Annotated in this window: 62 protein-coding genes and 1 other RNA gene (1 of these 63 running past the window's edge); 19 read left to right on the forward strand and 44 right to left on the reverse strand. The window is 59.0% G+C overall.

Translation table 11 applies throughout. The features are described from left to right. The 4 genes from AB9K35_RS17760 to AB9K35_RS17775 form a co-directional block, all read left to right on the forward strand. On the forward strand, nucleotides 1-150 hold the final stretch of the coding sequence (locus AB9K35_RS17760) for a hypothetical protein (protein WP_369928123.1). It extends 1,113 nt beyond the left edge of the window; 150 of the gene's 1,263 nt are visible here — the last part of the coding sequence; the start codon falls outside the window, past its left edge; the stop codon is at nucleotides 148-150. Further along, nucleotides 134-673 carry a hypothetical protein gene (locus AB9K35_RS17765; protein ID WP_369928125.1) on the forward strand — a complete coding sequence of 180 codons (540 nt, stop codon included), beginning with the start codon at nucleotides 134-136 and terminating at the stop codon, nucleotides 671-673. Before AB9K35_RS17760 ends, AB9K35_RS17765 begins: the two co-directional genes overlap by 17 nt. Before the next feature lie 76 nt (nucleotides 674-749). Then, on the forward strand, nucleotides 750-932 hold the full coding sequence (locus AB9K35_RS17770; RefSeq protein ID WP_369928126.1) for a hypothetical protein: 183 nt from the start codon (nucleotides 750-752) through the stop codon (nucleotides 930-932). 117 nt (nucleotides 933-1,049) lie between these two features. Beyond that, nucleotides 1,050-1,634 (forward strand): hypothetical protein, encoded by a 585-nt coding sequence (locus AB9K35_RS17775; RefSeq protein WP_369928128.1) that lies wholly within the window; start codon nucleotides 1,050-1,052, stop codon nucleotides 1,632-1,634. Nucleotides 1,635-1,678: 44 nt separating this feature from the next. Here AB9K35_RS17775 and AB9K35_RS17780 read toward each other — a convergent pair whose 3' ends face one another. From AB9K35_RS17780 to AB9K35_RS17800, 5 genes are all read right to left on the reverse strand, one after another. Next, entirely contained in the window at nucleotides 1,679-2,083 is a 405-nt protein-coding gene (locus tag AB9K35_RS17780) for a hypothetical protein (protein WP_369928129.1), read from the reverse strand. 63 nt (nucleotides 2,084-2,146) lie between these two features. Further along, a complete protein-coding gene (locus AB9K35_RS17785; protein WP_369928131.1) occupies nucleotides 2,147-2,380 on the reverse strand; it encodes a hypothetical protein in 234 nt (77 codons plus the stop codon). Nucleotides 2,381-2,385: 5 nt separating this feature from the next. Next, nucleotides 2,386-3,474, reverse strand: coding sequence for a DNA polymerase IV (gene dinB / locus AB9K35_RS17790; protein WP_369928133.1), 1,089 nt, complete (start codon nucleotides 3,472-3,474; stop codon nucleotides 2,386-2,388). Nucleotides 3,475-3,489: 15 nt separating this feature from the next. Next, nucleotides 3,490-3,906, reverse strand: coding sequence for a hypothetical protein (locus tag AB9K35_RS17795; protein ID WP_369928135.1), 417 nt, complete (start codon nucleotides 3,904-3,906; stop codon nucleotides 3,490-3,492). After that, nucleotides 3,903-4,556, reverse strand: coding sequence for a hypothetical protein (locus AB9K35_RS17800; RefSeq protein ID WP_369928136.1), 654 nt, complete (start codon nucleotides 4,554-4,556; stop codon nucleotides 3,903-3,905). The genes AB9K35_RS17795 and AB9K35_RS17800 overlap by 4 nt, the downstream gene beginning before the upstream one ends. Before the next feature lie 252 nt (nucleotides 4,557-4,808). Between AB9K35_RS17800 and AB9K35_RS17805 the strand changes: the two genes are divergently transcribed. Then, a complete protein-coding gene (locus tag AB9K35_RS17805) occupies nucleotides 4,809-5,693 on the forward strand; it encodes a hypothetical protein (protein WP_369928137.1) in 885 nt (294 codons plus the stop codon). 57 nt (nucleotides 5,694-5,750) lie between these two features. Here AB9K35_RS17805 and AB9K35_RS17810 read toward each other — a convergent pair whose 3' ends face one another. The 12 genes from AB9K35_RS17810 to AB9K35_RS17865 all read right to left on the reverse strand — a co-directional run bounded on the left by AB9K35_RS17810 (nucleotide 5,751) and on the right by AB9K35_RS17865 (nucleotide 17,126). Continuing rightward, on the reverse strand, nucleotides 5,751-7,235 hold the full coding sequence (locus tag AB9K35_RS17810; protein WP_369928139.1) for a hypothetical protein: 1,485 nt from the start codon (nucleotides 7,233-7,235) through the stop codon (nucleotides 5,751-5,753). A 60-nt stretch (nucleotides 7,236-7,295) separates the two neighbouring features. After that, complete coding sequence (locus AB9K35_RS17815) at nucleotides 7,296-8,024, reverse strand: hypothetical protein (protein ID WP_369928141.1); 729 nt, start codon at nucleotides 8,022-8,024, stop codon at nucleotides 7,296-7,298. Nucleotides 8,025-8,168: 144 nt separating this feature from the next. Then, entirely contained in the window at nucleotides 8,169-8,393 is a 225-nt protein-coding gene (locus tag AB9K35_RS17820) for a hypothetical protein (RefSeq protein ID WP_369928143.1), read from the reverse strand. A 57-nt stretch (nucleotides 8,394-8,450) separates the two neighbouring features. Then, nucleotides 8,451-8,873 carry a hypothetical protein gene (locus AB9K35_RS17825; RefSeq protein ID WP_369928145.1) on the reverse strand — a complete coding sequence of 141 codons (423 nt, stop codon included), beginning with the start codon at nucleotides 8,871-8,873 and terminating at the stop codon, nucleotides 8,451-8,453. Between the two features lie 17 nt (nucleotides 8,874-8,890). Beyond that, nucleotides 8,891-11,488, reverse strand: coding sequence for an RNA ligase (locus tag AB9K35_RS17830; RefSeq protein WP_369928146.1), 2,598 nt, complete (start codon nucleotides 11,486-11,488; stop codon nucleotides 8,891-8,893). A 68-nt stretch (nucleotides 11,489-11,556) separates the two neighbouring features. Beyond that, nucleotides 11,557-11,877 (reverse strand): hypothetical protein, encoded by a 321-nt coding sequence (locus AB9K35_RS17835; protein ID WP_369928148.1) that lies wholly within the window; start codon nucleotides 11,875-11,877, stop codon nucleotides 11,557-11,559. After that, nucleotides 11,874-13,412 (reverse strand): hypothetical protein, encoded by a 1,539-nt coding sequence (locus AB9K35_RS17840; protein ID WP_369928150.1) that lies wholly within the window; start codon nucleotides 13,410-13,412, stop codon nucleotides 11,874-11,876. The genes AB9K35_RS17835 and AB9K35_RS17840 overlap by 4 nt, the downstream gene beginning before the upstream one ends. A gap of 3 nt (nucleotides 13,413-13,415) precedes the next feature. Continuing rightward, nucleotides 13,416-13,943 (reverse strand): zinc-finger-containing protein, encoded by a 528-nt coding sequence (locus AB9K35_RS17845; protein ID WP_369928152.1) that lies wholly within the window; start codon nucleotides 13,941-13,943, stop codon nucleotides 13,416-13,418. Next, entirely contained in the window at nucleotides 13,897-14,172 is a 276-nt protein-coding gene (locus tag AB9K35_RS17850) for a hypothetical protein (RefSeq protein WP_369928153.1), read from the reverse strand. Before AB9K35_RS17850 ends, AB9K35_RS17845 begins: the two co-directional genes overlap by 47 nt. Next, nucleotides 14,169-14,885: a hypothetical protein gene (locus AB9K35_RS17855; RefSeq protein ID WP_369928155.1), complete on the reverse strand. Its 717-nt coding sequence runs from the start codon at nucleotides 14,883-14,885 to the stop codon at nucleotides 14,169-14,171. Before AB9K35_RS17855 ends, AB9K35_RS17850 begins: the two co-directional genes overlap by 4 nt. Before the next feature lie 11 nt (nucleotides 14,886-14,896). Continuing rightward, nucleotides 14,897-16,069 carry a hypothetical protein gene (locus tag AB9K35_RS17860; RefSeq protein ID WP_369928157.1) on the reverse strand — a complete coding sequence of 391 codons (1,173 nt, stop codon included), beginning with the start codon at nucleotides 16,067-16,069 and terminating at the stop codon, nucleotides 14,897-14,899. 1 nt (nucleotide 16,070) lies between these two features. Beyond that, nucleotides 16,071-17,126: a hypothetical protein gene (locus tag AB9K35_RS17865; protein WP_369928158.1), complete on the reverse strand. Its 1,056-nt coding sequence runs from the start codon at nucleotides 17,124-17,126 to the stop codon at nucleotides 16,071-16,073. Between the two features lie 367 nt (nucleotides 17,127-17,493). Between AB9K35_RS17865 and AB9K35_RS17870 the strand changes: the two genes are divergently transcribed. The 6 genes from AB9K35_RS17870 (at nucleotide 17,494) to AB9K35_RS17895 (ending at nucleotide 21,970) form a co-directional block, all read left to right on the forward strand. Beyond that, nucleotides 17,494-18,135, forward strand: coding sequence for a hypothetical protein (locus tag AB9K35_RS17870; protein WP_369928160.1), 642 nt, complete (start codon nucleotides 17,494-17,496; stop codon nucleotides 18,133-18,135). A 20-nt stretch (nucleotides 18,136-18,155) separates the two neighbouring features. Beyond that, complete coding sequence (locus tag AB9K35_RS17875; protein WP_369928162.1) at nucleotides 18,156-18,872, forward strand: hypothetical protein; 717 nt, start codon at nucleotides 18,156-18,158, stop codon at nucleotides 18,870-18,872. A 26-nt stretch (nucleotides 18,873-18,898) separates the two neighbouring features. Beyond that, nucleotides 18,899-20,143 (forward strand): AAA family ATPase, encoded by a 1,245-nt coding sequence (locus tag AB9K35_RS17880; RefSeq protein WP_369928164.1) that lies wholly within the window; start codon nucleotides 18,899-18,901, stop codon nucleotides 20,141-20,143. Next, entirely contained in the window at nucleotides 20,140-20,451 is a 312-nt protein-coding gene (locus AB9K35_RS17885; RefSeq protein ID WP_027234404.1) for a hypothetical protein, read from the forward strand. The genes AB9K35_RS17880 and AB9K35_RS17885 overlap by 4 nt, the downstream gene beginning before the upstream one ends. Before the next feature lie 3 nt (nucleotides 20,452-20,454). Further along, on the forward strand, nucleotides 20,455-21,201 hold the full coding sequence (locus AB9K35_RS17890) for a hypothetical protein (RefSeq protein WP_369928165.1): 747 nt from the start codon (nucleotides 20,455-20,457) through the stop codon (nucleotides 21,199-21,201). Nucleotides 21,202-21,307: 106 nt separating this feature from the next. After that, on the forward strand, nucleotides 21,308-21,970 hold the full coding sequence (locus AB9K35_RS17895; RefSeq protein ID WP_369928167.1) for an SOS response-associated peptidase: 663 nt from the start codon (nucleotides 21,308-21,310) through the stop codon (nucleotides 21,968-21,970). 10 nt (nucleotides 21,971-21,980) lie between these two features. On the opposite strand, the gene AB9K35_RS17900 is transcribed toward AB9K35_RS17895, so the two are convergent. The 6 genes from AB9K35_RS17900 to AB9K35_RS17925 form a co-directional block, all read right to left on the reverse strand. Continuing rightward, nucleotides 21,981-22,697 (reverse strand): hypothetical protein, encoded by a 717-nt coding sequence (locus AB9K35_RS17900; protein ID WP_369928168.1) that lies wholly within the window; start codon nucleotides 22,695-22,697, stop codon nucleotides 21,981-21,983. A gap of 20 nt (nucleotides 22,698-22,717) precedes the next feature. After that, the gene (locus AB9K35_RS17905; protein WP_369928170.1) at nucleotides 22,718-23,428 is read right to left on the reverse strand and encodes a hypothetical protein; all 711 of its coding nucleotides are present in this window, start codon (nucleotides 23,426-23,428) and stop codon (nucleotides 22,718-22,720) included. Between the two features lie 68 nt (nucleotides 23,429-23,496). Next, entirely contained in the window at nucleotides 23,497-24,450 is a 954-nt protein-coding gene (locus AB9K35_RS17910; RefSeq protein ID WP_369928172.1) for a DNA cytosine methyltransferase, read from the reverse strand. Between the two features lie 148 nt (nucleotides 24,451-24,598). Then, nucleotides 24,599-25,429 (reverse strand): ParB N-terminal domain-containing protein, encoded by an 831-nt coding sequence (locus tag AB9K35_RS17915; protein WP_369928174.1) that lies wholly within the window; start codon nucleotides 25,427-25,429, stop codon nucleotides 24,599-24,601. Nucleotides 25,430-25,511: 82 nt separating this feature from the next. Next, entirely contained in the window at nucleotides 25,512-26,387 is an 876-nt protein-coding gene (locus tag AB9K35_RS17920; RefSeq protein WP_369928176.1) for a hypothetical protein, read from the reverse strand. Nucleotides 26,388-26,404: 17 nt separating this feature from the next. After that, nucleotides 26,405-27,223, reverse strand: coding sequence for a hypothetical protein (locus AB9K35_RS17925; protein WP_369928178.1), 819 nt, complete (start codon nucleotides 27,221-27,223; stop codon nucleotides 26,405-26,407). A gap of 198 nt (nucleotides 27,224-27,421) precedes the next feature. Between AB9K35_RS17925 and AB9K35_RS17930 the strand changes: the two genes are divergently transcribed. Continuing rightward, complete coding sequence (locus AB9K35_RS17930) at nucleotides 27,422-28,108, forward strand: N-6 DNA methylase (protein ID WP_369928180.1); 687 nt, start codon at nucleotides 27,422-27,424, stop codon at nucleotides 28,106-28,108. Between the two features lie 9 nt (nucleotides 28,109-28,117). On the opposite strand, the gene AB9K35_RS17935 is transcribed toward AB9K35_RS17930, so the two are convergent. The 3 genes from AB9K35_RS17935 to recJ all read right to left on the reverse strand — a co-directional run bounded on the left by AB9K35_RS17935 (nucleotide 28,118) and on the right by recJ (nucleotide 32,088). Then, nucleotides 28,118-28,639 (reverse strand): murein L,D-transpeptidase family protein, encoded by a 522-nt coding sequence (locus AB9K35_RS17935; RefSeq protein WP_369928182.1) that lies wholly within the window; start codon nucleotides 28,637-28,639, stop codon nucleotides 28,118-28,120. 123 nt (nucleotides 28,640-28,762) lie between these two features. Then, on the reverse strand, nucleotides 28,763-29,872 hold the full coding sequence (locus AB9K35_RS17940; RefSeq protein WP_369928184.1) for a hypothetical protein: 1,110 nt from the start codon (nucleotides 29,870-29,872) through the stop codon (nucleotides 28,763-28,765). Continuing rightward, on the reverse strand, nucleotides 29,872-32,088 hold the full coding sequence (recJ, locus tag AB9K35_RS17945; protein WP_369928186.1) for a single-stranded-DNA-specific exonuclease RecJ: 2,217 nt from the start codon (nucleotides 32,086-32,088) through the stop codon (nucleotides 29,872-29,874). Before recJ ends, AB9K35_RS17940 begins: the two co-directional genes overlap by 1 nt. A 140-nt stretch (nucleotides 32,089-32,228) precedes the next feature. Here recJ and AB9K35_RS17950 point away from each other — a divergent pair, with 140 nt between their 5' ends. After that, complete coding sequence (locus AB9K35_RS17950) at nucleotides 32,229-32,927, forward strand: hypothetical protein (protein WP_369928188.1); 699 nt, start codon at nucleotides 32,229-32,231, stop codon at nucleotides 32,925-32,927. Between the two features lie 55 nt (nucleotides 32,928-32,982). Here AB9K35_RS17950 and AB9K35_RS17955 read toward each other — a convergent pair whose 3' ends face one another. The 5 genes from AB9K35_RS17955 to AB9K35_RS17975 all read right to left on the reverse strand — a co-directional run bounded on the left by AB9K35_RS17955 (nucleotide 32,983) and on the right by AB9K35_RS17975 (nucleotide 36,142). Beyond that, nucleotides 32,983-33,225, reverse strand: a complete 243-nt coding sequence (locus AB9K35_RS17955; protein WP_027234418.1) for a GapR family DNA-binding domain-containing protein — start codon at nucleotides 33,223-33,225, stop codon at nucleotides 32,983-32,985. Nucleotides 33,226-33,362: 137 nt separating this feature from the next. Then, nucleotides 33,363-33,698 (reverse strand): DUF4031 domain-containing protein, encoded by a 336-nt coding sequence (locus AB9K35_RS17960; protein WP_369928190.1) that lies wholly within the window; start codon nucleotides 33,696-33,698, stop codon nucleotides 33,363-33,365. Further along, complete coding sequence (locus AB9K35_RS17965; RefSeq protein WP_369928192.1) at nucleotides 33,682-34,248, reverse strand: hypothetical protein; 567 nt, start codon at nucleotides 34,246-34,248, stop codon at nucleotides 33,682-33,684. Before AB9K35_RS17965 ends, AB9K35_RS17960 begins: the two co-directional genes overlap by 17 nt. Then, the gene (locus AB9K35_RS17970) at nucleotides 34,245-34,916 is read right to left on the reverse strand and encodes a hypothetical protein (protein WP_369928194.1); all 672 of its coding nucleotides are present in this window, start codon (nucleotides 34,914-34,916) and stop codon (nucleotides 34,245-34,247) included. The genes AB9K35_RS17965 and AB9K35_RS17970 overlap by 4 nt, the downstream gene beginning before the upstream one ends. 116 nt (nucleotides 34,917-35,032) lie before the next feature. Further along, nucleotides 35,033-36,142, reverse strand: a complete 1,110-nt coding sequence (locus AB9K35_RS17975) for a hypothetical protein (RefSeq protein WP_369928196.1) — start codon at nucleotides 36,140-36,142, stop codon at nucleotides 35,033-35,035. A gap of 159 nt (nucleotides 36,143-36,301) precedes the next feature. Between AB9K35_RS17975 and ssrA the strand changes: the two genes are divergently transcribed. Next, nucleotides 36,302-36,726: a transfer-messenger RNA gene (gene ssrA / locus AB9K35_RS17980) on the forward strand. A gap of 77 nt (nucleotides 36,727-36,803) precedes the next feature. Here the strand turns inward: ssrA and AB9K35_RS17985 are convergent. After that, on the reverse strand, nucleotides 36,804-38,240 hold the full coding sequence (locus AB9K35_RS17985; RefSeq protein WP_369928197.1) for a hypothetical protein: 1,437 nt from the start codon (nucleotides 38,238-38,240) through the stop codon (nucleotides 36,804-36,806). A gap of 1,041 nt (nucleotides 38,241-39,281) precedes the next feature. Here AB9K35_RS17985 and AB9K35_RS17990 point away from each other — a divergent pair. Next, nucleotides 39,282-39,698: a hypothetical protein gene (locus AB9K35_RS17990; RefSeq protein ID WP_369928200.1), complete on the forward strand. Its 417-nt coding sequence runs from the start codon at nucleotides 39,282-39,284 to the stop codon at nucleotides 39,696-39,698. Further along, a complete protein-coding gene (locus tag AB9K35_RS17995; RefSeq protein ID WP_369928202.1) occupies nucleotides 39,695-40,771 on the forward strand; it encodes an endonuclease/exonuclease/phosphatase family protein in 1,077 nt (358 codons plus the stop codon). The genes AB9K35_RS17990 and AB9K35_RS17995 overlap by 4 nt, the downstream gene beginning before the upstream one ends. A 746-nt stretch (nucleotides 40,772-41,517) precedes the next feature. On the opposite strand, the gene AB9K35_RS18000 is transcribed toward AB9K35_RS17995, so the two are convergent. From AB9K35_RS18000 to AB9K35_RS18015, 4 genes are all read right to left on the reverse strand, one after another. Further along, on the reverse strand, nucleotides 41,518-42,711 hold the full coding sequence (locus tag AB9K35_RS18000) for a helix-turn-helix domain-containing protein (protein WP_369928204.1): 1,194 nt from the start codon (nucleotides 42,709-42,711) through the stop codon (nucleotides 41,518-41,520). 237 nt (nucleotides 42,712-42,948) lie between these two features. Continuing rightward, complete coding sequence (locus AB9K35_RS18005) at nucleotides 42,949-43,920, reverse strand: ParB/RepB/Spo0J family partition protein (RefSeq protein ID WP_369928206.1); 972 nt, start codon at nucleotides 43,918-43,920, stop codon at nucleotides 42,949-42,951. Next, nucleotides 43,920-45,137 carry an AAA family ATPase gene (locus AB9K35_RS18010; protein WP_369928208.1) on the reverse strand — a complete coding sequence of 406 codons (1,218 nt, stop codon included), beginning with the start codon at nucleotides 45,135-45,137 and terminating at the stop codon, nucleotides 43,920-43,922. Before AB9K35_RS18010 ends, AB9K35_RS18005 begins: the two co-directional genes overlap by 1 nt. Before the next feature lie 457 nt (nucleotides 45,138-45,594). Continuing rightward, on the reverse strand, nucleotides 45,595-46,188 hold the full coding sequence (locus tag AB9K35_RS18015; protein WP_369928209.1) for a hypothetical protein: 594 nt from the start codon (nucleotides 46,186-46,188) through the stop codon (nucleotides 45,595-45,597). A gap of 369 nt (nucleotides 46,189-46,557) precedes the next feature. Here AB9K35_RS18015 and AB9K35_RS18020 point away from each other — a divergent pair, with 369 nt between their 5' ends. Next, nucleotides 46,558-47,112 carry an autoinducer binding domain-containing protein gene (locus AB9K35_RS18020; protein ID WP_369928211.1) on the forward strand — a complete coding sequence of 185 codons (555 nt, stop codon included), beginning with the start codon at nucleotides 46,558-46,560 and terminating at the stop codon, nucleotides 47,110-47,112. A gap of 278 nt (nucleotides 47,113-47,390) precedes the next feature. Next, nucleotides 47,391-47,942: a hypothetical protein gene (locus AB9K35_RS18025; protein ID WP_369928212.1), complete on the forward strand. Its 552-nt coding sequence runs from the start codon at nucleotides 47,391-47,393 to the stop codon at nucleotides 47,940-47,942. Nucleotides 47,943-47,980: 38 nt separating this feature from the next. On the opposite strand, the gene AB9K35_RS18030 is transcribed toward AB9K35_RS18025, so the two are convergent. The 6 genes from AB9K35_RS18030 to AB9K35_RS18055 all read right to left on the reverse strand — a co-directional run bounded on the left by AB9K35_RS18030 (nucleotide 47,981) and on the right by AB9K35_RS18055 (nucleotide 51,284). Then, the gene (locus AB9K35_RS18030) at nucleotides 47,981-48,373 is read right to left on the reverse strand and encodes a hypothetical protein (protein WP_369928214.1); all 393 of its coding nucleotides are present in this window, start codon (nucleotides 48,371-48,373) and stop codon (nucleotides 47,981-47,983) included. Nucleotides 48,374-48,400: 27 nt separating this feature from the next. Beyond that, the gene (yidD, locus tag AB9K35_RS18035; RefSeq protein ID WP_369928216.1) at nucleotides 48,401-48,811 is read right to left on the reverse strand and encodes a membrane protein insertion efficiency factor YidD; all 411 of its coding nucleotides are present in this window, start codon (nucleotides 48,809-48,811) and stop codon (nucleotides 48,401-48,403) included. Further along, nucleotides 48,808-49,512 carry a hypothetical protein gene (locus AB9K35_RS18040; protein ID WP_369928218.1) on the reverse strand — a complete coding sequence of 235 codons (705 nt, stop codon included), beginning with the start codon at nucleotides 49,510-49,512 and terminating at the stop codon, nucleotides 48,808-48,810. The genes yidD and AB9K35_RS18040 overlap by 4 nt, the downstream gene beginning before the upstream one ends. Nucleotides 49,513-49,583: 71 nt before the next feature. After that, a complete protein-coding gene (locus AB9K35_RS18045; protein WP_369928219.1) occupies nucleotides 49,584-50,471 on the reverse strand; it encodes a recombinase family protein in 888 nt (295 codons plus the stop codon). Then, nucleotides 50,462-50,977 (reverse strand): hypothetical protein, encoded by a 516-nt coding sequence (locus tag AB9K35_RS18050; protein WP_369928221.1) that lies wholly within the window; start codon nucleotides 50,975-50,977, stop codon nucleotides 50,462-50,464. The genes AB9K35_RS18045 and AB9K35_RS18050 overlap by 10 nt, the downstream gene beginning before the upstream one ends. Before the next feature lies 1 nt (nucleotide 50,978). Next, nucleotides 50,979-51,284, reverse strand: coding sequence for a hypothetical protein (locus tag AB9K35_RS18055; protein WP_369928223.1), 306 nt, complete (start codon nucleotides 51,282-51,284; stop codon nucleotides 50,979-50,981). Nucleotides 51,285-51,656: 372 nt separating this feature from the next. On the opposite strand from AB9K35_RS18055, the gene AB9K35_RS18060 reads away from it, so the two are divergent. After that, nucleotides 51,657-52,844, forward strand: coding sequence for a hypothetical protein (locus AB9K35_RS18060; RefSeq protein WP_369928224.1), 1,188 nt, complete (start codon nucleotides 51,657-51,659; stop codon nucleotides 52,842-52,844). Between the two features lie 20 nt (nucleotides 52,845-52,864). On the opposite strand, the gene AB9K35_RS18065 is transcribed toward AB9K35_RS18060, so the two are convergent. Continuing rightward, entirely contained in the window at nucleotides 52,865-54,109 is a 1,245-nt protein-coding gene (locus AB9K35_RS18065; RefSeq protein ID WP_369928226.1) for a PD-(D/E)XK nuclease family protein, read from the reverse strand. Between the two features lie 70 nt (nucleotides 54,110-54,179). Further along, on the reverse strand, nucleotides 54,180-54,575 hold the full coding sequence (locus AB9K35_RS18070; protein ID WP_369928228.1) for a hypothetical protein: 396 nt from the start codon (nucleotides 54,573-54,575) through the stop codon (nucleotides 54,180-54,182). Between the last annotated feature and the right edge of the window lie 44 nt (nucleotides 54,576-54,619).

Genomic DNA, 54,619 nt, shown 5'->3' on the forward strand with positions numbered 1-54,619 from the left:
CAGGGCTGGAGCAATGAAACATTGGAGATGCTGGGCCGCCGCTTTATTGAGGAAATCGGAATGTCCAGCGCCTTTGCCGCCTACCTCGAACAGCAAGCCGCGGCCGAGAACGAAGCCGCTCTGGAGAGCGGCGATGAACCGGGATTTTAAACCAGGCCCGAAAGGGCAACGGCGTCCCGGTGCTGTCCATGCTGAAGCGCGAAATTGCAACGCAATTGCGGCCGACGTCTTGCTATTGGCGGGGCACGACCTCTTGGCGCCGCGGCTGGATGGCCGCAGGCCGATCTTTGGCAAGATCACTGCCCGTATGTTCGAGCAGAACGATGCTGATATAGTGCGCCGCCTCACAATTTCCGCCGGTCAGGTTGAGTTGATCCGGATACTCGATTTCAAGAACAAACAGGGCTTTCATCATTTCGGCGTCACCGCTCACAGCTCACTCGCCGAAGTCCAGATCGTGGCCTTCTTGAAGAAGGTGCGCACCGCATTTTCAGCCGCGGTTCGAATAATGCAAGAGCGAGAAAAGGCAGAAGTGAATTCGGCAGTCACAACCTTCCTGGACGCCAAGATGGCTGGCTCTTCTCTTATATCCGCTCCGGATCAAACTCAGATGCAGATCGGAAATCAGTGTATCTCCCTGGCAGATCTGAAGGTGAACGAGATCATATCCTAGCGTCACGGGAGCGCTGAAATGTCTTTCGCTATTCATTTTTTCGCATTATCATTTCCCACAGCATAGGAGGATTGCCATGAACATTCGCTGCGTCACTGTCGGGAAACACATCACCGCTCAGGGAGAGCTTGTGCAGGAGCTTGCCAATGGCGAAGCGATTGTCTTCTCTGGTCAGCGGCAGGTGACCGGTAAGCTTGTCCCGGCGCTCAGCTGCAACATTCCGGACGTCACCCGCATTGCGGAAGCACCCACCCCCTGATCGGCGTATGTCTGATTTGCGATCCTGTATTGATCTAACAAAAATCCTGTCCTAGGCACAGATCAGAGAAGGTGCAGAAAACAATTGCACCTGGCCTCTTTCGCAAAGGAATTTTTGATGATCAATTTCCGATCCGCAGGCTTAACCCTTGCCGCAATCCTTGCCACCGCTTCGCCAGCGCTCGCCACCGGCTGTGATGCCTGGCCCCAGTTCGCCTCGAGTGCCCCCTATCTGGAGCCGCTTTCCGTTCCGGCAAAGGACATCGGCGGCCATCTAAATGGCTGGGAGTGGTCGGATGGCATGCAGTTCGCTTCGCGCCTGCATGGCAGCGAGCTTTGGCTTGATATCACCCAGTTCCCTGGGAACGCCACCGCCGCAGCCGCCAGCCGGTCCGTCATGCAGCTCGGCCGCATCGCTGATGAAGACTTCGCCACCCTGGTTCTGGCGGAAGGAGATGCGGGCCTCTTTTCGATCTCCGAACCGGAACTTCGGGCCATCGGCTGCCAGTTCATTTGGGGCAAGGAAGGCGGGCAGAACCCGATTGCATTGATGCGGGATCTGTACAAGGCTCTGCGCCACTACGAGTCCGGAGCACCTTTGAGCACCGGCTTCAATGGCAGCCTCCTCGGTGACACAAATCTGGCGTTGCAGCTGAACAACAAGATTGTGCTCCCGCAGTGGGCGATGAGCGCCGTTAACTGAACGGTGCTGCAGCTGCCGGACCGGCGCCTATTGCGCCGGCCACCTCACGCGCTGGCATAGTGATCCAAAAGATCGCTTAAGTATCCCACCGCTTCCCAAGACAGAATGATCCCTGCCGCGATCTTCGAAGTGGCGACCACTGCCGGCGACAAGGTAATTTTGGCCGCCTCCCCTAAGAAGCCGTCGGAATTCGCAATGATCCCTATGGTATTTGCCGCAGATGAGCCCGGCAGGGTGCTGCCGATCATTGGACCGGCTGTGGAATGTTCGAAGCTGTAGAACCCGAGCCATTTCAGAGCCGCAGGGACCATCGCAGTCCCTGACAAGAGGCGCCCCAATGTCCGGGAAGGCCTATGGTCAGCGATCCAGCGCAGGCAATCGTAGACCGCGTCCAGGCTGAACCATTCCCAAGGGTTGAGCCAGGACCAAGTTTCCTCGACGCTTTCCATGCACCCCTCCGCAAAAATGACATTTGGTTACCGTAGGGGGCAGCTATACAGGAGGCAAGAATCTCATTCTTGTGGTCCGCAAGCCGGGCGCAGCCTTTTGCGGGCCTCTTCCGACCCATGCAGCAAGCGGGACAGGTGTCTCAGCATTTCCGCAGCCCGCTCCACGCGGTGCAGCTGTACGCCAATGGCCCGGGACGCCGTGGTCATTTCATCCAGGCTCGCAGCAAGGCGCTCCACATCTGAATGCGGCGCCGGGTCCGTTTCATCAGCCGCTTTGGCCTCCGGGGATGCAGTCATTCGGCTCACCTTTCAAATAGATCAAGTTGGGGTTCCGCCTCAGGCCGCCATTCTTCCAGACCGGAAACGGTCACACCAAGGAGCCTGACCGGCTTCTTGAATGGATGCTCTTCCTGAAGGATGCTTCTGGCCAGCATGGCAATTCTCTCCTGGCTTTGAATCGCCTCCGTCACAGTCCGCTGGCGGGTGTGCTGTTCAAAATCCCCATACTTCAGTTTGACTGTCACCGTGCGGCCGGACATCCCTTTCTGAACACAGCGCTCAGAAACCTTCCCTGAGAGGTGATCGAGAGCCTCAGAGGCAATACGCAGATCCGTCACATCCGCCTCGAAGGTGGTTTCAGCCCCAATGGACTTGCGCTCGCGGTTAGGCCGCACTGGCCGGTCGTCGATCCCGCGTGAAATCGCATGATAGCGCTCCGCTGAGGATCCGAAATGCTGACGCAGGAAGTCCATATCCTTCGCCCTCAGATCTGCGCCGGTTCTGATGCCCAGGCTTTCCATCCGGGCCTGTGTTACAGGCCCCACGCCGTAGAACCTGCCGACCGGAAGATCCGCGACAAATCCCTCCCCTTTCCCGGTGGGGATAACGGTCAGCCCGTCGGGCTTGTTCTGGTCGGAGGCCAGTTTGGCCAAAAACTTGTTGTAGCTGACGCCCGCAGAAGCCGTGAGCCCTGTCGCTGCAAGGATCCCCGCCCGGATCTCCTTGGCGATGTCTGTAGCCGTCCGGCCCGCCCGGCAGGCTTCGGTGACATCCAGGTAGGCCTCATCAAGGCTCAGCGGCTCGATCAGATCCGTGTATCTTGCAAAGACCTCATGAATTTGCGCGGAGACCGACCGGTAGACCTCGAAACGAGGCTCCACAAAAATCAGATCCGGACACTTATGCATGGCTGTGACGGAGGGCATGGCCGAGCGCACGCCGAAACGGCGCGCCTCATAGCTTGCCGCCGCAACAACGCCCCGCCGACGGGCGCGCCCGACTGCGACCGGCTTGCCGCGCAGCGCAGGCGTATCGCGCTGCTCGACAGATGCAAAGAATGCATCCATGTCGACATGGATGATGCGGCGTGTTTCCGGGTCCCCTTTGGTCAAGCAGGGTATCTCCGCCTAGATTGGCTTGCAGGTACAGGTATCAGGATAGTCTGCCGCAACCCCAAGCGCCACCTTATGGAAGATCGCAAAGAAGTCTCGCGCGTTCTGCTCCAGATCGCCGCCGCCGTTCGGATCAAATGCGATCTTCTGGACGAGATGGTCCGTTAATCTCGCCTGCGTCCGCCGGTGGATCGCATCATAGACGTCCTGGTGCTGCCAGGCCGCCGTTTCAGGGTCCTTCCCGGTGAACACGCCGGTGTAAAAGCTGCACAGCTCGCGGTGCCGCTGCGCCTTTTCAGGGCCATCGAGACGATCCGCCTGATGGCACAGCAGATAGCGGAAAATGGTGAATTGCATCGCCACGAAACAGGCGTTCCGGAATGCTCTTCCCGCCATCCCATCCATCATCTGTTTAACCTGATCCTGTTTCATACTGACCTCACTACTTCACAGACCGCCCGGCACAGGCCGGTGTCAAATTCATCGCATCCGTTGCGGACGCGACTTTCCATATCGATCCAGCCGCCCTCATGCTCCGGCAGCATGGCCAGAACCTCAGCCACATTGTCCGGTCCAAGGCCGCCCGCGTAGCCAAATCTCACCGTCTCACCGGGAATATCCGGCCAGCTGGCCGGACTGATCCCGCGCCCTCCCGACGGGTCGTAGAGCCAGCTCACCCGCGGATCATCCGGGAAAGGCCCGCGGCATTGCAGGATTGGCTCGATCTGCTGGCCGCTTTGGCGCCCAGCGGATTTGGCCCAGCTGTGAATGCGGCCGGGGTCAACCGCTTTCGCAGTGTTGATCTGCACCCGGGCAAACCCTTTCAAGCGGCCGTCGATCTCAGACCGCCCCTCCTCAACGATCTGCCGCGCCCAACCGCCGCAGATATGAGCTGCGAGCCGAAGGCCGCTTCTCTGGACAGCTTCAATCCACTCCTGCCTTGGGAAACGGGCGCTCCCTTCGCGGGACGGCGAGAACAGAATGGCAAACTCCACCGCGTGGCTCTCAGCCAGCGCCAAGAGATCCCCGATATCGGTATTGTCGTCAGCCCCGGTGAAGGTGATGAATTCCGGTTTGAACATAAGGGCATCCTCGAAAATACTTTTTCGCATAATCGCACGGCGCCGACCCGGCCACAAATCATTTTTCGCATATTTCGCAAAATCGGGCTTGCCTTCCCTTCTGAGGATCTCTATCAATAAGGCAAGCGCCGGGACGACGGCGTGCCGTTAACGCGGAAAGCGACAGCAAACGTCACACCCTCACTTATGAAGACACATAGCCAGCATGCGCCCGTCTTGTGGTGCGCCATGCGGCACATCAGGAGAATGATGATGGCGAACGTATACCTTGCGAACGGCACCCCTGTGGCCACCCTTCAAGCTGAAGCGAAGGCGCTGAAGAAATCCTCGGGCGCGAAGCTCACCGAAGCGCAGGACAAGGTCGCGCAACAGCACGGCTACACCAGCTGGCAGAACATGGTCGAAAACACGATCTCCATTGACGAGGAGTTCGAGGAGCACTTCACGATCCAAAAACGCGCCGGCCAGGACAGCTATGTGCTGCATCTCGACTTCCTGGAAGATGGCGAATACCTCGACCGCTCCCGCACCGCCTTCCGCAAGATCTTCGCCAAGCGAGACCTGCTGGTTGGGCATCATCCCGGCAGCGTGGAGCACCACGTCGAATTTGTCTTTGGTGAAGAAGTCGACGGAATGCATGCGCTGTATCCGCTGAAGGAGGCCCCCTCAGCCCGCGGAGTCAACAAAGCGCTCAACGAGATCTTCATCTCCGGCGACGCCAGCGGCTTCATCTCCATCCTGAACGATCAAGGGTTCTTCGACGGCCTCATGAACACCCCGCTGGATGAGGTAGAATTCGAAGCGGAACTGATGCTGATCCTGCGGAAGATGGGGCGCACCGTTGGAGACCGCGTCCTGCTGAACAATGGATCCTCGGCCGCGCGCGAAATCGAAGTCGACTGGGATCGCCGCTGCTTTGCCAACGCATTGGACAACGGCGATGTGGTGATCTCCAACGGCGCAACCGGAGAGGATCTTGCCTACAAGATCGTAACCGGTGAAGGGTTTAAAGAGTTGGAGCGGGAGATGCTTAAAGCCTGCGGCCCGACTGCAGCCACCTCCGGTCATGGCGAGATCTGGATGCACGACCAGGTGCTTGCCAAGTCGCCTGAAACGGACAATCAGCCCGGGATGTAAACCGGTGCTACCGGGGCGCCAAACCTCAGCGCCCCGGCCTAGAGCCTATTCCCGGCGTCAGACCTCAGGTGCGGCGCTGAACGCGCATTCCGGCGCAATTCCGACCCGCGCAAGAAAGCCCTGCATTTCAAGATCGATCTCCTTGAATTCTGCAGCCAACCTTGCCGCCGCGGCCCAGTCATCAATGCAGCCGTCAGCTTCCCCGTCCACCCAGGTCGCCGGATCTCCCAGATTTACATGCGGCATGCATTGATAGGCCACGCCTTCACAGCGCGCCACCGACCGCATCGGGTGCCCGGTGGTCCCTTGTCCGGCAAAAGCGCAGGGGTGCCCGCCGCCGCCGGGCATATGCGCCGGGCCGCCTTCCAGGAATTGGATGCCTTCTTTGGTCTCCAGGAAATCGAGGGTGCAATTCATACGGTCTTCGGGCCATTCCGCGTCCAGCATTTCAATCGCCTCGGTGTCCTTGCCGGTTTTGCGGATGAACACCTGATCCATGAAGTGCGCGCTCAGCCCAAGCTGCTCCGCATGATCCACGATCCTCTGAGCCAATGCCGCCGACCGAATGGCGTTCCAGGCGTTGGCTGCCGTAGCCCCCTCCCCCGTCCAGCCGTAGTAGTTCGCGACACCGGACACCAAGCCGCCACGGACAAAAACCCTCCATTCAGCGGGCCATTTGCCTGGACCGGCCAGCGGTGTGTTCGCTCGGTGCAGATCCTCACCCTCATGGTACCGCGCAGGCTGCGCCCAAGGGCGCGCCAGGTAGGAGATGCCCGGCTTGTGTCCGCCAATAGCGGTTTGGAGGAAGCGGGGATCAGAGAAGTCGATGATCCGCCGGTTTCCCGTCCGCACCCAGCCGCCGCCGATTTCGAAACCGGGCCGCACCTGCGCCGTGTCATCCGCCTTCAGCATCAGGCCGGTGCCGACCAGAGCTTTGAGATTGCCTGAGCCTGCATATTGGGTGCGCACCATCCAGCTGGAAGGCACTTCGTCCAGAGCGCTTTCCATTTTCCCGAATGCAGCCCGGGCTGTTTCCGCCTTGCTGCCTGCAGAGGCATGGTCTTCGTTCTTGAGGTCCATGACCTGCTCAAAGAAGGCGCTCAGGTCTTTACGCCCGGCACTCCCCTCTGCGGTGTCCAGACCCGCGGCAAGACCCTCAGCGAGAGATTTCCGGATCCCCTTGGGCAACTGCACCGACCCCAGCAGGAGTTCCAGCTCTTCTTCCTCCAGGCGCGCGACCTCCTGTGCAGGGATGGCAGCAACCCCGGCCGCTTCGGCCAAACGCAGCCAAATTCGGAGATCGCAGACGTCGAAACGGGACCGGCCATCACCGGAGCAGACCTCATCAGGGTCCGCCCAGCTCTCCAGTTCCTGGTCATGGATCTCTGACAGCCGGGCAATCCCTTTGATGTTCCCCAGCAGTTCAGCCGGATTGCTCCTGGCAAGCCGTGCCGCACCGGTGAGCACCCTGCGAAATCCATTGCGCTGCCCCTTCTCGGCTGCAGCCCGCGAAATCGCCCCGATATAATCTCTCAGCTTCATGAACAGCTCCTTTTGATTTTCGCAGAGCCGCCGCAGGCTCTGCGAAAACCAGCAAGTTTTTTAGGGGGTCATGCCCAAGTCGGCCGCGCCGGGCATTCGATGGGCGGCGATTGCCGCCTCATCTTCCTCGCCGGACACGTAGTCCCCCCAGCGCACGACCGCAAAGTCATCACTCTTGTCGCGCCCGTATTCTTCCAGCTCATCCCGGTAGCACCAGGAGCCATCGGCCCAGGTGATCAGATCCTGCGGGTCACTTTGCTGCTTTACCGGTTCCCAGTCGTGAGGCAGGTCACGCATCGATGCCCCATCCGGGACCCCGATCACCCGAGGCGCATCACACCGGCTGTCGTTGAGCATGTACCGCGTCACGCCGCCTTCCCGCTCGATCCGCAGGCTCGAAGCCTGACGCCCGTAGGGATCCTCCTTGGCCCCGCCGATAAAGACATCGATGTGCTCTGCAGCCGCCTCGATGGCGACAGTGATCGGCTCCCGGATCGGCACATCTCCGCGGCACACATCCTGCGGCGCACGCCAGTCCTGCAACATCAGTGCATGCGGCTCCTGCGCGCCCGGCCCGTCGTTATTGAGGGTTGCCATCAGCGCGGCCTGGTTTTTGAAGCCAAGCGCAGAAGCGATCAGGTCCATTTTCTGAAGGTAGCTGAGGCCAGGGACATCAAAGGTCTTGGCGAGAGTCGTGATTTGCTTACGGTTGACGGAAATTCCCATCGTTTTCACCCATTGCAGTTCGACCTTGGCTCGAGTTGCTCCGCTACCCACCGTGTCGAACATGGATTGAACGATTGGTGTATTCTTTCGTCAGGACCGGTTTGGCTTAGCTGGAGCGCCAGGCCCGGTCTGGCCATGGACGGAGATTGGCATTCCTTGCCGGGAGCGTCAATCACTTTTTCGCATTTGCTACCGCGAAGCTCTGCCTCACGGCTCCAGGCCGTCCCGGTCCGGCTCTTCCGGCACAAAAGACGGATAATCCATCTTCTCCAAGATCCGCTGCCACCGTTTCAGCTCGTGCTCATCCATCTCAGCGGCATTCGCTTTGAGATGACCATGAATGAGAGCGCCGACTTCCTCAACTTCGGGCTTGTTCAGCGTCTGGGCCATAAAGCAATGGCCAGCAGAGAATGTGGGATGAGATGCGGACATTTTCGGGTTCCTGTTTCAATTTCCGATTGGCGGTCTGAAGCCTTCAGCCGTTCTGGTTCAGGGCGAGGGACTGTCAGCTCCTTGCGCCGGCGCATGGGCTTCAAAGGCTGCTTTCAGCGCCTCCAGCTGTTCTTCGCTAAGGTTCTCCCTGGCCACCCTGTCCCGGCCAAACCTGTCCCCTTCGACGAAAATCTTGCTGTGCTCGCTCATTTGGTTCGCATCGTCCAGATGGGCGATGAAGTAGTCGAGGGCGCCTTGTTTTCCGCCGGTGCCGCAGGCAGCAGCGTAGCCCTCCCGGTGGTCTCCGTTCAGCACAAAGAACACCGAGTCCCCGAAGACCAGAGCCGTGGTCTGGCAGCCGTAGCCGCTGGTGCTGGAGTCGTAGCTGACATGATATTTCCCCTGGTCCAGCACGGTATTCGGCGCCAGCTGGTTGATGACGGGAATGCGCTGCGACTTGAAGTCGTTCTTTCCGCTCATGATTTTCCTTTCTAGTATCAGAGGCCCGGCACAGGTGCCGCCTCGAGTTCCGCACGCTCGATCAGCTCGGCGTAACGATCATGGCCGCGAAGCACCTCCGCTTTCTCCGGATCATCCATCGCTCCAAGCACAAAACGGGCCAGGCCGTCGGTCGAGATCTTCTCGTTGTCCGCAATTTTGTCGATCAGCCCGGAGAAATGCGCGGCGCGCTCGGCAGCCTGGGCCGCAGCCAGGCTTTCGGTCCGGGTGTCCCGGATGTTCTCCATCTCCGAGCGGTCACCGTTGAAGGCATCCCGCAGCGTGATGATGTCCTTCTCCAGCGCCGGGAAAGGGAGGGTCTTTGCCCACGCCATGAACTCCTGGTACGGCTCCTCCATATCCGCGTAACGCTCCATGCTGGCTTCTTTGCCGGCGAGCTTTGCCTTGCGGATGTGGTTGACCGCGCCACGCATGCGCTTCCAGTTCCGGTAGAAGTGGCTCTTGAGCTTGTAGAACTGACCTGCTGCGTCCTCCATGACACAACCCTCTACCGGCGCGCCGTTGATCATCCACTTCGGATCATGCTCGACGCGGCGGTTGAAGCTCTCCAGCGCCCGTTTGTTTGGCAAACTAGCGATACGGTTTTTCACATCGCAACCGACCCATTTGGCGACCTTCTGAAGATCCTTGTATGGCGCTTGCTCGAAGATTTCAGAGCGCCGGATGCAGGCCAGGAGAGTGACCGTCGGCCGGTCAAGCTTGATGATATGCGGATCCCGCTCCGGGTCCTCGATCTCGAACACCAGGCTGGCCTGCTGATCCCGGTTGAAGCGCAGAAGACGCTCCATGCCCGCCGGTCCGAGCGCCGTTGCAAGCACATCCCTGGCGATGTCCGGAAAGTCCCCATCGGTGACGGATTTCGATGCCACGACAAGCTCGCCGAGACGCTCAGAGAAGCCGGTGATGCAAAGGAAGCCATTGGCCTTCTCAAAAGCATCGACAGGAAAGGTCAGCCGGTCCCCGATCGTGTCCGCCTGCGTCTCGGGCCTCTCATTCAGGTTGAAGAACTTCTCATAGCTCCGCGCTACGACCGTCCCGATCTCCCCATCGATGTAAAGGCCGCGCGCCATGGTGGTGTAGTCGTCCCACGCCGCGTTGTTGAAAGCCTTATGCGTGAAGTTCACCGAGAAAACGCCCGGCAGGGAGCCGGAAGGCTTAATGTTGATCATGTCATGGTTGCGCAACTTGCTGACCAGGCCGGAAGAGACCTTCGGCAGCGCCTCGCCACGCTGGATCCAAGGCATCAGCGGCGCATGCTGGCTGGCGGAGCTTCTGTTCACCGCGCGGTTCGCAGCGATATCGTCCTGCATGGTCCGGTGAACCCGTGACCGGATATCGGTGGGCGTGAAACCCGCCTCATCCAAAGTCGCGAACCTCAAATGACCGCCGAACTCGACCTGCCCCTCAAGGTTGATCGACAGCGGCGCAGCCGTACTAGGCTGCATGGCGCTGTTGCGGTGGCCATGCACCTGGACGCGGCCGGTCCCGGCCTCATTGGCGGACCACTCGGCATCGACATCGATCTCGTAGCGCCCGTTGCCGCGGCGCAGCTGATGTGTGGAGACCAGATCCATATTGCTTGGCCAGCGCGCAAAGCCCGCATGCGAACACAGCACTTCGCGGCCGCGCCAAGTATATGCCAGGTAGTCTTGGGACATCTCCGCGATACGGCGGCAATCACGGTGCGTCAGGCCGGCCTCCTTGAGCTGGGGCCAGCTGAACCGGGCCCACTCGCTGTCGGGCAGCCCGATATCACCTTTCCCGGCGCGGGCCTGGTGCTCGACATAGTCTTCGTGGTTGCCAGCAATCAACACGGCATTCGGCCGCCCGTAGACCTCCTGCATGAACCATTTGCCGACCGCACCGTTCTGGACGCCACGGTCGAAAAGGTCGCCGTGGAAAATATAGAAGGTCCGGGGGTCCAGCCCGTCCTTCAGCGGTGAGCGCGGATCGAGCAGAGGCGCGTGGCACCCCTGAATATCGCCGATATGGACCACGCGGTCATAGCGGGACAGATCCCGTGAGCAGCGCGGGTCCGCGAGGAAGCGGCCGATTTCTGCAAGTGCCGCATCGATGCCACCGTCATCCGTGGGATTGAAAAATTCCACTTTGGGATTTTCGCGCATCACCGGCGGCATTGGCACTTCCTCGGCCATGGCCTTCATCCTGGCCACGCTGCTTTCCGGAACGCGCTCGCGCTCAGGCCGGGCCATGTTGCGCTGCAGCCGGAGTGTGTCATCGAAACCATAGAGGTCGATGACAAGGCCCGAATATCCGCCCTGCTCGAACTGGTTCCAATGCTCGTAGAGCTGTGAACCGTTTGCCAGGGTGCCGTCGATGCAGACAACTTCGCCACGCGCGATGCGCCGCTTCATGCTGTCCTGGAACACATCAAAAGCCAGCTTTTCGTATTCATGGTTCGGGACAAATTGCCCGTCCGGATTCAGCACGTCCCCGCCCAGCACATTGCGGATCTTGTCCATGGAGAGATTGAATCCCTCCAGTCCAGCACGCCGCATGAGCGTTGACTTGCCTGCCCCCTGAGGACCGCGGATGAAAATGACTTTGCGGGCCATTGCTGTTCCTTACGTTCTGCTTCCCGGCAGACTACCAACGTTTTGCGAAAATGAAATACGGTTTACAATTATAGCTCGAACTCGCTGTCCGGCGCCTCCTGCACAGGCGCTGGCGTGACGGCTTCCAGCTGCGCCTGGATGATGGAAATGGCCTTTTCGGCCCGCACGACGCGCGGGTTGTTATGAACAAGGCGGGATACGATCTCTTCGGCAGTTTTTCGATCCGTGAGCCAGACCTCATCCGGGTGGACCTCTGTCCAGAAACCTGTTTCCCGGGAACGGACCGGGGCCTTGCGGGCCAGCCGCGTTTTCCCGAAGTTGCGGGGGTTGTCGGTCATGACCGCATAGAGCCGCTCTTCGGAAGGCTTATCTTTGGGTTCGCCCTTCATGGCTCGATCTCCTCGTTGCGGCTGCTGGAATAGCGATCAGGCCAAGCCCAGTCCGCTTCATCGACAAGTTCCGCGGCAACATCCAGCGGGCGCGGAGAGAGGATGAACATATCCTCGAGCCAATCATGGCGGCTGACGTCAGGACTGCGGAAGTGTTCATGAAACTGCGACACCCTGTTGCCGGTGGCCATGTAAAGGTGCAGCGGTGCGCCAGGCTCCACATCAAACTTCGCCACGGTGTCTTTCTGGCTGTAGGCATCGAGCAGTGCGAGCGCCTCCTCCCGCGTGCGCGGGGCACCCTCAACCGGCCGTCCGTGCTCCCCAACGCCATCATTTGCCGCGATAACTTCGCCTCCGGCGATCAAGATGTCTGCCAGCACCTCGCGGTCCGCAAAGGTCACATCCCAAAGATCGCAGCAAATGCTGCCGATTTCGTCCGGCACCAGTTCTTCCCGGAACCTTTGCCCGTAGGGTGCGGTTGGATCATCCTCCCACAAATCCTCATGGTCTTCATTGAAATGGCCAATACGGATCAGCTCCCCGTCCCGGCTGATGCGAGGGAGGCAGTTCGTGGTGTGGACACGGACCAGGCCAAGGCGCTCGTAGTGGTCCTGCGTCCGCTTGTCGACACCGAGATCCGAGCTGATGCTAGGCCCTCGGGTAATGTCATGCTTGACCCCTTCATTGAAGCCGGGAATGCGGAACCAGTCCGCCATCAGAATGACGCCCGAGGGCGCTTCGATCTCAACGTGCCGGATTGGCTTTGGGGCATCATAGGCGCCAAGCAGCTCGAAGCGGGATCGTCCTTTCTCCCCGGGTTTTGGATGATGCCAGGCGCCCAAAGCCGGATTCAGGAGGCGCCCGCTTGCCCAGCCGAGGCGCTGATCGGTTTTACGGCAAGTCATCTCGCCCCCGACCTGATAAAATTGGAGAACGCCCGTTGCGCAGCCCTCCATATGCACGACCGCCGATGATGCGACTGCATCAATCAGCTCGTCCGTGTATTCCATCAGGCGCTTGTCGCCTGTGCGCTCCGACGATGTACGGCCGGAAAACGGGTTCAGGCCGGCCGCCTTGCGGCCCTCATAGATTGCTTCCTGTCCGCCGCTCCAGAGCGCCTCACCAATCGCACGCGCCATCGGTAAGTTGAAGATGTAATCCCAACTGTCCTCCCCCAAGGCTCCACTTCCGTTTGCAACGAAGGCGTTCCATTCGATAGCCTCATCCGATTGGCGGTCTTCTCCATGTGGCACAGGCTGCAAAAGCCCCAGGCCGCGCAGCTCGCCAAGAATATCGAGGATCTTGTCCTGCAATGGCCCCCTGCTCACAGGATGCGGGATGGCTTTGCTCAAGGCTTCATCCGTCCCGATTTCATCAAACGAGGGGAGGCGCTCATGAAAATGCAGCTTATCACCCGCCATATGTCTTTCCAGCGTGGCGGTAATTTGGGCCTTCACCCAGTCCGCGGTGATGTTCCGACGCAGGATCTCGACGTCGAAAAGCGGCTCGCGAGGCGGATCGTAGGGTTTAAACATAGGTCAGATCTCCAGATTGGGGCTGGCTTCAGCCGCAGTGGGACTTGGTGTATTCCAGCGACCTTCCAGAAGGTCATTCGCGCTCACGCCGCGCAGGTGTCGCCAGGCTTCCCGGCATTGCTCGACCGAGAACATGCCGGTGTGGGTCAGCTCCCGCGGCAGACCCATCGCGCTGGAAAGGAACCGGTACAGAGCGGTGCGGACTTTGTTGCGCTTCTTCCGGCCCGCCTGCAGAGAGATCGGTTCGATCATGTGCTTGTGAAGAAGCATGCGTGCTCGACGGGTTTCTGCACCGCTGGGATAGCCCAGCGGCACATCCGTCCCCGGATGGCAGCCGCAATATGCGCCGCAGCTGCACAGGTGCATCGGGAGGTCATGCAGATCCGGCCGACCTGGATAGACCTCTTTTCCGGTTACTCTTGCCACCTCCTTCGCGCCGCACTCAAGGCAGTGGAAGCCCGGCGGCCAGCCTGGTCCGCTCATGTCAGGGTTCCATACCTTCATCACTCTGCGGATCATCAGGAAGATCAAAAGCGTCTTCCTCCGGCGCATCGGTATGCTCGATACCGGCGAGCTGCTCAAATTTCATGAGCCCGTCCAGAAGATCCATCGGGTTCATCCTGGCATCGCCGTCGACCAGCTTGCCAAGACCAGCTTCGCGCATCAGGTCTTGCTGCTCGCTCTTCCCGAGGTCCGGCATGAATGTGGTACTGCCATCCCGGCGCGTGATCGATAGCCCTTTCCTGCGGTTTTCACTCATGGCTCAACCCCCGCATCCTCTGCCGGGCGGGCGCCAATACGGTCAATAAAGCCGGGCCGCAGCTCATCTAGGTAGGCGATCGCAAACGGCAGCTGATCCGTTTCAATCGCGGTGGTGTGGGCAATGCCTTGAGAGTTCAGTCGCTCAAGGTTGGCATCATATGCCAACGGATTGCGGGACCAATTGATCACCTCTTCCGGATCCGCCTCACCGACCTTTTCGGAGAAGTCCCATCCCCGCTCGATGCAGTATGCGATGTCCTCCTCGTCGGCGACAGCAAGCCATTCGCGCATGTCGAGCTGGCCTGCGAACTCTCCGTTATCAAGGCGCAGCCGGGCCAGAACGGGGCGCCCGAAAATATCTTCCGGGCGGGACCAGAGCCCATCAGGCCCAGGGTTCAGGTTTCGCTCTGCAATGACGCTGGAAGGGAGCGTGTCCTCCAGATCGATATCCTGCGCATCAACCTCAACCCAGCCGCCGGCCGCCTTGCGGATGACATTGGAAAGGGTTGCGGACCTCAAAACCCAACGATCCTCGACCTCGGCGCCAAGCGGTGACCCGAAGATCTCTTTCAGCTTGTCCGGTTGCGCCTCCACACGGTCGGCCATCTCCCGCAGGGCTGCAGCGGCTTTCTCCGCAGTGAAGCCGACGCCGCCGCGGTCAATCATGCCCTTGACCTCAAGCAGCATCGCGTAGTGAAGCTTGTAACTCATTTTCGCATTCCTTAGCTCATGTCCATTTGCGGAGCGCTCTCAAGATGAAGCAGATCCTGGTATCTCTCGAGGTTGTCAGGGTGAACTTTCCGCCCCGCCTCATATGCCGCGACAACCTCATCGCGATGAAAGGCCCGGCGGGCCTCATATCCTGAGCGCGAAAAGTGTGACGGCATGAAGAGACCAAGCGCCTCCTGGCGGTCGGCCTTATGCATCGCCTTGCCAAGGCCCCGGCCCCGCCAGGCCTCCTCGACGTAGGGTGTGCCCCTGACGCACCCTCCTGCAAGCTTGAGGGTCCCCGCATCAAGTATCGCAAGGCGAGCCATCATGAGGTCGGGTGCCTGAGCGAAAAACCGGAAATCCGGATAGCCAGGAACCTGGAATTCCCGAACGTCTGCGAAAATCAAAGGGCCGCCGTCGCGGAATTTTTGATAGTGATCCAGATCCATCCGCATGCGGAGCAATCCATCGCGCGTGAAGTCGATCATTTCCTGTTCTGCAGGTCCGAAGTTTTGGTCTTCAACGATAATGGGATGAGCGCGGCCGATGAATCTCTCGAGCGGCATTTCGGCAACCGGGCCACGCGCCTTCAGGTAATCCACGTAGTCAGCCCTCTGCCAGCCAAGCCCTTGGCGTTGGACAAACAGTTGCAGATCATCCCAACCATTAATGTCGACAAGCAGGCGGTCCGGGCGACCGGCTGGCGAAGGGTTGGCAGCATCCTTGAACATTGGGGTGCTAAATCCAATCTGGATGTCGGCGCCGGTAAACGCCGATGGATGGCAACGGTGCTTGAAAATACCTGCCGCCGTATCTTCGATCCGGGCCTGAAAAGCGGCCATATCGACGATGCCCTCATCATCTCCGCAGGACAGCAATGCTTGAACAAGCTTCGACTTGACCTGATGGCCGGCAACCGCGTTGAGGATGGTCTTGGCGCCATCCGTCAGCTCTCCGCCCGCGGCAAAGCGGTTCCAGTCTTCAGCCTCCGGAAACTCCCGCCCCTCCAGGTTTGGTATTTTGCCGAGCTTGCGCGCGCTGCGCGCTGCGAGCGCGGCCTCGACATCCACCGCAATCCGGTCGCGCAGGCCATTAATGGCCGCAAAACCCTCGGCCAGAGGGATTTTGGCACCAATCGTGTCGAGCGGCGAGAGGAACTCGTAGATGCGTTTGATGGAAATCATCTCAAGGCTCTGGACATTCATTCTCAGCGCTGCGGGCGACTGCAAGTCGTTCAGACAACTCGCCTGTTTCCATGCGCACAACGCGGAACCGTCCGGTTACCGCGAGAGCATCTTCCAGATCGATCATATCCCGCACCCCGGCAAGTGCGGCTTCGTCCACAAGCCCCTCAAGGTTTTGCCGAACAAGAAAGGCCAGACTTTGATCCGTGCCGGAGGCAAAAGCCATGGGCGCCATCGGATCCTGGAGGGCATCATCAAAAAGGACCGCGAGATGCCTCAGCTGCCCGCCATAGGGCAGAGCTGCGATGCCGTCAGCGATGACGACTGAGGGAGCCTGCCCGCTCTGCATCATTTCCTGCAAGAGGTCTGAGGCCTGTTGAAATGCAAAGGCCGGACTGCTGCCGTATGTGAGGATCGGCTGGCCGGCGTTTTCGATCATCGCAATGCAGATGTTCTGCAAAGGCCGCATTAGGGCACCCGCGGGAACCGTGCCGATGATCTCCTTCAGCCAGTCATTTCCGGAACGGACCATGCACGATGCGCAGCCGCAACCCGGCCCATGGGCCGCCGCATCACGCTTCAAAAGCACCTGGCTGTCGACGGACCAATTCCGCTCACGGCCATACCCGGCAATCTTGCCAATCACGTCCTCACCCTGAAGGCCATTCAGGTCAATAAAGGAAAAGCGTTCGCACAGCCCGTCAGCCAGCGTATCCGCGTTTGCGCCGACGTGGATTTCAGCACCCCCTGCAGTCATGACCATGAAGGCTGCGGACGCCACCTGCCCCTCCCCCAACCCGTGCCTGTTCAGGACGGCCCGTGTGATTTGGGCATGCTTCGGCAGCGCATCCACCCAAGCGGCCATCTGATCTTCATCCAGCGCCCAGAGGAAACCGCTTTCGTCGCCGACCCGCACATGCGCAACAGCGAGGCTGTCCATGACGTCAGCAGTCCGCTCCGGGTCATGCACCGGGTTGTCCCGCAGCATCTCCGCAGCCGGAACAAAGTCCTGCACGGTGATGTCATAGCCCGAAGTCTCGTTCGCATAGTGGCGCATGCGGCAGTTCAATGTTGCAATCCCTGGCGTCGCCCCGGCCGGGTACATTGGCGCATAGAGATCATGAGCCTGACGCAGCGAGCCGTCCGGCAAACGATATGCAGCGACACCCGGGATAATATGATCCCCCTGCCTCTTCTTGCCTTCGTAAGACGTTTTGGCATTTTTCGCAGACACTTCCGCAAGCGCGGGAGGGAATGGCAGGAAAGTAAGCATCGCATCGCCTCGAAATTATTCTTGATGAGCATAGAAAACAGTTCGGAAAATCAAAAGTGTGAAAACGCCCACCTTGCCCTGTCTTATAATTTTTCGCATAATGCCGGAGGAACGCCAGATATCCCGTTTGGCGCGCAGCAGGAGCAGTGCCGTGTCGCCGGAAATTGCAGAAGAAGTCCTCGGAGCCAGTGGAAAATCCATTCTGATCGGTCAGCTGATTGCGCGCCTTGCGGTCAAAACGCCGGGCATCATCTATCGCTCCCAGGATGTGCTCGACAATATCGGCAACGATCTACTGGCCAGCGCCTTTACGCTGGCAGCCGCTGATCATCTGCGCACGGATAAAGAAGAGGGTTGCCAAGCCCATTGGCGCAGCGACACCGATGGGGAAGAGGAAATCAATCTCTTCACCGAGTTCTGCCGCGCCCGCTATCCGGAACCAGACACAGAAGACTTTGCGGAAGCCATTGAGGTGATCTCCGCATTGGAGCCTGACGTCCTGAGAAAGGTTCTCGGCCGTCTTGTTGATAAGGCTGGCGGCCTCTTCATTCTGCAGCCAAATGTCTTCGATGGGCTTGAAGGGCAAGGCGCCGGATTCCTGATGTCGTCGGGCAGGACGGCGATCACACCGCAAAGTGCCTTTCGGTTCAGCGCCTGCGTCATGACCGCTGGTGATCCGGACCGTATCTTCGTGTTGCGCATGCTGTGCGTGCGTGAGGGTGGCCCGATGCCGTCGGAGGGTCAGCGAATTTCGGAGATTGGGCTTTCACCCCAATCGCCTACCCTTTGCTGAGAAAACCAGAGGTACACCCAATGCAGGCGGAAGCATCAGTTAATCTGATCCTGAAAATTCTGTGCGGCGCTGTAAAGGCGCGCTATGAGCAGCATCCCCATGCGCAAAGATTGCGCCGCTTGGTGGTGGAAATCGATAATGGACTTGTTCTGTTGCGGCCAGATGAAGAAGACGGCCGCTTCAGGGACTTCCATGAAAATCAGATGGCCCGACCGGATGTGCGGGCCGCACTTGCCAAGGCTGCAGACCGTTTAAAAGCATCCCTTCCGCCCGGGGCATTCCCCTTCCGCATTGAAGCCAGCATCGAGCTTTATGTCACCCGCAGCGAAACCAAGGCGCAAGCAGAAGACGTCGAGTTCTCCGCAGCAGGCATTCGCAGCAACACCAGCTACACGAGCTGGAGCAAACCCCTTGAGCGGCTCACCGAAAAGCTTGAGTTATTGCATGAGCGCGAAGCTGAGACCATGGATAAGCATGCCTACTATATCGTCCGCAAACAGCCGGATGGTGAAGGCTTTTCCGGGTTACAGAAAATCTATGCCTCGAGCCCTTCGGCCGCCCGTGACAAGGCGCTGATGATCGAAGCCCCAACAGATGCCAAGAGGCTGTTTTCAGGGGCTGGTTCAAGCTTCGATGAACGTGTCTTCGAGCGGCTCGATCTGTTGCATGTTTGCCCCGTCGGCCCATCTTTGGCTGACCTTCTGAAGCAGCAGGATATCACCCCCTCCCCTGCTTGAACCCCCAATACCGAAGAGGTGAAACCGTGACGGCTTGGCTCGATCACATTCTGGCCGGTCCGGCCGACCCGGATCAGATGGCAAGGGATTTTCCCTGGGCAGCCGCTATGATCGGCTGTCCGCATGACGCCGTTTATCATGCCGAGGGAGATCCTTGGGTTCACACCTGCATGGTCGCCGAGGCTCTGGAAGCCAGTGACGGCTTTCAGGATCTGCCCGGCGACCGCCGGGAGGTCCTGCGCCTGGCGGCGTGGTTCCATGACGTCGCAAAGCCGATGACCACCGAAATCATCTGGGACGAAGAGCAGCAACGCGAACGCGTGCGGCAGCCGGGTCATGCGTCCCGGGGCGCCCGTATTGCGTGGCAGGCCCTCGTGGACGCTGGCTATGATCTGTTGAAAGCGCGTGATGTCCACACGCTTGTCTTCTGGCACCAGCGGCCGACCCACCTCCTAAGCCAGCGCAATACTCTGCAGCGTGTTGTTGAACTGGGGCATGAGCTGCATCACGCAAACTGGGATGACCTGCTGCGCCTGTGCCGCGCCGATCAGGATGGGCGCATTTGCCTTACCAGGGATGGCGCGGACGACAACCTGGAGCTGCTGCGCATGTTCATCGAGGAGGCAAACGCGAATGCGGGCGCCGATCTGCTGACGGAGCCTTGGCCGTTCCAGTCGGACGTCGCCCGGCGCCGCTATCTGGCAGGCGACCCGGATGACTCCCCGTTCTTCACGCCGCAAGACCCCGGCGGATCGCGCGTCATCATCATGTCGGGACTTCCCGGGTCGGGAAAAGACACCGCGATCGCGCAGCATTTCGGGAATATGCCAGTGATCTCCCTGGACGCGCTTCGCAAAGAGATGGGGATCTCGGCAACAGACAATCAGGGCCGCCTGATCCAGGCCGGCATCGAGGCCGCAAGGTCGCATCTGCGCGCGGGGCAGGACTTCGTCTGGAACACGACCGGTATCACAGCGCAACTTCGGCAGAAGATCATCGGGCTGTCCCGCGGGTATGATGCCCGTGTTGACGCCGTTTCGATTGATGTTCCGGCCAGTATCGCCATCTCACGCAACCGCGGCAGGAAGGATCCCCTGCCCGATGCGGCGATTGAGAAGCTGGCACGCAAAAGAGAACCGGTCATGGCCGCAGAGGTGCATGGCCTGTGGTCGGTGGATGCGGACCTGCAGCTGCGGCCAGTATTTGGCGGCGACCCCATCACTCGGTATGCGAATTTTGAACAGGACTATCCTGAAGGAGCCAGACCATGACGCGGACGCCGGAAGAACTGCTTGCCCTTGCCTGCCGGTTCCATATCGGAGCAGACATCTACGTCGAGCGTCGCGGGCCAGACAGCTGGGCTGTATGCACCGCCTCGCGCTGCTGCATCAATACCGATTTCGAGCGTGAGCTGGAGCCCTTTCCGTCCAGCCGCAGCGAGAGCTTCCTTGCCCGGACGCGCTTTGCTTCCCTCGATGAGGCTGTCAGCCATGCGGAGGCCTACCTCCAGTTCGCAAAGGAAGAGATGCGCAGGCACTCCACGGACCTTGCCGAAACAGAAACAAGCCAGGAAGCCTGAACCATGCCCATTATCGCCTCTCAGCATCGCTGGAAAGACAAGGACCATGTCGCCCATCTGCGCAAGGACTGGCCTGACGACTGCAAAGTCCAATGGGGCGGATCGGGGATCGTGCTCGGCGAGAAAAAGGGTCCGCGTCAAACCGCTTTCTTTGAGGCGTTCCCCAAGAGCGGCGGCTTCATCCGCGGCGAGGGCGCCACCATTGAGGAGGCGGAAAACAATGCTTTCCGGCGTTTTCGGGAAGAGTCCGCCTGCCAGCATCAGTGGGGCCGGCGCGGATACACGAACGGCGGCTGCCGCTGCGCCCGCTGCGGCGCCTTCAAGACGGTCATGAAGCCCATTGTGAAGCTTGGCGGTTACCGCGATCCCATCAAGTCGATGGAGATTGAAATCGCGATCAGTCGTCACGGGCTTGCCCCGTCAAGCAGAAGCGATCGGGACGGATCCAACACCTCCCGGAAAATCTGGCTGCGGTTGCGCCGCGCCGGTATTGATCTCCCTCCAATTCCAGACAAGCCAGAACCCGAAAATCATGATGATCCCTTTGCTCCAAGCACCTTCGCGGCCGCATGCCGGGAGGCGATCTTCAGCTATTTTGATGCCCATGGCGGTTTGGATCTGCTTGAAGGCCGGGGTGATCTTCAAACGATGCAGGGCCTCTTTGATGGGATGAGCCTTGCCTGGATCAAATGGGACTACCGAGTCTGGCTAGAAAGCAAGGCGGAGGGCGCTCCTGCGCCGGACATGTGAGCCGGGACGCCCAACCTGCGCAACGCTCGTCCTGAGGCGATTGCGACGACGGGCAAGATCGATGCCCGCGGTTAACAGGGCTGCAGATCCCGCCTATGGTGGGCGCATGTGCAACCTTTACGCCAACACCTCAACGCAGGACCTGATGCGACAGCTGTTCGAGCTGCCGCGGGAGCGGGACCGGCTTGGAAACGCGGAACCGCGCCGTGCGATCTTTCCCAAATATCCCGGACCCGTCCTGCGTCTGGACGCGGCCGAGGAGCCGGAACTTGTCGAGATGGGCTGGGGGTTCATCCTGCCGCAGAAATCAAAGAAGACCGGCAAGCCCATCCTGCCCAAAGCAGTTAACAACGCCCGGGACGACAAGGTTCAGACTTCGCGCTTCTGGAAGGCATCGTTCGAGGAAAGGCGCTGCCTGATACCGGCCACGAGCTTTTGCGAAGCCAAGGGCCGCACCCCCGCCGTCTATCACTGGTTCGGAGTTGATGGCCGCAGCCCGTTCTGCTTTGCCGGAATTTGGCGCGAAAGCAAATCCGGCTACGGCAAGGGCGACGGCGCCATCGAGACCTACTCGATGCTCACGACGACCCCGAATGCGCTGGTAAAGGAGATTCACCCGGACCGGATGCCGGTCATCCTCGATCAGGCGGATTGGACCGCCTGGCTGAACGGTACGCCGGAAGAAGCGGCAAAGCTCCTGCGCCCCTTTCCGGCGGACCTCATGGAGATCATTGAAGCCGGCGAAGATCTGAAATCAGAGCCCGCGTAGCCCCGGGGCGTCAAATCGCAAGGCCCTCGCTGGCGTAGCAATTGTCGACAGGCCGTGCCGCACCTCCGAGCGTCAAGCCGTAACTCTCGGGATACAGCGGACAGATCAGGTCGCCTGATCGGACCTCGAAGTTTCCGCAATCATCGAGGCCTATCAGCTCTTCGACGATGAGCTCCCCTTCTTCGCCCCAGAATACCTCCCCAATTTCCGGTGCCCAGACATCAGGATCGGCAACCGACCACTTTTCCGCGACATCCTCCGGGGAAACAAGGGTCCTGCCGCCAGGCGCTGAAACGATTATCTCCTGCTCCTTGCCGGCATAATAGTTCCAACTCCCGCCATATTCCTGCTCAGCACCGCTGGCCCGGAAGAGGGCCTCCACATCGAGGATGCAACTCTCTCTAGGGAAGTCGCGGCACAGCATGAGCGCCACCGATGGCTGACCATCGCTCCGGTCCGCAGATCTCGCCTGGCCCGCGCGCAGCCGCAGGAGATGCCGAATGGCCATCCGGGACCTAGACCAGCATTCATAGGGCCTCGGATCAAGTTCGAGCACCTCCCCTTCGCAGAGGCGCTCGTATTGGTCTGCGGCAACCGTGATCGTCCGCCACAAAAGACCTCCGTGGCCACCAGCGCCGCTGGGAAGGTTTTTCCGGATCCGGTCTACCCGCACCATGGCTTCGGCATCCATGTGCCCCTGCCCCAGATGCGCGACCAGATCCTCCATTACGTTTCTCACGCGCCGTCTCACATGACCGGCGAGATATCCGCATCGAGCGCACGCACGCGCTCGACCATGCCCTCCAGCTCGGCCTGCTCTGCCGCACGCAGCTCTGAACGGCCCGGGTATGTGTCCCCCGCTTCCGGCTCGTCCGCGTAGCTGCCCCACCAGGGCACGCTCACCACATGCGGCTCATCCTCATCTGAAATCCAGAACTCGCCTTCCGCAGGCAGATGCTCCCGCAGGCTCATCGGCTCTGTGCCTGGACGATCAGTGAAGCTGTCCGCAACCCGGCGCAAAATCGGGGAAGCCGCTGTCGTCTGCGGGCCCTCCCGGGAGCCGCCGTCCACGTTATCTCTGCCACTGAACCAGACACCCCCGTCAGCCTCGAACAGGACGCCGAAATGCCAGCTCGCTTTGATCTTGCCACTGGCGGCCTTGAGGCCGGTGCGATTTCCAGCTCCATCTTCCAGCACGACATGCACTGTTTTGTCGAGCTGCATGCCGTCGACGCCGCAGATCGTTGTGTCCGAGCCATAGACGGCCATGTCCGGGTTGCAGGTGAAATGGACCTTCGAGAGCTGGTGCGTCTGGCCGGTCACCTCGTCGACATAGCCACCCCTGTGATCAACCTGACCGTTACCCATGACCATTGCGGCAACGCGTTCCTTCTGATCATCAGTCAGTTCCAACTCGGTCTCGACCTCGAAGGTCATCTTCCGCAACGCGCCGGTCATATCTTCACTCTCCGCATGATTTCGGTTTCTCGCATCTTGCAAGGGTCTGGCGAAAACCCATAGCCTGATCAGGCCGCGATACGCTCCTTCGCTCCCAGGCGCAGAGCCTGGGCGACCTGCTTGCCGACCGCGGCGGCAAACAGTGGCGGGAAAGCGTTGCCGATCTGGCGGTAGGCCGCGGTCTTGCGGCCTGCAAACTGCCAGGCATCCGGGAACCCCTGGATCCGGGCCGCCATGCGCGTGGTCAGACGCGGCATGCCATCAAAGCCCGGTCCCGGCGCCTGATCCCAGATGCCCCGGCCATCGACACCCAGCTCCGCCCAGGCCCGCTTTGCCCGCGTCGGCCCGAGATCCGGGCCGCCATGCTTCTTGCTTCCGCCAACGAGTGTCGGCGCAATGCCTGCCGCCTGGTCGCGCCAGGCGGCCGCGCCCTCCCATCCGTTGTCCGACATCAGATCATACAGCAGCTCGCCGACCGTTGCCGGCGGTGTGTCGGACCGGTCCGGCCACGAAAAGTGATCCCAATACGGGGCCTGAAGCGCAACGCAGACCACGCGCGGCCGCAGCTGAGAAACACCAAAGTCTGACGCATTGAACAGCTTCCAGCCGCAGCTGTACCCGAGACCTGTAAGTTCGGCTTCGATGCTTTCACGATAGGCCGCAAAAACCGGATCCAGCAGCCCGCGGACATTTTCGATCATCACCGCCTTCGGCCTGACCTCATTGACGATGCGCAGGGCTTCCGGGAACAGATCCCGTTCATCCTGACTGCCCAGCTGCTGGCCAGCCTTCGAAAACGGCGGGCACGGAACACCGCCAGCGACGAGGTCCGCTCCCGCGTAGGGCCGCGCATCAAATCCGCGCACGTCCATCTCGACCACGTTCCAGCCGGGTCGATTGAGGCGCAGCGTCTCACACGCAGACGGCTCGATCTCGACCAAAGCCTCGTGGCCAAAACCGGCCATCTCCAGACCCAGAGCCTGACCCCCTGCCCCGGCACAGATTTCCACAGCTGTCAGCATTTCGTCGTCCAATCCGCGCTTGCACATTCCGTTGCGGCATCATTGATGAGAAGCGGCAGCGGAAGTCATTATATCTTTTTTCGCATATTATTGCACCAACAGCGCAACCGCAACAGATCAAGTCGCAGAAATCTGATTTTCGCAACGCCTATCGGCGCGGCTTTACAGAGAAGTCGTTCAGCAGCGTGATAAAGGCGTCCCGCTCGAGCTTCGCCGGCGTCTTGCCGTGCTTTCCGCTTTCTTTGCGAAGCTGATCGAGCTTGTTGAGTACCCGGTAAGGATCGTGCTCTTGCAGAAACTGAACCAGGTCCAGTTCAAGGAACAGCTCATTTGCCGCCAACGCGGACAGCCAGGGCCGCAGAATGACAGCCGAGTAGAGAGGCACGCGGCCGGTCTCATCGTATGACCGCAGAGCCTTCAGCCCGGCGGTGACGACATCCCCCTGCCCTTGTTCAACCAGCTTGCGGATGAGGGCGATCGCATAGATTTCGCCCGCCTTCTTGTTGTCGGTCGACGAGTTGGCCGTCATCAGGCGGCAGCCGGACTCCGAGACAGCATCCCGGCACCGGACCGCCCAGTCATCTCCGGCGGCAAGTGCTGCTTTGAAGATGTGAAAGGTGGAGATCCGCGTTACCTGGTCATTCACCCATGAGAATGAGCGCGCCTGCTCACGCGGGTCCATTTGAACGATCATGGCCGGCACGGTCTTGTAGCCGCACATCTTGGCCGCATGCACGCGATGCTGCCCGTCGACCACCGCATAGCCGCCCTCGGCAGCGGGAGAGACCAGGATTGGCGAGAACCGGCTCCACCTGAATTCGGAGGCAATCTTGCGGATGCGTGCCCAGTTCGACTTGCCCAAGGGGCGCTGGTATCGGTCATCGATCAGCAAGCTATCGATTGCGACCCATGCCAGTTCCGGGTCCGGCTGTTCTTCCGGAACAACGGTCTCTTCGTTGCCGATACAAATCTTGCGCATTACGCTCTCCTTTACAGGAGGCAGAGTACCCGCCCGGAGGCGGATACCTATTCTGTTTTTCGCATTATCCACAATTGCCTGATTACGCAGGCCGTGGCTCCGCTTCCGCCTCATGTGCGTTTGACAAAGCCTCCCGGCAAATCCGAATGGCGACCCTCGCCGCACCAGAACAGTCTGCCGCCTTTCCCGTCATCTCGATTTCGGCCTGAATCCTCTTCCCGGAGCCTGGCCGCAGCGCAGCTGCCTGGGCGACAACCGTTTTCCCTTCGGCCAACGCTAGGACGGCCGTCTGTAACTGGTCCGGCTGATCCATTTTCAGGTCTGCACGCAGCAGCTCCTCCGCGACGGCCGCATCAACCCGGTCTGCAGCAATCACCAGTTTGCCGCAGGTCTCGCGGCTGTTGGCCTTGGACAGCCCTTCATCAAGGTCATGCCGCGGCACAGTCCCGGCGATGGAGGTCTGGGAGAAATGCGCCTGACGCTTTTTGCTGATGGCCTCCATGATTTTGCCAGCATCGAGATTGACGGTGACCGGCGCCGTCGGAACCTGACCGCGGCGACGCATGCGGTCGCCGAACGAGACGGGGTCTGAAGCTCTTGCAATTCCGGGATCAGCCTCCTCATCAATCCGCTTCCGCAGGGCCTGCAGGGTGCGGAGCTGATGCGGATACAGGAATGCACCATCCGCACGGGCTTTGCACTGCCATGCAAGCGCGCGGAATTGCGGCTGCCTCAAGCCGTCATCAATGACAACCGTGGTGCCTTTCGGGGCACGCCAGCCGATCGCAGACGTGTGAGCATTCGCAACCACATCGCGACCGTCCTTCAGCGCCTGGATGGCGCCCGGGATATGGCTGGTGGTTTCGAGCATGAACGGGGGCTGCTGATTGTCATGGCTCAGCTGGGCCTCCCAGTCTTTCATGGCTCTTACAGACTCGCAAAAAATCAGATTGGCCATACCTTCAACCCTTCTCATCAGAAGCTTGGAACCATGCGCTCGTCCGCGCTGTCATCGCGCCAATCCTCGATCTCGAGGCCCATAGTGTCGGGGCTGGGGCTCTCATTGCAGCCGCACCAGGCCTCGAAAATTGCATCACCGGCCGTCTCGGGGACGTAATCATCGTCAAATCCGCACTGCCGCGCAGCCAGGGAGATCCGCTGATTGAACAGCCGGGCGTCGGTGATCTCAGCCGTGATCGAAATCTTCAGCTTGCGCTTGGTGACCTCAACCTGGACGTCCTCCATCCGGGCGCCGAACTCCTCAGCTGAGAACGGTTCGAGCAAGAACATCTTGAGCTGGCGCGTAGCGGTTTCAGCGTCAAAATCCTTCGGCAGGCCGAAGTGCTCAAGGAACTCCGCGCGGTCAGTGATCCTGATTTTGATTTCGCAGCTGTGACGGCCCGCCTCGAAGTTTGGCGGCGCAACCGGCGGCGTCATGGAATGAGCAGCAAAGATGTTTTCCACCTGGAGAATTTCGCAGGGCCGTTCGTCCGCAGCGATTGCTGCCTCAATCCCCTTGCGGGCTTTGCCATAGAGCGCGATGGATCCATCCTCATAGACCCTCGCGCGCATGATGGCGATGTCCTGCCCATAGCGCTTCGGGTCACCCCTCAATGTCGTGACCAGGTCATTATCCTCCCGCATTTCGTCGATCAGAAGGCTCAGGTCGGTCGAGGCGGTGTACTCCTCCAGCCAGTCTTCAGGGCTGAACGCATCGGAAATCCCCCATGAGAGACTATCCTGAGGAGGCCAGTACGTGCGGCTTGCCTGCCCGGCTCGCTGAGCCAGCTTCATCAGCACAAAGCCATCGGCATATTTCATGAGAATGCTCCCCAAGATGATCTATCAGCGTCGGCCGATGTTACTTGGGATTTGCGAAAAGACAGCACTGCATTTTTCTTGATTAATATTCTTTTTCGCATATTCTCACACCATCAAGGTGATTATTCCATAGGGGCATGCCCCGCCAACCTCAGTCAAAGAGGGATCGCCTTGAACAAGCTGTCGCCTATCCGAACGAACAAGACCGTCATTCTGGATCCGGTCAAGGAATTCACCAAGCTCTTCCGAACAACGGCCCGGTATCACCACAGGCATGAGGTGTTCCGCGATTTCATTTTCTGTGCCGCCTGCGCCCTGTACAATGGCGTGCCGCCAAAGGCGCAAGACCGTGAGCAGGAATACCTGGACACCGTCAACCGATACACCGCAGACGACCGGGCCGCTTTTCAGAGGCTCTTTGCCCTGCTCGTTGAAGCGTTGGAGCCTGAGCCGCGCGATGTCCTGGGGGCGATCTTCATGTCCCTGGAGCTTGGCGATGCCTGGAAAGGCCAATTCTTCACCCCTTCAGAGGTCTCCCGGATGATGGCTGAAATGCTAATCGGGGATCTCGATGAAAAGCTCCGCCGGGGGGATACAATTTCTGTCTCCGAACCGGCCTGCGGCGCTGGCGGCATGGTGCTGGCGGTGGCAGACGCAATTCTGCGCCGTGGCTACAATCCCGCCAAGGTGATGAGCGCCCATGCCATCGGTGTCGACCGCACCGCGGCCCTGATGACCTATATCCAGTTGTCGCTCTGGAACATCCCGGCCACCGTAGTGGTCGGGAACGCCCTGACACTTGAAGAGCGCGAGATCTGGAAGACACCCGCTCTGCGCAACCCTGTGCTGCGGCTCTAAGGGCCGCGGTCAGGCAAAAATATGAATGGGGCATCCAACCCTGATGACCCGGAACAACTCATCCATGTCCCGGTTGGACACTGCAATGCATCCACGCGTCCAATCATGGGCGTAGGTGCCCTGTCGGCCATTGGGCTGGCCATGAATGAAGATGTCCCCTCCCGGCGATCGGCCGCGGGAGGCTGCATACCTGCGATCCTCCGAATTGGGGTAACTGACACCCAACGACAGATGAAATTTGGAATGCGGATTTTTCCTGTTGATGATGTAGCCGCCCTCAGGGGTCTTGTTGTCCCCCTGAAATCGCTTGTGCCCGTGCGGCGACCGGCCAAGCTGGACACGGTAGCTCTTCAGGATCTTTTGATCCCTGCCGATCAGATCCAGAGACCGGATGGCCTTACGAACCTGGATATAAGCCACGTCGCCCTGGTAGATCGGTTTTGACCCTGCGGAAGCAGTCATCGGGCACAGCGCGGTCACGAGGGCGACGCCGCCGCCCATGACGAATTTACGGCGAGTGAGACCTGTCATAAATTACCTCGGATTCAGTTTTTCTCAGAATAAGAGAACACCGGCCATCACTCGATGACCGGCGTTTGCTTATCCACATCTCTGTCCGGAAGGTTCGGACCTGCGTTTGCGGAACGCCTTCGCCTAAAGCGCTGGCTGGCAATCCGCCTCCGGGTCACCCGCATCGGCCCGAACCGGCATGAAGCCAAGAGTCGCCAGATGATCGGTAAATCTCTCCGGCATCTCCAGGGCGTTTGCCCGTGCCATCTCACGGCAGGCCGACCTTAGGGTCTTGTCCGCCTCAATCACGGGATTGACGCGGGTATCCGAAACCAGACCGGGATCCAGGATCTGCAGGAGTTCGGCCATCGGGTTTTTAGGCAGCTCCTCCGGGTCAAACCCTTCAATCGGCACCAGACGGAAACACCTGCCGAGCACTGCCTCTCTGGCCAGGCGCGCGTTGTCAGGGGTCGTCGGCCGGAAGCCAAGCTCTCGCAGCTGCAGCCCCTCTTCGAGTGAAAAGTGGAAACTTGTGCCATGGGAAAGACGATCAGCCGCTGCTTCGCGAATCCGTTGCACCTCTGATCCGATGCCGCTTGCCGGATCAATCGCCTCGTTCCATCGCCGCAGCAGATCAAGGGATGCGGTCCCGTCGTCCGGACGATGCACCGGCATGAATGCCAGGGCCGCCAGGTGAAGCTCCTTGCGTGCGGCTCGGGCCTCGCTCTGTCTCCCGATCTCGTAGCCGTAGGCTTCAGCTTTATTGCGGAAATGCGATCGGCCCTGGCCGGGCGCAAAAAACGCATCGTACGCAGCATTGCTTACGAGATCATGGAGAGCATCGCCGCGCTCACTGCCGGGCGTCAGATCAGCATTCCACTGTTCGAGGAACTGGCGGGCCTGCCCCGAAGCCAGGGCCTCATTGACCCTGCTTTGGAACGGCACCAGCGCTTTTGGATCAGCCGGCTCGGGGCGCAGCCCTTCCCCTGAATTCCAGGCCAGGATTTCGGTCCCGGCGCGGTCACCGTCACGAACATGGAAATAGTGCTCCCTGCCATCAATGACGATTGAGCCTTCGGCCTCCCTATTCAGAACGTTCAGTTCTTCCATGCCGATAATGACAGCCCCGTCATATCTGCCCTCTTCGCTCCAGATTGCCTCAACAACCCGCTGCAGGACGTCTTCCTGCTGATCCTCTGGAACGTCTTTGTCAAAGTTGCCGAAGAATTCACTTTCAACCAGGTTGTCTTTCATCAGATCAGGGCCTCCTGGTGCGCTTCGAAGTCCTTCAGTTTGATCTGGAGAGACTTCTTCCCGCGCCACTCATTGATTTCCAGCTCGCCCAGAAGGTTCACGAAGCCCCCTTCCGCCTTGCGCATCCGGTCCTCTTTTTCGGTGCCGATCGCATTCCACTTGAGCGCTGTGATCGTCCGGCTGCCATCACTGAGCATGACCTTCAGGTGCTTGCCTTTCACGTCGGTAATGGCGTCGACGCGGGCGCCGGTGACCAGGCTCATCCGCCGCGTGCCTTGGTTGATCTCGACCTCCGCCAAGTCGACGGCTGCGAGGGCTATGATGTCATCCGCGTCCGCCGCGAGACCCGCCTCGCTGCTCTGAGGCTCTTCGAGCACATCCAGCGTCGGCCGGATATCCTCAATCATCAGCTGCGGGCTGCGGTTGCCATTGAATTCATTGATTTCGGCGGTGCAAAGAACGTCCAGCGCCCTTCCGAGATGAGCCTTGATACTGTCTCCCAGGGGTGTTCCAACAACACCCCACAAGAGGCCATCCACGCGGACTGGTCCCGATTTGAATGTCAGCTTGAAATGCTTTTCCTTTAGCTCCCGGATATCCTCAAGCACTACGGATTTCACGATCAGGTTCGGGACCTCATTGCCGTTCCCGAAGGGGCGCATCTGGCCCAGGCTTTCGATTGCGGCAACAGACAGCTCCTTGAGCTGAACCTCAAGATCGGCCCGCGACCGCACCCCTTCTCGGAAATACTCCGTCTTTCGGATCTGCGCATCTGCAAAGGCGACAAAGCCATCGATCTGGTCGTCGCGCAGATTGAGCCCGCCCGCCATGCCATGGCCGCCGCCGCCGAGGATCACCCCTTCCGCTGCAGCATCCTGAATGATGTGGCCAATGTTGACGTCAGAAAGCGAGCGCGCAGATCCCTTCAGGTTCCCCTGATGATCGCGGGTCACAACGATGGTGGGTGCATCCTTGGCCTCTTTGGCCTTGCCCGCCGAAATACCGACCACGCCTTCATGGGCGTCTTCGACAACCGCAAATGCCAGGCGGCGGTCACGGCCTGGAAGCATGCCTTCCAGCTGCTGAAGCGCTGCCTCAGTGACGGCATCCGAAAGCTCCTTGCGCTCCACGTTGATAGCATGAAGCGCCTGAGCACGTTGCTCGATCTCGCCTGGGTCTTCCGCGATCAGCAGACGCGCCCCGGAATCTGAGGCCCCTACCCTGCCGCCCGCGTTGATCCGCGGGCCCAGCACCCAGCCGCAGGATTTTTCGTCAATCGGTTCATCATCCTTGATGCCTGCCGCCCGCGCGAGGGCGGCGATGCCCGGGTGGCGCCGGGCAGACAGAAGCTTGACACCAGCCATCACAAAAGCCCGGTTCAGCCCATAGAGTTTCATGACATCGCAAATCGTTGCCAGGGCCACCAAGTCGAGCAGGTTCATCAGCTCAGGGCGTTCCTGCGGACGCCCGTCTTTGCCATCGAAATAGCCCGCCTCCCGCAATTCACGGACAACCGCCACGAAGAAGCAGAAGGTCACACCCGCAGCGCAGAGATGGTCAAGGCCGGAGGTATCGTCCAACCGGTTGGGGTTGATGATGGCATATCCCTCCGGCAGCTTGCCGGACTGGTCGGCGTTGTGGTGATCAATGACCACCATTTCGATCCCGGCGGCCGCGGCTGCTTTCAGCGGCTCAAAGGCGACGATGCCCGCGTCGAGGCAGCAGATCAGATCGCAACCCTCATCCTTCTGCATTTCCAGAAGGCCTTTGGCATTCGGACCATACCCTTCTTTGATGCGGTCAGGAATTCGCAAAACCGCATCCCTATGGCCGCAGAGCCGCAGCGCCTCGATGAAGAGACCGGCACTGGCGGCACCATCGACGTCATAGTCCGACCAGACACCGATCCTCTGTTTGTCCCGGATTGCCTGGGCGATCCGTTTGGCCCCCTTCTCCATGTCCTGCATGGCAAACGGATCCGGCATGGTGTCCTTGATCAGCGTTTTGACATAGTCCGGGAATTCTCCAGCATCCATGCCGCGTACAGCCAGGACTTTTGCAAGAAGCGGGTTTGCCCCTGCATTCTTCAATGCCACCGTCTTCGCTGCCGGAACTTCGGGCAGTTCCCATACCCGGCCTTTGAACGACGATATCGGCTCTGCAGTCTCAGCTGGGGGCTCATCCTGACCCGCCTGGGTCTCAACGACATTTGCCATCAGGGCCTCATAAATTTGCGAAATAGCTTTCCGCACAATCCCGCATCTGACGGGGTCAGTAAAGGGATATTCTTATTTTTTCGCATATTCTGTTGCCATCATTTAGTTTTTCGCCGATATATAGAGGACCCGCCCCGCGATTGGACAACAAGAAGACAGGATACAATGCCATGGATGGTGGGAACATCAATTACGAACATGCTGAGCGGCAGGTGAATGACCGCTGCATCGAACTGGTTGATGGCAACCTGTTTGATCCGCTGGCACCGGATCCGTCCCTGATGACGCTCGAAGTCATCGCGGCCGCCCTGGCCAATAACACCCGGTTTGCAGGTCAAGCAAAGAGCTTCTACTCGATCGCACAGCATTCGGTTCTCGTGGGCGCTCTTTCCCCGCAGGACATGGCTGCGCAGCGCTGCGCGCTCCTGCATGACGCGGATGAGTGTTTTGGCCTCCCGGATCTTCCGACGCCGGTGAAGCCGCATATGCCTGATTACGTGGCTGCTCAAAAGAGGATCGGCGCGGCTGTGGATGGCAGGTATGGCATCTCAGAGGATGATCATAAGAGGACCAAGCCCGCTGACAGGCAGGCTCTCTTGATCGAAAAGCACGCACTGAAGAACCCGCGGAATGCCGGCTACTGGAATGTCTGGTCAGCAGGGGTCGAAATGCCGTCATGGGTCCGCATTGACCCGTTGCCGCCAGAGGCGTCCATGGAGCTGATCCTGTCAGCAATGGATCGTGTCTTCGAAATGGATCTGCCGATATCACCTGAATGGCTCAGCTCTCTGGATGGCTTCGATGTTGATCCAGAATTTGAGCTAACGCCGATGGCTTAGGTGCGCCGGGGCTCCAGGAAGACAAGAAAGGGCGGCTGAGCCGCCCTTCTGTTTTTTACTCCACGCCGCCGGCGCGCTTGTAGGCATCCAGAAGGAACTCCTTCTCATCGCGCTTGTCCTTGTCCTCGCGCTTCATCTTAACGACTTTCTCGACCAGCGCGGCATCCAGACCGGCGCCCTTGCACTCGGCCTTCCATTCCTTTTTGCGGCCCGCCAGCTCTTCTGCCTCATCCAGAAGGCCCGCACAGCGATCCATATGGGAGCGGATCAGTTCTTCGGAAACGTTGGGGTCGCTCATATCAATCTCCTGTTCTTCTGAGCTCGGCAGCAATCGCCTTCGGTGTTGAGTGCCACCAGGCATGTGCGCAATGTCCGCTTCAGCCTGGCAGCGCCTCAAGCGAGGCTGCATCATATTTTCGCATAATAGCCAGCGCCTCAGGCGAACGGCAGCGGCTTCTGAGCGTTATCCACATTCCTCGCGCGCAGCGCCTGGACCCGCTCCACTTTGGCCATATCCCCGCGCAGACGGGCGACATGCTCGACAGGCCCGTACCGGTCCGTCTGAACCGCGCCGGCCGCGAGTGCCCGGGCCTTCATGGTCAGGGAAACATCGAAATGCACCCAGCTTGCCTTGGGCGGCTGCTGCAGCCATTTCCTGTTCATTCCAATCTCGTCTGCCATCGCCAACAGCTCATCCAAGCTGTCCGCCCACATGTGGCACATGATCATGCCGCGGTATGGGTGGCGCGCTGTATCAACATAGACCGCCATGATCAGCGCCCTCCCCTTCCGGCAGCTCGTCAAACACCGAAAACTCTTCGATGTACTCTTCAAAGAGGCAGTTCCCCGACAAACGCAGCGTGACGCCGCTCGGCAGCTCAGCCTGCAGGGCTGTGAGGACGCTGCTTGCGCAGCCGGAGCTTCCATCACGGGTCGCCCAGGCGCCGGAGACAATCACCTCCTGAGCGTCCAGCAACTTCCCGGCCGCGGCCAAAGCGGCAGCCTCCTGGTCGGCGTGCTGGAGCCCAAATCCGCCGCCCCGCCCTTCCCAGCCGGGATATGGCGCCTCCCCGCTATCGCACCCCCAAACCCGCGCCGCGAGCATGCTGCTGGCCGCCGCGGATTCCAGCTTCGCGGCTATTGCGCGTGTAAGGCCGGAAGGGACCCGCTCGGAGAATGCACCATCGATCACAATCAGCCCGTCAGCCGCCTCGATATCCTCGAAGATCCCTCCGATCACCTCGGCAAGCTTCCAGTCCGCTACCTCGGCGCTGCCGGACACAAAGACCGATCCCGGATGGACCAGCACCAGGACTTTCATGGCTCCATTTCCGGCTCATAGGCTGAGCGACTGTGGTCCGGTTCAACTGTGTCCACCAGGCTGGAAACTTCCATGATGGGCTGCAAGGCCCGCTCCCGATCCAGCTCGGCCTGCAGGTATTCAGTGAAGGGCGCCCAGGCATGGCGGCAGAAAGCACGGAACTTGGGGTTCTCGCTGTACTGAACGGGATTTCCGCAATCCTTCAGAAAAGCATGTGTCATTGCGTAATGGACCAGCGAACTCACCTGCTGATCCTCGGGCTCATCGGGCTTGTACTGGTAGTGTTCGCGGAGAGTCATGCGGATCTCATTGGCAATGGCGACACTGATCTTGCCCTCTGCCCGCATCTCATTGACCGAACCCCGGACCACACTGAGCGTCTTACGGTAATCCGTCTTCCGCGTGTTGAAGCCGAACAGCTTCGAGCCGATGTAATCGCTTCCGATATCCGCCAGCCACTCCCGCCAGTCGGTCTCTCCGCAGTTCGGAAAATGCGCGGTGCCTTTGCCCCAAGGGGTCATGACGGAAAGCTCGATTGCGGTGTTTTCCGCGCCCAGGTGATCCACCCAGGACTTATGCTTCACAGTAAAGCTGGACCGGCGGATGCGGTGCTCAAATACTTCGAAACCGCTTTCCTCAACACTATTTTTCGCAGTTCTTGGTGCCACTGTTTGATCCTCAATACTTCACATTGCTGCTGCGGAATTCCGAGATCTTAGGCTGGCTCCGCGAACGGGAAATGCAGCCCTGGCACGGGCTGCACTGACAACTTTCTTTTTCGCAATTACACCGCGAAGGAGATCTCTTCCTCGACCTCGTTGAGCCAGCGCTCTTCGCGCTCCGAGCGGATCGCGTTGAGCTCCCAGGCCACATCATAGGACCGGCAGCTGCGGCTGAGGTCTTTGTCCAGCACACGCACGGTCGTCCAGAGATTGAGAAGGTCTTCGGTTGCGAGGTTTTTGAGCTTCGTGTTCAGCTCCCGGAAGCTGCCGAAGCTCATATCCTGCCCGCCAAAGGCGGACAGCATCAGGTACCGGTCATCCGGACCGCCGAACTTCAGATCGCAAGCGGCACTTTCACCGAGATCGAGCACGTTGAAACCGTCGCTCGTATAGGGCGCCATCGCCCGCTGCACCGCATCCGCCAGGATTTCGGGCTCATCACGCATTGCGCGCCGCCAGCGCGTATCGAGCTGCGCGCTGAGATCCTGGCCGCCATCGATATGACCGCTGCTGTCCCATTTGAAGTCCATCCCGATATCCCAGGACAGCATGCGGCCTGCATCTGCTTCCTGGGACTGGCGGATCATCAGATCCTTGATCATGCCGTCGCGGCTGACCTTTGGCAGGTTGTATTCGCCGGTCTCATGAAGCGTTTTCACAAACTCGCTGCGCTCGTCGACCTCTTCCATGTGCCGCAGGCCCAATTGAACCTGATTGCCGATCGACCCGCAGTCCGGCTGGGAAGCAGCCTGATCCAGATCGGGCGAACCGGCGCGATAGGTCTTCTGGGAGCGGCAGAAACTGACGAAGGACTGCCAGTCCATTTCGCGGATCTCAGCAAGCAGCTTGCGCTGTTCACGCGACGCGCCTTTCAGGCCCGATGCCTGCTGCAGGCATGAATCCGCCACAATGCGCCAGTTGTCATTGTCGATGACCGCGATGCCATTGCGCCCCAGGTCCAGGTTTTCCTGCTCGTTTGCCTTGTATCCCAAAGCGATAAGAACAGTGAACGACCGCGGCACCTCCCCTTCCCCTTCAAAGAACAGATGGTGCTTCAATCCACCCTCGTGCAGGAACTGACCTGTGCGCTGGATATCGCGGTAGCGAAGGGAGGGCGGCAGCGCCCCTGCGTCGTGGGATTGATTAAGGGATCCGGGGGTGTGGGCGTTCATGTTGCTCTCCAATCTCTTGCATTTGCCTGCGGCTGCTGACCTGCAAGCTATGACACCAGGCTGAAAATGAGTCGTCATTTTTTCGCATTTCTGATTTCCGCATTGCACTGAAAGGTACCTCAGGGTCAAGCGACTATTTTGCGAAATTCTTTAATTTTCAGTCTTGCGCCACTCGTGCAAATATGCGAAATTCCTTCCTGTCAGCACGCTGACTATGAGCATAAACGCGCTCGGAATAGACGTTCAGGACTGGGGGGCGGTACCCCACAGCTCCACCATATCCAGACCTGTGAGGTCGGCTGCGGGAAACAGTAGGACACCCCAAGCCGTAAAGGAGCCTCTAGCCGAAGCAAGGGGGTCTGGATTTGATGGGGCTGAAATAGGATCGACTGGCGTTCAAAGGGGTAAGCTTTGCTTCGGTGAGGAACCACCGTTATCGGTCCAACGAGTACAACTGCAAACGCAAACCGTGCTCCCGCACTCGCCCTGGCTGCCTGAGGCAGCCCGCGCAAGCGGAACCTAAGCCCTGACGGATAGCACCGTCAGGCGGGGCCCCGGGCAGCCTGGCAACAGAATGCCCTATCCTACAAATTAGATCCGCTGAACTTGCAGCTCCCTTGAAAAGCTGAGCGCAAAGTTTTCATCGCGCTCAGCTTCTGCGTTATTGGGAGCAGTTCACCATTCCCAGCACCACGGCTGGACCGAGTATCCTGCGAAATCCATTGACATATTCGTATGCGCCAGTGGCATTTCTGAAGATGGTCACCTCCCCGTTGGCAGACAGTCTCGGAGCTTCGGCCCGGAATTCATCAAATAGGTCCTGCCTCCACTTCTTCCCGCCCGGATCAAGGATCCCCGGCTTGAGAGTTTTCACCGACTTTCCATCGAAGTAGTGGAACTGCCGTTTGGACTCCTCATCCCAAGGGCCAATGGTACCAGGAAGGCCCTCGAGGAGAATTGAACCGTCCCGGCTGACTTGCCAGACCTGCATGCCTGAAGCGTCCCAAAGACCCGATGTCTTAGGGTATTCTTCGGCGTATGTTCTGCGCCACTTCCCTTTTCTCTTTTCATACACGTGGAAGTAACCCGTTCCCATCACGTGGCCTCGCATATTCGCAATGATCCGATTACCATCTCGTGTAAGAAAATAGGATGCCCATTTCTCGACACCCCCAGATGGCGGTGCGAAATCCTTGGTGCGTTTCCAAATCCCACCTGCATACTCGAACAAGGCGGCCCCGATCTTGTAGCCTTGGGAGTCCTCTCTGTCGGCAAACTCGATGAGAATTTTGAGACCATCTTCCGACAATTCGAAATCTGAGTGTATGACATGAAGAACTCCATTGCGCGGAAGATCTGCATTCGTAAAGCGTTTTGTCTCGACCCAATCCCCATTGGAGCGTGCGCTCAGGACCGATATTGCCACCTTTTTACCGGACGACGGGCCGATCATCGCGACCGTGGAACCATCTCCGCTGACAGCTATCCGTCCTACCCTGGCACTTCCTGGGCTAAGCTCAACAAATTTCCCAGATTTTACAAGCGACCAAGTTCCGGCAGTCTTCATATAGGTTCGCGTCTCTCCGTTCTTCATGAGCGCCATCAGTTTTGAGCCATCGCCACTGAATGCCATCGCCGAAACATCGCCATAGGGCTTCGTTGCAAGCTTGATTGAGGAAGCAGGGACAAAATCATTGCCGGATTTTTTGTAGAACTGGAGCTTGGCGCTTCCATTAACTTCGTGAACCCCAGCAAATTCATCACCTGACGACGCAATTGTCGGAAGGTAGAGGTTGCTGATGTATTGAACATCTCCATATGTCCTGCCGGTCGGCGGGCAAGAACATTCTGAAACGACCAGGCCTTCCCTTTCCCTCGCGAGAAACGCATTTTGTCCGGAGACCCATTCCGATGCGGATTTTGCTGGCACCATGGCGGGGGTTCCATTGATGTTCTTGACGATGCGGCACACTCCATGCTTATCAATTTTCGCAGATTGTTGCGGTGCAATCCGGAATACCTCAGCAGGCGCAGCCGTTGCTATGCTCCCAAGGAGGGCGCAAGCGGCAAGTAATTGACTACGAAAAAATTTTCGCATACTTCTCTCCCATGTGCAGATGCCCGCAACCTTCTTCGCAAACTCCTCATGCTGAGGCATCCAATTTTGATCACCACCTAGATCTACAACATTTACGCGAATAATGATACTTGCCTTCACCTAACTTGGCGTCACCCGGGATTTCTGGCTGTTGATGAACTCATAGCCGTTCGCATCCATCCATCATTGCTTTGTCCCCGACCCACTCTGGATCTCCCAATCCAATGCATAGACAATCTACGTTTTCCAATTTTCATGAGCGCACGATCGCTCAGTTCGAACCCTCCCCTCTTCCACATCATGAGCCTGACTACGTGTCTGGCTCCGGATCCGCTTATTGGGACATGGAGCAAGGCGTCATCCGCTGCTCTGATCATTGGGCGGGGCACAATGGCTGCACAGGCCAGGCTTCATGCGTCTGGGGCTATTCGGGCTTCATTGCCCCAGGCGCCTGGGCTACGGGATATTGCGCCTATGGCGATTTCCGCCCCCGGCTGGAAGTTCCAATCTTCCACTCCATATCCGCTGAAGACAAAGCGGCAGCCGAACTGCTCCATTCTGCAGGAGGCGCCCTGCCCTACCAGGATTGGCTTGCTTCGGGGCTCGAAGTGCCCCCTTGGGCGCAAAAGGTGTTCCCCGGCCCCGCGCTAATCCCGCCTGCAGCTCGTGCATTATTCCGCAAGACCCCTGGGTTGCGGAACGCGGTCAGCGCCGACCCAAACCGGATCGGCCGTATTCGCGAGGGCGCAGCGCGGATCAAAATCGGATCGAGGTTAAGCCTGCCTGAAGATCTTTCAGAGATATCCAATTAGATGCGCTTGAATCTCGTCCTTTCAGTCAATTATTCGCAACATAAAATTCACGAAGTATGCGCCCTATCATTAGGCTGCCTGTGCGGTCGCATTGGCGCTCCATTGGGCTTAAGCGCATGATCACGGTTTAGATTGAAAGTGCGAATATTAATGAAACAGCTTTGTTTTGCCTAGACCTTCCTGCGCGAACAAGTTAATTTTTCGCAAACCTGCGAAAAGCGGAGAAGACATGCCCGAGCAACCGAACAGGCCCTGGGCGGCCTTCCTCATGGTAGTGAAGATCGAGACCGCCCCTGCCCCCCTCCTCTACCCGGCTGTCCTTGAGCTTCAGGAGATGCTGAAGCCGGTTATTGCGAGCAACCGTAGGTTCCTTGCTTCGTTGCCACCGATCCTTCAGCTACGCGGTAAATCGGCAGACACCGATGCGCTTCTGGAGGCCGCGCGCCTGGCAATCCGCTTTGAGGCGTCGGCAAAGGATGCCGCACTGAAGATTGCACGAAGCAACCCTCTGGATGAGGCAGCCTTAAGAGAGGCAGCCCAGGCCGCACAGTACCTCGGCCACCTGGCGCTGCTGCTGAAACAAGAGACAGCACAGGTCCAGCAGAACCATTCAGCCGACACTCTGACTTGCGAAGAACTGGAATGACGGAAGCCATGAACCCTCTCAATTGCATCTTCGGCGCAGCCATCGTCGCCACTCTTGCAACCGCTGCCGCACCTGCCCTCTCGGACACCTATGTTGCCAGCTGGAACGTCAAGCACCTGGGCTGGGACAATGGGAAGGACATCCGGGCCGTTGCGGAGGTTGCGGGGGCCTTTGATCTGATCGCGCTCCAGGAGGTCATGTCTCTTGACGGGCTTGAGAAACTGGAATGGGAATTGGAACAGCGGACCGGTGCTGAGTGGCAAACCATGGCTTCCGAGGCCATCGGCCGGGGCAGCTATCGGGAGCATTATGCCTTCGCCTGGCGAACGGATGAGGTTGAATGGGTCGATGGCGCGGTCGTCTACATCGACGACCGTGACTCCTTCGCCCGGGAGCCCTTCTCAATGCGCTTTGAAACCGCGGAAGGCTATCGTTTCGTCATGGCCTCTGCGCACCTCATTTACGGAGACAGTGCCGCAGAGCGTGAGCGAGAAGCCCGCGCGCTCAACAGCTATCACGCCTGGCTCGAGGAGAGCTTCGCGGGCACTCCGATCTATATCGCGGGCGATTTCAATTTACCCCCAGGCAATGCGGCTTGGGATCCCCTTGGCCAGACTACCGCACCTTTAATCACTAAGGGGGCCACCACGCTTTCGCCAGTCAATGGACGCTTCGCCAATCTCTACGATAACATCTGGGCGCCAGCCGGGATCGAGATCCCCGTAGTATCGGCAGGGATTATGAATTTCCCGGCAGAACTGGGCATCACACATGAAGTCGCGCGTGCAACGGTATCAGACCATGCTCCGGTCTGGATGCTGATCGACCCGGATGCCTCTCCTGTCGTCTTGTTGCCCCACGCAGGGTCTCGTGCTGTGTCGAGCGCCACGGGCGCTTTTCAGTTCGATGAACCGCAAATCGGAGTTGATGTCCGGGGCAACCGCAAATCGATGATCTACCACATTGAAGGCTGCCCGGGTTTCGACAAGATGTCCGAGAAGAACATTGTCCACTTCACGAGCCAGGAGTTGGCCATTTCAGCCGGCTTCCGGATTGCTCGGAACTGCTCATGATCTGCGTTCCGCGCGGTCTCGGCAGTACGCCGGCATCCTGATTTGGAGGCGACCTGCACGCCGCTTTGCAGAACCTGATTTACCGCGGTAAATCGGCCACCACGATCATGGTACCAACCGCTGATTCACTATGGATGCGAACGGCTGGCATGATCGATTTACCGTGGTAAATCGTCGGCCATCATCAGGATGGCTCTGGGCGGAATTGCGGAAAGCTCTTCGCCGCTGCAGGCGATTTACCCCGGTAAATCGCCAAGCATGATCAGGATGCCCCTGGAGTTATTGGTGCAAGTCGTTCTCTTCTGGCTCTTCTGCGGTTGGCTTGCCTGGGCAAAAAACCACTTCCAATACCATGGTGACGCACGCGGACCCGCTACATCTGCCAACGGTTCGCATGATCGATTTACCGCGGTAAATCGGGTGGTCCATCACCATGCGCTCAGGCACCAATGCCCGCGGCTCCGGGTGCGGAAGGCAGTTGCCATACTGCATCGATCACTTTGAGCGCAGGGGTTGCGATCCGTGTATCCCGACGATGACCGCCGGCAGGTTTGATCTGACCTTCGCAGGCGCAGGACGATACGCGCAGTCGCAGCATGGAAACCGCAACGCATGATATCGGTAGGGCTCCCGGGTTCCCAGGAGCTGGCAACATGCTTGGCTGGTCTCGTACCGTCTCTTCTCATGGCTTGCTCCATAGAGTGCTGAGAGCCTGATTTACCGCGGTTTCAAGAACGCGGTGATACCTACGCAGCAGGCCGGACAAGACCGCCAGCAATCGCTTCTCCTCTTTCATAGTTTCTGAGCAAGGAGCGTAGATAGGCTTCAGGGCGTGCGATCTGAGCGATGTTGCGACCAAGGTAATTGAGCAGGAGGATCATCTTGGCTGGACCGAGGAGTTGTATCGCTGGCAGAACGGTCATCTGTCCAAGTCCAAGAAATCCAGAAAAATCCATTAATACCCTGGCGAGTTGGTGCTCGCTGTTTGGAGTTTCAGGGAAATACTCCCTGATGATCGAAGCATTGCTCCAGGCATTGGCGATCGATATGCCCGTCTTCGAATGCTGAGGCCTATTATTTTTTTCTTTTGGTTCAGACTCTATGTGCCGGACAGTTTGACCGTCATCGCCGGTAGTTTTGTCCGGTGAAACCGCGGTTTGCCCTGAAGTTACGGAGGGGTAATCAGGCAGGCTAGCGGAAGCCGTGCCGATGTTGTCGGCCGCTGCTGACCGCGGGGAGGGACCTGCGCCTGCAGGCTCAGTCTCCGGCCCGGGAACGGCAGCTTCGAGCGACATGATCTCCTCCTGTAGCTCGCGCATCTCCTGAGGGCAGGGCGCCTTGCGACGGAGCGTGCGGCGCAGGCGAGCACGCATGTTCTCGATTGACTGGGGCAGGGGGGCGCCAACCGATGCAAAGGCGCGTGTAAGCGCCGCAAACCGCGCGCTGATCTCATTGCGGAGGTTGCGAAGGGCAAGGCGGCTTGCAATCTGCTCTTCATGCAAGTCACGAAGCTCGAAGACGCGGTTGAGCAGCGGAGAGAGATCGATCCCATAAGCGGAGACGATCCGGCCCTCGCGGTCGCGTTCCGGAAAGCGGCGACCATTTGCGCTGAGCTTGCGCCTAACGAGACCGGCCGCCTCAAGACGGGCTTCACCACGGCGGAAGCGACGCTCATCCATACCACAAGCCCTGGAGAGGATCTCCGAAACGCTCATAAACGAGACATTCAACCCTGTGGGATCCAGCGGCCCATGCGGCAGCACAGAGAGATGGGCTCGCAGGACCAAGATGTCCCTGTCGTTCAATCCGAGGCGCTGACGGAGCTCTGTAACGAGAGACAACAGCTCCCAACGGTCGAACTTGTGTCGACCGCCTTCGTAAACTCGGCATACCTCCAGGGTATGCCGACGCGGCTGTGCCGCGGGCATTGATGTGTGCATTTAACATTTCAGACGGCAAAAAAAGACCGTTCACCGAATGACCGGTGTTGAATGCTTTTCGAAAAGGCGCTAGAAAGGCTTTGCTACAAGACCAAACGAGGCTCTTCGAAACTACGGTTTCGGGGGGCCTTTTTCTTTTGCTCGGGTGTCTGCTCCTACTTTACGTGTGCCTGCTTTAGTTTCTTGTTACTTCGATTTACCACGGTAAATCGCAATTTATCGTTGTTTATCAGTGACTTACATTCCTCCCTTGCTCTGATTTTCTTCATGCTCCCTGATCAGCGCATCGATGCTTTCAGCAAGTCGATCTAGGAGGGCAGGGGGCATGGACTTCTTGGTCTTGATCACGATCTGATTGTCCTTTCGGACTGTCGTGACGTTACCATTCATGTAGGCGCGCTGTGTGTCCGTCTTCGCTGGCTTGGACGCTCTCTTTCGCTTGCCTCCGGCCTGGACCGATTTCATGAGGCTCTGGAATCGCTCGACACTGTCCTCGATCTCGATATCGACGAGAGACAGTGCGGCCGAGGGTGTGATTTTATGGGCCGCCATTTCGGCGATTAGCTTGTCCCATTGACGACGCCCTACGCCTCTGGCGGGACCGATGGCGACAACCAGATCTTCCCCCAAAGTCGTGTAGGCCTTGATCATGAAATTGATGAGCGTGCGCGATACATTGAGGAACTCAGCAATATCCTTCTGGTCAAATCCTGCTTCCAGACCTTGGGCCGCTGCACGCGCGCGCTCGATATAGCTGGTCTCCAATCGGGCTGAATTTTCGATACCCTGGGCAACGAAGGCTTCACGATCATCCATCTTGGAGACGAATGCCTTGATGCGAGGCATGCCCAGACGTCGCGTGGCTGCCAGACGACGACGGCCAACAACGATCTCGTAGGGCTGGTCACCGGTGATGGCGCGGACCAGGATGGGAATCTGTTGACCGTTCTCCCGGATGCTGTCCATCAAACCTTGAAGGTCTTCATTGATGTCAATGCGATCACGGATCTTGCTGTCAGCGATCTGGTTGACGGCAATTTCCTGGTACGTCCGGTCGGCACCGCCCTGGGTCGCGGCTTTGATGTACTTGTCGCTGGCTGCGCCGCCCTTGATGATGGGCTTCCGCCGCGGAGTTACCGGTGCGCGCCGGGTTTGAGATTCCGTGTTCTCATCTGGAGTTTTGGGTGCGTCGAATACTGGTCGTGCCATTAGGAGACCTCACTATTCTCGGGAATCCGCCCGCGGCTAATCATGATCTCCTCCTCGATCTCCATGGCGATCCCGTGCAGGCTCTCAAGGATCCTGTCATAGGTTTTCCGGGTGAAGCTGGAAGGATCGACCTCAAGCAACGGATTCATGGTGTTCCCAGCATCAGCAATTGCTGTCGATGCTAGGAAATCCGTGTTGAGCATGGATGTGCCGAGCGTGTTACGCAGGAAAGAAGCCAAACCCAGTTGAGCTGGGTCGCTCGGAGAATATCGGGTCAGCAGGATGCGAACGAAGTCGAAGCGTTTGTTTGGATCAACCTCCTCGATGCTCCGAAGGGTGCTGGAGGCAAGATCAAGAAACTTCACAAGGCTGACCACATCCAACATACCGGCCGAGAGCGGGATCAGCATGGCGTTCGACGCATAGAGCGCCGCGATCACACAGAAACTCATGTGGGGCGGTGTATCGAAGAGAACCACATCGTAGGCGTCCTCGACGAGGCTCAGGGCTTCTGAGATCCGGGAATAGAATGGTACGCCACGAGCCGCCGCGCTCGCGGTTTCGTACTCAAACTCGGTCAATGCGATCGAGCCCGGGATGATGTCGATGTTCGGGAAGTAGGTAGCCTGGATTGCATCAGTGATTGGCACGCGCAGCTCGCCGTCACCATCTTCCTCATAGCGCAGGACGTCATAGATCGAGGGCAGGCCGTCAAGGTCCGCCTGAATATCGAAGAGGTCCGAGCAGCTTGCTTGCGGATCGAGATCGACAACGAGGACCTTAAAGCCTCGTACCGCCAGAAACTGTGATAGGTTTGCGGCGGTGGAGGTCTTGGAGACTCCGCCTTTCAGGTTGTAAATCAGCAGCTTTGAGGTGTGTTCGCCCTCAAACTTGCCCGGGAACATCTCTGGCGTGATCTTCCCGGCCTCGTAGAGGCGGGCCTGAATCTCGTGGATCTCATCCAGCGAGAAGGTGCGCCGGTTGCCGGGCTCCATAATGCCTTCGGGCAACCCCTCGATTGTTTTGAGGTGGTGCCTTAGAGTGTTGTAATTCATGCGGAAGGCAAGGTCGGCCATCTCACGAATCGTGAAACGACGCAGGCCCTTTTCAGACTTGCGAGTGTCAGGCGCGAGAAGACGGCTTATCTGCGTCTTCAGGGCGACATCCAGCGCTTCACTGAACGAATTCAGTGTTTCAGAGCCCAGTAGGTCTCTCATGCTGCTCAATCCTCGGTTATTCTTTTGCTTGGACCCTACATCAAGAAAACCGCGTGGGTCTATAGAAAGCTGACGAGGATAGGGAATATCGGCGAAGGCATGATACGGTGATGACCGGCCTCCACTTTGATAAGCAATTTGTTTTCAATAACTTATTGCATTTGTGGACCTGAGATGGCGCCGGATGAATTGCCAGAGAATGGCCCATTTCAGGGGGCATCGACGCGATTCAGCCCGCAAAATCAAGGCAAGTCGATTCTTGATGAACCATTAAGACCCCCCCGCAAGCGATCGTGACCCGGAGAGGTTGAGAGAATGATTCCTGCCAGCCGCGGCCCATGACTAGCAACCTCGATGGGTCGTCGACCGGCGCCCCCTTTGGCGCGGCAGACGCGTAGCGTCATTCAACGTTTGGTCATTGCTCCGCGGAGGGGCAGGGGCATCAGGATCCCCAAGATCACCCTGGGAAGGGCGGTTCGGCCGCTGACTCTGCAACTTTCTCTGGGATGTCCAGCGAACTGCCCCGGAAACCCTCCCATTGCGAGAGTTCGGAGCGGTCGATGATTGAAACGTCGACCTCCCATGGCATCGGGTCATCCTCATCCATACGGTGAATCAGGACGGTTTCGTAGTCTTCAGGGTTTGGCCAGGCGGGATCCGGGATGATCGCATCAAAATCGTCCGGAACTGCCTGGAGCTCCAGGATGACGGCGCGGGTCAGCTCGCCATCCCAACCGCCGGATTTGGCATAGGCGTAGGCATCTGGGAGATTGTCGTAGACATAGACCCCAAAGCCATCATCTCCCCAGCCGCCCTGAAAGCCGATTTCGATGATGTTCTCAGCCGACTCCGGCGAGGTCACATGGTAGTAGGGCCGTTTTGACAGGCGGGCCCGCTCTTCAGCTTCCCGGGCCGCTTTGTCCCTGACGATGTTATCCTCGACACCCTGCCGGTAACCCTTCTCCCATTCTTCTGCATAAGATTCTGCGTTCCAGGCAGCCTTCCGGCCGTTTTTCCACGGGTTGAACATCTCTTCTTCGTCCGCGGTCACGACGCCATAGGCTTCCGCCTCAGCGCGGCCTAGCCGGTATGGGGAGAGTTTCGTCATACAGGTGCTCGATCTTGGCTGCGACGGATGTCTGGTATGGCATACTGTCCGATTTTCGCATATTTGCACGCAGGATTACTGTGCTCAAGAGAAACTATCTGTTTACCTTGGCGGTTTCACTTTCATTCCACGAGGAACCCTTTAGAGGTATCGCCTGGATACTGTATGCGTATGCAAAAACGCTGGAGAGAGTAAGCCTACCAGAGGTTTCAGATGCCGCTGTTTCAGAGCGACCCTTTCACCCTAATACCGAATTTCGCATAGCATGATGAAGAGCTATCTAGCATTGCTACGGCAGGCTACGCGCTACTGTTGCACTCCAACGTTTGGCGGTCGCAATTCGCCTATGCGACATATCCGGCTGCCTGGCGGGAGGCATATCATCGGCACAGCCTTTCCATGCTGGACTCGATACTCATGTGGGGGGTCGCGAATACGGGGGTTTGTCGCTGGGATGACGTGGCTCGGATGTACCCCTCGATACCCTGTTTTTCCTTGAGGCTTGGCGCGCTGCACGGCATGAACTTCGGTGCTGTGGCATCGACGAAGAGCAAGCACTTCAAAGGTGGCAAATGCATGCTGTCGATAGCGCGCCCGGACCGACCTTTTAGCCAGCAAGAGTTGGATCAATCATACGAGATCCTGAAGCAGATTGTCGAAGTTCACGACGGTCGCCTGGGGATGTCAGAGCTTGATATCCAAACGATCCAGCAATTGGCGGATGGCTTGTCGCAGGATGAAATCGCAAGCGCGATGGGTACGAGCCGTGAAGCTATCAAGAAGCGCGTCCTGCGGATCCGCAAGCGGATTGGAGCCAGAAATGCCACTCATGTGGTTTCCATCGCGCACAAGCACAGCTTGATCTGAGCGATTGGCGCCGGTGCGTCCCCTTTTGGGTACGCCCACCAAATTTGGCTGGATGTAACAGTTTTGTGACGCTATCGAGCTCCTATTCTCGCGTTTTGCGAGTCTATTGTTAACAAGAGCAGTAAAGCACGAAGCGCCGGGCCCATTAGGGTCAGCCATGCGCATTGCTAGCCATATGTGACTTAGTCACTTCGGTGAGGATCGTGCCGTGTGAAATGCCAGAAGCGAGAGCTTCTGGTCCCTTTACATGACGCCAATAATAGAAGGACAGCGACCCAATGTTTGATCTTCCCGCTGAGCAAAACTTTTGCCCCGAGCTTGATTTGGCCACCGATAAGGGCGTGCTCCGCTTTGGCCCGCTGAAAGCAAGCAGCGCAGGTGAAATCCGATATCTTATGCAAGAGTTTGGCCTCTCCACGGGCGGGGATCAGGACTTGCGCTTTAAGAGCGCAGGCCAGGACGCTGTCTTTCTGATCGCGGCTGGGGAAGGTGTGACCGGCTACTTCCTAGAAGATTTCGGGATAGAAGCAGCGATCGAGAGCGTTGATGACCTTGTATTGCGTTGTTGCCCCATTGGGCTACCCATCTCAATTCGGGGGCATTACTACCCTGATGATGAGACCCGGATCACAACCTTGATGACTGCTGTCCACGATGGCATCAAGGTCACCTGGTGCCATTTGCGCACCCGCATTCGCGGCACGGAGGTCCTCCGGCTAGAGGGAGCTGAAGGGCAGCAGGGGTTCCCCATGGTTTCCTGCAACCCTCGTCCTTTTACCCCTGCATCGAGGCCCGATACAGAGCATCAGCACGGCCGTGTTACGGCCTGATCCCCATTGACCAGGCCCAGCAGGGCCTGGCTGACATCTCAGTCGCTGAATACGGCTTCGCAGTGCCTCATGAGGATGGGGGTGTATCTCATCTCCGGCGTGACCGTGAGCACACCGGAGATGCTGCCAGGAAGAACCAGGTCAATACGCCAGCTGACCGATCCGGTGTTGTCGAGCGTGCAGCTAAGCGTTGACCTGCCGTTTACACGCGTCCGCCAGGAAACAACGGCGCCATCCTCGAGGTTTGCAGCTGCTCGGCGGGGCAGGGGGGCAGGCAGCGGCCCAAGCGCCTCAATGGCCTGCTGAACAGCGGTTTCGACATGACCTTCATGCTGGCCCGCACCACCCCCCGAAGGTCCGCGGATCAGAAAAACGCCACCGAGCGCGATCCCAAGGATTGCTGCCATGACGCACAGCGTGGATGCTTTCATTTTGTAGCTCCTCCCTGCTTCAAGGGGTTAAAACCCGTCGCACCCGCAAGCACATCCATCACACCCTTTGCAGGTCGCAGAACATCCGTCATCACAGGACGGGCTTTGCGCCTTTCCGAGGCGAGGAACATCACCGCAACCGTCTGTGATGTCGGGCAGCAGGGGATCGCAGTCGCACATCGCCGCTTCATTGCGGCACCCTCGTCCCGGCTTTCTGCGCCGCTGCCGGATACCTTCAGCGGCAGTGGAGCAATCTTTGAAGCGCTGCCTGATCAGGGGCATAGCCCCGAAAAACCCAATCTCACGGATTTTCTCTTTCGCAAATCCTGAGCAGCCGGGGCCGCCATTGGCAACGCGGTAGGCGCAGGAATAGCCTTTGCGAGGGGAAATGAAGGTCTGATAGAACCAGATGCCGGCCAGAGAGAGTTTGGAAATCATTGACCGTCCTCCAAGGGCGCAGTCGCCTGAGCGATTACATCTGGCAGGAACAGTTCGACATCGGTCTCGATGGAATGTTGAATTAGACTTTTCGCATGTTCACCTCGGCTCTTCCAAATGCTAGCGCCGTATTTGGCAACTAGGTAGCCATTCGTAAGAGCCATAAGCCCACCCAGGAATAGCGCCAAAGACCGAGACTCTGTGACTTCAAACATGTACGCCATCGAACAGCCATAAATCACAGCGGCAATAACGGCGACCACCACATGACCCCCGAAATCGCCATCAAGTGGCGTATGGCCAGCTTCGATTTTTTCAAGACAAATGGCGGAGACATCCGGTGCTTCGACATCAAGATAGGCGGCCGGACCACTAATCCGACTGTCCGTCAGGGCATAGAAACCACGCGCTTGAACACCATACCGGGTCTGCTGGAAGACAACACATGCCCGGCCTGCAGGCAGCTCCATTACGGCACCCTTGTGAAGAAACAGCGCCTGTTCCAAGTGATACGTCGCGGTTGGCGTGAACTTCAGCACTCGACCTGAGATCTTGCGTTCATCAATGAACTCCTCATGCACTGCCATAAGATCCCTGACACGGGTTACAGGAACAGCTGAGGCGGTTTCCCGGCTGCTGGGATTCAAGATGTGCAGATGCTCGTTGTGGTTAACGAGCGGCGGCTTTTTCAAATCGACCATTGGTAATGCCCTTTATCTATTTTCGCAAATACACTCGCAGGAGCCAGTGAGGTTTGCAATTCAAAAACAGCCTAGCTTAACAGGCCCCGGGTTTTAGCCCGATCCAGCAGCATCTTCACCGAGGAGGCGGACCATTTCGACCGGCCGCGCGGTGTACGCTCATGCATGGCTTCCAGCCGGTCAGCAATCTGAGCGAGCGTCATGTCAGGCGCGGCGCCCGCGATGCCGGCGATAATCGCCAGAAGCCGGTCATCTGTATCCTTGCGGGGCGCGCGTTCGAGAACAGCGGGATCCATCAGCCCTTCCCGCACATAGCGCCTGACGGCGCGCTTCAGGCGCTCGATAGACCACTTTCGGGCATCGGCTGGCAGCTTGGCGTTGATGATGCGTGTCACGTCTTCCCAAGGCATATCGGGCCGCAGCCTGCGGACCTCGGGAACCCATTGGCTGGCGCTGCGCTCTAGTTTGCTGAAATGCGCCTGGTCCCGGGCGTACCGGACCTTACGGATGGCTTCAGGATCCTGGGACCGCAAGCCGGGGTTGCCGCCGATGCGGCCCTCGGACCGCGCTGAGCGCAATCCGGACAGGGTTCGCTCCCGGATAAGGGCCCGCTCAAGCTCAGCGGCCGCCCCAAGCACCTGCAGGGTGAACTTCCCCTGCGGGCTGGAGGTGTCGACCGGATCGCGGAGCGATTTGAAATGCGCCCCCTTGGCTTCGAGGCCCTCGATCACCTCAAGCAGATGAGAAAGGGATCGAGCCAGACGGTCCAGCCGGACAACAACCAGCGTGTCGCCCGCTTTCAAGCTGTCGCAGAGATGGCGCAGGGCAGGGCGCTCGCGGCTGCCGCCGGAGCCATGCTCCTCATGGACTTCGGTGCAACCGGCCGCGCGCAGTTCCTGCACCTGGGCGGCATTGGACTGCTCGTCCGTCGAGACCCTTGCGTAGCCGATCAGGGGCATTGCAGCTCCGCATCGTTCAGTTCCGGCGACAGGGCAGGGAGCAAACGGTCGGCGGCCTGGCGCGGCAGCAGCACGGCCGCCCTGATGGAAACTGGGCCCTGCCACATTTCAACGATCGACTCCCAGCCATCTCGGATCTCATCCGGGCAGCCGGGCTCATCCACGGCTTGCTTGAAAGCTGTAAAGATGCGGGCTACCTCACGGGCCCGGAGCCGGACGGCTCCGTCCGGCAGCTCCCGGCCGGCCCAGCCCGCCACGAGATCAGGGATGATGGTCTCAGGATCGATGCGAGACTGATCCTCTACCCAAAGCCGGTCGAAAAGAGACCGGCCTTGCGGGGTCAGGTACCAGCAGTCATCCTGCAGTTTGCGCTTGCCGCCCTGGTTGGGCTTGGCGAGGCCGCGGGCTTTGAGCAGGTTCAGCGCGGAAGAGGACAACTCGTTGAGAGGGGCCATGCCCTCATTCTCGCCGACCCACATCAGCGCGGCAGTTTCTTTCGGCCCCATGTCACGCCGCCTCCATTTCGTTTTCCGGGATGATCAGCGGGTCATAGACGGCCAGCTTTGCCTTCGCTGCCTGAATGTCCGCGAGGATCAGGCGCTCGAGTTCCTGCTCAGAATAGCTGATGGCGGCCTCTTCGGAACCCAGCCCGGATTTGCTGCGCTCATTGACCACCGCGAACCACTCCCCGTCCAGCACTGAGCGGAAAATCCGCGCTTCATTACCGCCCGGCAGCAGCACACGGCGGCTGGTCGGGTTGGGATCATCGATCTTCGACCAGGAGAAGGTGAGATTGAGTTTGACGGGTGCCATCTTGCGTCCTCCTGGCCCGGCTGCGCCTATCCGTTTTTCGCATATTGGCAGAGGCGCGCGACAAATTCAATATCATAAGTCATTCTCAACCAGTCGTTTGTAAACGCCTGCAAAGGCGGCTCTCTCTCGTCGACCTGAGGCACGGCTGGCGCCCGTTTGGGCGATGAGCCCAATGAAATAAGGCTGTCAGACATATGAGCGCCCGCGCCGACGTATCATCGGGATTTCGACCGTCCGTCCGGCAGGGGAGGGCGGGCCGCTGCCGTTTGATATGGCCTGAAATCCTATTAGGCAATGGAATGAAATGTTGATTGACGTTCCATAAGAGCAGATAACCAAACGCAAATAGTTGAAATAAATTAGTGAGGACAGATGACCTTCGGGAGCCCTTTCGATCTGGTTTTAGCCGCCGAAGTCAGGGCTTCCCGCATTGAGGGCCACCTGGCGGCGGATCCGGTGATTGCAGCGCAGTGGCGCAGCGAGGCCGCGGTGGCCGAAGCGGCCGCATCGATTGGACTGGAGGATCTGCGCCTGTCGGAAACTGATCTCCTCGTGCGGGTCAGTGAAAACCCGGAAACCCACGCGGATGTCAGGGCGATCGAGGATGCGCTTTCGGTCCTGCGGTTTTTGCGGGCGCCGGGCGACCCGGCTAATGAGCCGCTATCGGTGCTCGACCGGATCGCCAGGCTATCAGCGCGTGCAGAGACCTATGAGCCGCTGCCGGAGGTGGATGACGAGATGGTGCAGGTGTTTGCGCAGTGCCGCGGCCGCGCGCCTCTGCTGGAAGCCATCCGCGCCAGTGCCCACTATGCGGCGCTGACCGAACGGCGCAGCCCGGTTGCGGAGCGGCTGGTGTTTGCGGCCGCCGAGCATTTGTCGCGCAGCCGTGTTCTCGGCGGTGCATCGCGGGATCGCCACATGGATGATCCGCTGCGGGGGCTCGGTGGGCGCGTCGATGCATCCTGGGTAATCCTGCCCTCGCTTGCGCTGACGCGGATGCGGTTCCGGATCTGGTCACCGCTGAATCCCAAAGCGGTTCAGGAATTGCTTCAGGGGATCGGGGGCATCCTCGACCAGGAGCTGGGCCGGGTGATCACCATTCGGGCGTGGCGGGAAAAGGCCGCCATGGCCGCGCGGGGCAAAAGCCGCCGCTCCCGCCTGCCGGATGCGGTAGATGCCTTCGGCATTGAACCGGTCATGACCTCGCAGGCGCTGGCGGACCGCCTGGGTATCACGCAGCGCGGCGCGATCAATCTCCTCGGGGAGCTGGTCGAGCTGGGGCTTATCGTAGAGATGACGCGCCGGCGTTCGGCCCGGATCTGGGCCACCCCGGGTCTGGCCGCATTGCTGGGCAGGCGGGCGGAGCCTGCCGGACGTGCCGCTCCCGCCGCAGGTCTTGCGGCCCGCGGCAGTGCTGGCCTGCCTCAAGCGGGGCAGGGCAGGGCCGGGGAGGCGCGCCGCATCAAAGAGGAGAACAAGGCCGCGGTGGAAAGGGCGCTTGCGGACTTCGATGCGGTGCTGGAACAGGTCGATGGAATTCTGGGTAAGCGCGGCAGGTAAGCTTCCGGCGCTCTGAGCGATTACGTCGAGGGCGCCTCGAAGTCATATCGGTTCAATGCCTCATCCAGAGCTGGCAAGCTTCTGGCAAAAAGGGCAGCAAGCTTCATCCGAATAGTGTTCACCGTATCTTGGTCCAGGCCATCTGAAATGATCTTCTCCACCTGCCGCTTGCCCAACAGGGAAATGCTGAACATGGTTGTGTATCGGTTCGTAAGAGATCGCGCTTTCTTGAAGCCCTCCAGCTCAACACTTTCCAAGGCGCCATAGATTGCCTGGCGGGCTTCAGCCTGGCCGGGGCCGATCGCGATCTTGACCGTCGCGCCGTCCTCGCCGGCGAGAACTTCTATCAGCAGGATCCTATTTGTGGGCGTCCAGCCTTCGCCTTTGTGCATAGCCTCCATCCGATCCCAATTTGGGATGGCAAGGTACACCCAGTTGGAGCGAATGCTGTCCACGTCGATGGTCAATCCGCCGCCGACCTCTTTGAGGTGCGCGTTCATGACTTCAAGAGCTTCTGCGTCGGTCAGGGCCTTCAGGAGATCTTGGGCCGGGTTCGGCTTTCTGGCCAAGAGAAACTCCAGCGCGTTTTTATGTTGCGCCCAGATCTTTTGAGCGAGTTCATCGAGGACGGGGTCTTCCAAGTATCTTCTCCTCAGCATCTGAATGTATGATGCAAGCATGATGCGCGCTGTGGGGTGGCCGATTTCCTTCCTCACAACGACATCCAAATTCTCCAAGAGATCTGCGAAACCAACATCGATCCACTCCTTGGCACTAGAAGCATCTTGCCTCACGGTCAGGAAGAAAAAGAAATGCCGTGCCGCGGGCCAGGTTTCTTCAACAATTTTCCGGTAGCGATCGAGTTGGCCTGTGCTTTCCCCGGCTTCGACCTTCAGCTCAATCGCAAAGACGATTTCAGGGCTCGTGGCGGTTTTGGGAAGCCTGAGCAGCAAGTCTATGTGCCGCCACTCCCTCATAACCTCGATGCCTCCGAGGTCGGACAGATGCAGCCGCAACAACAGCTCAGGCTCGCCAGCCGACGCGAGCAGCGTCTCAAGGAGCGCGCGGGTGCAGGCGTCATCGAAACCATGCGGGCGGGTTGGATCGACGATATCGGCTAGAAAGTTGGAATGGCGGATCTCCATCCTCGCAACGGACAGCGCCTCAAAAGGACAGTAGACGTCGAGGCTGTTGGTGAGCCCGAGGAAATCCTCTGACTTCATGATCAGTGCGGACAAGTCTGCTGCTTCAATCGTCTTATTCAAGCAACGCCTCCTAATAGGCTAGCGATTTCATATGTTACTATCTCCCCCTCCTTACGAAGGGGAGCTTCGCCTAGTTCTTCTCGATTAGGTTCTGATGGCGTCGCAGCAGGAGTGGAATTCCGGTCCCACGCCACCAGTTGAGAGATACCATCCCGCTGGACATCCCTCCATGAGCAAACATTGGAACCGTGGGATCCGTTGATGCCTTGTCGATATCGGCGCCGGTCAGTTCGTGGAAGAGTGCCTTGATATGGTTCTCGAAAGATGGCTCCGAGTCACATTCATCTTCCAGGCGCTCATAGTTCATCTGCGCCGCCAGCGCGCTCCAGAGGTAGGGATCGCCTCGCAATCCCCAGCTGCTGGGCATGGGGAAGAACAGATCGCCGAGCGTCAGCAATCTGGAGCCTCGGGCCTCTTCGAGCTCTTTTTGAAATTCCGGGGAGTGCCTGAAATTCTTGATTGCCATAATTATGCTTCCTGGTCGGGCCAAACGCGCAGGCACCGGCTTTT

The organism is Leisingera sp. XS_AS12 (genome assembly GCF_041224635.1).
Lineage (GTDB): Bacteria > Pseudomonadota > Alphaproteobacteria > Rhodobacterales > Rhodobacteraceae > Leisingera.

Bases quoted from the DNA above. Each gene is read 5' to 3' on its own strand.
- AB9K35_RS17765 (WP_369928125.1), top strand. From the start codon at position 134: ATGAACCGGGATTTTAAACCAGGCCCGAAAGGGCAACGGCGTCCCGGT.
- AB9K35_RS17770 (WP_369928126.1), top strand. From the start codon at position 750: ATGAACATTCGCTGCGTCACTGTCGGGAAACACATCACCGCTCAGGGA.
- AB9K35_RS17775 (WP_369928128.1), top strand. From the start codon at position 1,050: ATGATCAATTTCCGATCCGCAGGCTTAACCCTTGCCGCAATCCTTGCC.
- AB9K35_RS17780 (WP_369928129.1), bottom strand. From the start codon at position 2,083: ATGGAAAGCGTCGAGGAAACTTGGTCCTGGCTCAACCCTTGGGAATGG.
- AB9K35_RS17785 (WP_369928131.1), bottom strand. From the start codon at position 2,380: ATGACTGCATCCCCGGAGGCCAAAGCGGCTGATGAAACGGACCCGGCG.
- AB9K35_RS17795 (WP_369928135.1), bottom strand. From the start codon at position 3,906: ATGAAACAGGATCAGGTTAAACAGATGATGGATGGGATGGCGGGAAGA.
- AB9K35_RS17800 (WP_369928136.1), bottom strand. From the start codon at position 4,556: ATGTTCAAACCGGAATTCATCACCTTCACCGGGGCTGACGACAATACC.
- AB9K35_RS17805 (WP_369928137.1), top strand. From the start codon at position 4,809: ATGGCGAACGTATACCTTGCGAACGGCACCCCTGTGGCCACCCTTCAA.
- AB9K35_RS17810 (WP_369928139.1), bottom strand. From the start codon at position 7,235: ATGAAGCTGAGAGATTATATCGGGGCGATTTCGCGGGCTGCAGCCGAG.
- AB9K35_RS17815 (WP_369928141.1), bottom strand. From the start codon at position 8,024: ATGTTCGACACGGTGGGTAGCGGAGCAACTCGAGCCAAGGTCGAACTG.
- AB9K35_RS17820 (WP_369928143.1), bottom strand. From the start codon at position 8,393: ATGTCCGCATCTCATCCCACATTCTCTGCTGGCCATTGCTTTATGGCC.
- AB9K35_RS17825 (WP_369928145.1), bottom strand. From the start codon at position 8,873: ATGAGCGGAAAGAACGACTTCAAGTCGCAGCGCATTCCCGTCATCAAC.
- AB9K35_RS17830 (WP_369928146.1), bottom strand. From the start codon at position 11,488: ATGGCCCGCAAAGTCATTTTCATCCGCGGTCCTCAGGGGGCAGGCAAG.
- AB9K35_RS17835 (WP_369928148.1), bottom strand. From the start codon at position 11,877: ATGAAGGGCGAACCCAAAGATAAGCCTTCCGAAGAGCGGCTCTATGCG.
- AB9K35_RS17840 (WP_369928150.1), bottom strand. From the start codon at position 13,412: ATGTTTAAACCCTACGATCCGCCTCGCGAGCCGCTTTTCGACGTCGAG.
- AB9K35_RS17850 (WP_369928153.1), bottom strand. From the start codon at position 14,172: ATGAGTGAAAACCGCAGGAAAGGGCTATCGATCACGCGCCGGGATGGC.
- AB9K35_RS17855 (WP_369928155.1), bottom strand. From the start codon at position 14,885: ATGAGTTACAAGCTTCACTACGCGATGCTGCTTGAGGTCAAGGGCATG.
- AB9K35_RS17860 (WP_369928157.1), bottom strand. From the start codon at position 16,069: ATGATTTCCATCAAACGCATCTACGAGTTCCTCTCGCCGCTCGACACG.
- AB9K35_RS17865 (WP_369928158.1), bottom strand. From the start codon at position 17,126: ATGCGCCACTATGCGAACGAGACTTCGGGCTATGACATCACCGTGCAG.
- AB9K35_RS17875 (WP_369928162.1), top strand. From the start codon at position 18,156: ATGCAGGCGGAAGCATCAGTTAATCTGATCCTGAAAATTCTGTGCGGC.
- AB9K35_RS17885 (WP_027234404.1), top strand. From the start codon at position 20,140: ATGACGCGGACGCCGGAAGAACTGCTTGCCCTTGCCTGCCGGTTCCAT.
- AB9K35_RS17890 (WP_369928165.1), top strand. From the start codon at position 20,455: ATGCCCATTATCGCCTCTCAGCATCGCTGGAAAGACAAGGACCATGTC.
- AB9K35_RS17895 (WP_369928167.1), top strand. From the start codon at position 21,308: ATGTGCAACCTTTACGCCAACACCTCAACGCAGGACCTGATGCGACAG.
- AB9K35_RS17900 (WP_369928168.1), bottom strand. From the start codon at position 22,697: ATGGAGGATCTGGTCGCGCATCTGGGGCAGGGGCACATGGATGCCGAA.
- AB9K35_RS17905 (WP_369928170.1), bottom strand. From the start codon at position 23,428: ATGACCGGCGCGTTGCGGAAGATGACCTTCGAGGTCGAGACCGAGTTG.
- AB9K35_RS17910 (WP_369928172.1), bottom strand. From the start codon at position 24,450: ATGCTGACAGCTGTGGAAATCTGTGCCGGGGCAGGGGGTCAGGCTCTG.
- AB9K35_RS17915 (WP_369928174.1), bottom strand. From the start codon at position 25,429: ATGCGCAAGATTTGTATCGGCAACGAAGAGACCGTTGTTCCGGAAGAA.
- AB9K35_RS17920 (WP_369928176.1), bottom strand. From the start codon at position 26,387: ATGGCCAATCTGATTTTTTGCGAGTCTGTAAGAGCCATGAAAGACTGG.
- AB9K35_RS17925 (WP_369928178.1), bottom strand. From the start codon at position 27,223: ATGAAGCTGGCTCAGCGAGCCGGGCAGGCAAGCCGCACGTACTGGCCT.
- AB9K35_RS17935 (WP_369928182.1), bottom strand. From the start codon at position 28,639: ATGACAGGTCTCACTCGCCGTAAATTCGTCATGGGCGGCGGCGTCGCC.
- AB9K35_RS17940 (WP_369928184.1), bottom strand. From the start codon at position 29,872: ATGAAAGACAACCTGGTTGAAAGTGAATTCTTCGGCAACTTTGACAAA.
- recJ (WP_369928186.1), bottom strand. From the start codon at position 32,088: ATGGCAAATGTCGTTGAGACCCAGGCGGGTCAGGATGAGCCCCCAGCT.
- AB9K35_RS17955 (WP_027234418.1), bottom strand. From the start codon at position 33,225: ATGAGCGACCCCAACGTTTCCGAAGAACTGATCCGCTCCCATATGGAT.
- AB9K35_RS17960 (WP_369928190.1), bottom strand. From the start codon at position 33,698: ATGGCGGTCTATGTTGATACAGCGCGCCACCCATACCGCGGCATGATC.
- AB9K35_RS17965 (WP_369928192.1), bottom strand. From the start codon at position 34,248: ATGAAAGTCCTGGTGCTGGTCCATCCGGGATCGGTCTTTGTGTCCGGC.
- AB9K35_RS17975 (WP_369928196.1), bottom strand. From the start codon at position 36,142: ATGAACGCCCACACCCCCGGATCCCTTAATCAATCCCACGACGCAGGG.
- AB9K35_RS17985 (WP_369928197.1), bottom strand. From the start codon at position 38,240: ATGCGAAAATTTTTTCGTAGTCAATTACTTGCCGCTTGCGCCCTCCTT.
- AB9K35_RS17990 (WP_369928200.1), top strand. From the start codon at position 39,282: ATGCCCGAGCAACCGAACAGGCCCTGGGCGGCCTTCCTCATGGTAGTG.
- AB9K35_RS17995 (WP_369928202.1), top strand. From the start codon at position 39,695: ATGACGGAAGCCATGAACCCTCTCAATTGCATCTTCGGCGCAGCCATC.
- AB9K35_RS18000 (WP_369928204.1), bottom strand. From the start codon at position 42,711: ATGCACACATCAATGCCCGCGGCACAGCCGCGTCGGCATACCCTGGAG.
- AB9K35_RS18005 (WP_369928206.1), bottom strand. From the start codon at position 43,920: ATGGCACGACCAGTATTCGACGCACCCAAAACTCCAGATGAGAACACG.
- AB9K35_RS18010 (WP_369928208.1), bottom strand. From the start codon at position 45,137: ATGAGAGACCTACTGGGCTCTGAAACACTGAATTCGTTCAGTGAAGCG.
- AB9K35_RS18025 (WP_369928212.1), top strand. From the start codon at position 47,391: ATGTTTGATCTTCCCGCTGAGCAAAACTTTTGCCCCGAGCTTGATTTG.
- AB9K35_RS18030 (WP_369928214.1), bottom strand. From the start codon at position 48,373: ATGAAAGCATCCACGCTGTGCGTCATGGCAGCAATCCTTGGGATCGCG.
- yidD (WP_369928216.1), bottom strand. From the start codon at position 48,811: ATGATTTCCAAACTCTCTCTGGCCGGCATCTGGTTCTATCAGACCTTC.
- AB9K35_RS18040 (WP_369928218.1), bottom strand. From the start codon at position 49,512: ATGGTCGATTTGAAAAAGCCGCCGCTCGTTAACCACAACGAGCATCTG.
- AB9K35_RS18045 (WP_369928219.1), bottom strand. From the start codon at position 50,471: ATGCCCCTGATCGGCTACGCAAGGGTCTCGACGGACGAGCAGTCCAAT.
- AB9K35_RS18050 (WP_369928221.1), bottom strand. From the start codon at position 50,977: ATGGGGCCGAAAGAAACTGCCGCGCTGATGTGGGTCGGCGAGAATGAG.
- AB9K35_RS18055 (WP_369928223.1), bottom strand. From the start codon at position 51,284: ATGGCACCCGTCAAACTCAATCTCACCTTCTCCTGGTCGAAGATCGAT.
- AB9K35_RS18060 (WP_369928224.1), top strand. From the start codon at position 51,657: ATGACCTTCGGGAGCCCTTTCGATCTGGTTTTAGCCGCCGAAGTCAGG.
- AB9K35_RS18070 (WP_369928228.1), bottom strand. From the start codon at position 54,575: ATGGCAATCAAGAATTTCAGGCACTCCCCGGAATTTCAAAAAGAGCTC.